The organism is Mycobacterium sp. NGS17, assembly GCF_059813205.1.
Genome location: NZ_JCALED010000001.1, coordinates 53,896 through 109,498, shown reverse-complemented (window position 1 = coordinate 109,498; position 55,603 = coordinate 53,896). Strand labels below are relative to the sequence as shown.

At 67.0% G+C, this 55,603-nt stretch carries 55 protein-coding genes and 1 riboswitch (2 of these 56 running past the window's edge); of the genes, 29 read left to right on the top strand and 26 right to left on the bottom strand.

Annotated features, from left to right (window positions below):
• Positions 1-844, bottom strand: partial view of a sigma-70 family RNA polymerase sigma factor gene (locus AC5Y7E_RS00570; RefSeq protein WP_499947135.1) — the 5' portion only. Its footprint begins 113 nt before the window's first position; only the first 844 of its 957 coding nucleotides appear in the window; the start codon lies at positions 842-844; its stop codon lies off the left edge, out of view.
• Positions 845-1,001: 157 nt separating this feature from the next.
• Here AC5Y7E_RS00570 and AC5Y7E_RS00565 point away from each other — a divergent pair, with 157 nt between their 5' ends.
• On the top strand, positions 1,002-1,772 hold the full coding sequence (locus AC5Y7E_RS00565) for an SDR family NAD(P)-dependent oxidoreductase (protein WP_499947134.1): 771 nt from the start codon (positions 1,002-1,004) through the stop codon (positions 1,770-1,772).
• A 146-nt stretch (positions 1,773-1,918) separates the two neighbouring features.
• Here AC5Y7E_RS00565 and AC5Y7E_RS00560 read toward each other — a convergent pair whose 3' ends face one another.
• The gene (locus tag AC5Y7E_RS00560; protein WP_067122006.1) at positions 1,919-2,143 is read right to left on the bottom strand and encodes a hypothetical protein; all 225 of its coding nucleotides are present in this window, start codon (positions 2,141-2,143) and stop codon (positions 1,919-1,921) included.
• Positions 2,144-2,186: 43 nt separating this feature from the next.
• Positions 2,187-2,558, bottom strand: coding sequence for a nuclear transport factor 2 family protein (locus tag AC5Y7E_RS00555; RefSeq protein ID WP_499947132.1), 372 nt, complete (start codon positions 2,556-2,558; stop codon positions 2,187-2,189).
• 64 nt (positions 2,559-2,622) lie between these two features.
• Between AC5Y7E_RS00555 and AC5Y7E_RS00550 the strand changes: the two genes are divergently transcribed.
• The gene (locus AC5Y7E_RS00550) at positions 2,623-3,093 is read left to right on the top strand and encodes an SRPBCC family protein (RefSeq protein ID WP_499947131.1); all 471 of its coding nucleotides are present in this window, start codon (positions 2,623-2,625) and stop codon (positions 3,091-3,093) included.
• Positions 3,094-3,107: 14 nt separating this feature from the next.
• Complete coding sequence (locus tag AC5Y7E_RS00545) at positions 3,108-4,250, top strand: NDMA-dependent alcohol dehydrogenase (protein WP_499947514.1); 1,143 nt, start codon at positions 3,108-3,110, stop codon at positions 4,248-4,250.
• Between the two features lie 15 nt (positions 4,251-4,265).
• Here the strand turns inward: AC5Y7E_RS00545 and AC5Y7E_RS00540 are convergent, their stop codons facing one another.
• Genes AC5Y7E_RS00540 through AC5Y7E_RS00520 form a run of 5 tightly spaced genes read right to left on the bottom strand, consistent with a single transcriptional unit; the run spans position 4,266 to position 10,488 of the window.
• Positions 4,266-5,738, bottom strand: a complete 1,473-nt coding sequence (locus AC5Y7E_RS00540) for an AMP-binding protein (RefSeq protein ID WP_499947130.1) — start codon at positions 5,736-5,738, stop codon at positions 4,266-4,268.
• On the bottom strand, positions 5,735-6,517 hold the full coding sequence (locus AC5Y7E_RS00535) for an SDR family NAD(P)-dependent oxidoreductase (RefSeq protein ID WP_499917531.1): 783 nt from the start codon (positions 6,515-6,517) through the stop codon (positions 5,735-5,737). Before AC5Y7E_RS00535 ends, AC5Y7E_RS00540 begins: the two co-directional genes overlap by 4 nt.
• Positions 6,510-8,129, bottom strand: a complete 1,620-nt coding sequence (locus AC5Y7E_RS00530) for an AMP-binding protein (RefSeq protein WP_499947129.1) — start codon at positions 8,127-8,129, stop codon at positions 6,510-6,512. Before AC5Y7E_RS00530 ends, AC5Y7E_RS00535 begins: the two co-directional genes overlap by 8 nt.
• Positions 8,126-8,866: a GntR family transcriptional regulator gene (locus AC5Y7E_RS00525; protein WP_499947128.1), complete on the bottom strand. Its 741-nt coding sequence runs from the start codon at positions 8,864-8,866 to the stop codon at positions 8,126-8,128. The genes AC5Y7E_RS00530 and AC5Y7E_RS00525 overlap by 4 nt, the downstream gene beginning before the upstream one ends.
• Positions 8,866-10,488 (bottom strand): SMP-30/gluconolactonase/LRE family protein, encoded by a 1,623-nt coding sequence (locus AC5Y7E_RS00520; RefSeq protein WP_499947127.1) that lies wholly within the window; start codon positions 10,486-10,488, stop codon positions 8,866-8,868. Before AC5Y7E_RS00520 ends, AC5Y7E_RS00525 begins: the two co-directional genes overlap by 1 nt.
• A 219-nt stretch (positions 10,489-10,707) precedes the next feature.
• Between AC5Y7E_RS00520 and AC5Y7E_RS00515 the strand changes: the two genes are divergently transcribed.
• The 8 genes from AC5Y7E_RS00515 to AC5Y7E_RS00480 all read left to right on the top strand — a co-directional run bounded on the left by AC5Y7E_RS00515 (position 10,708) and on the right by AC5Y7E_RS00480 (position 22,353).
• Positions 10,708-11,571 carry an SDR family NAD(P)-dependent oxidoreductase gene (locus AC5Y7E_RS00515; protein WP_499947511.1) on the top strand — a complete coding sequence of 288 codons (864 nt, stop codon included), beginning with the start codon at positions 10,708-10,710 and terminating at the stop codon, positions 11,569-11,571.
• A complete protein-coding gene (locus AC5Y7E_RS00510) occupies positions 11,571-12,947 on the top strand; it encodes an aromatic ring-hydroxylating oxygenase subunit alpha (protein WP_499947126.1) in 1,377 nt (458 codons plus the stop codon). Before AC5Y7E_RS00515 ends, AC5Y7E_RS00510 begins: the two co-directional genes overlap by 1 nt.
• Before the next feature lie 63 nt (positions 12,948-13,010).
• The gene (locus AC5Y7E_RS00505) at positions 13,011-14,867 is read left to right on the top strand and encodes a flavin-containing monooxygenase (RefSeq protein ID WP_499947125.1); all 1,857 of its coding nucleotides are present in this window, start codon (positions 13,011-13,013) and stop codon (positions 14,865-14,867) included.
• Positions 14,864-15,799: an SDR family NAD(P)-dependent oxidoreductase gene (locus AC5Y7E_RS00500; RefSeq protein ID WP_499947124.1), complete on the top strand. Its 936-nt coding sequence runs from the start codon at positions 14,864-14,866 to the stop codon at positions 15,797-15,799. The genes AC5Y7E_RS00505 and AC5Y7E_RS00500 overlap by 4 nt, the downstream gene beginning before the upstream one ends.
• 13 nt (positions 15,800-15,812) lie before the next feature.
• Positions 15,813-16,952, top strand: a complete 1,140-nt coding sequence (locus AC5Y7E_RS00495; protein ID WP_499947508.1) for a CaiB/BaiF CoA transferase family protein — start codon at positions 15,813-15,815, stop codon at positions 16,950-16,952.
• Positions 16,953-18,665: a thiamine pyrophosphate-binding protein gene (locus tag AC5Y7E_RS00490; protein WP_499947123.1), complete on the top strand. Its 1,713-nt coding sequence runs from the start codon at positions 16,953-16,955 to the stop codon at positions 18,663-18,665. It abuts the gene before it with no gap.
• Between the two features lie 27 nt (positions 18,666-18,692).
• Positions 18,693-20,120, top strand: coding sequence for an aldehyde dehydrogenase family protein (locus tag AC5Y7E_RS00485; protein ID WP_499947122.1), 1,428 nt, complete (start codon positions 18,693-18,695; stop codon positions 20,118-20,120).
• Between the two features lie 238 nt (positions 20,121-20,358).
• On the top strand, positions 20,359-22,353 hold the full coding sequence (locus tag AC5Y7E_RS00480; RefSeq protein ID WP_499947121.1) for an acyltransferase family protein: 1,995 nt from the start codon (positions 20,359-20,361) through the stop codon (positions 22,351-22,353).
• Positions 22,354-22,355: 2 nt separating this feature from the next.
• Here the strand turns inward: AC5Y7E_RS00480 and AC5Y7E_RS00475 are convergent, their stop codons facing one another.
• The gene (locus tag AC5Y7E_RS00475; protein ID WP_499947120.1) at positions 22,356-23,015 is read right to left on the bottom strand and encodes an O-methyltransferase; all 660 of its coding nucleotides are present in this window, start codon (positions 23,013-23,015) and stop codon (positions 22,356-22,358) included.
• 108 nt (positions 23,016-23,123) lie between these two features.
• A riboswitch (M-box (ykoK) riboswitch) is annotated at positions 23,124-23,303 on the top strand.
• A 231-nt stretch (positions 23,304-23,534) separates the two neighbouring features.
• On the opposite strand from AC5Y7E_RS00475, the gene AC5Y7E_RS00470 reads away from it, so the two are divergent.
• Positions 23,535-23,750: a hypothetical protein gene (locus AC5Y7E_RS00470; RefSeq protein WP_499947606.1), complete on the top strand. Its 216-nt coding sequence runs from the start codon at positions 23,535-23,537 to the stop codon at positions 23,748-23,750.
• 109 nt (positions 23,751-23,859) lie between these two features.
• Positions 23,860-25,647, top strand: a complete 1,788-nt coding sequence (locus AC5Y7E_RS00465) for an NRAMP family divalent metal transporter (protein ID WP_499947119.1) — start codon at positions 23,860-23,862, stop codon at positions 25,645-25,647.
• On the opposite strand, the gene AC5Y7E_RS00460 is transcribed toward AC5Y7E_RS00465, so the two are convergent.
• The gene (locus AC5Y7E_RS00460) at positions 25,639-26,583 is read right to left on the bottom strand and encodes an NADP-dependent oxidoreductase (protein ID WP_499947118.1); all 945 of its coding nucleotides are present in this window, start codon (positions 26,581-26,583) and stop codon (positions 25,639-25,641) included. The genes AC5Y7E_RS00465 and AC5Y7E_RS00460 overlap by 9 nt on opposite strands.
• A 182-nt stretch (positions 26,584-26,765) precedes the next feature.
• On the opposite strand from AC5Y7E_RS00460, the gene AC5Y7E_RS00455 reads away from it, so the two are divergent.
• Positions 26,766-27,377, top strand: coding sequence for a hypothetical protein (locus AC5Y7E_RS00455; RefSeq protein WP_499947117.1), 612 nt, complete (start codon positions 26,766-26,768; stop codon positions 27,375-27,377).
• Positions 27,378-27,388: 11 nt separating this feature from the next.
• Here the strand turns inward: AC5Y7E_RS00455 and AC5Y7E_RS00450 are convergent, their stop codons facing one another.
• Entirely contained in the window at positions 27,389-27,535 is a 147-nt protein-coding gene (locus tag AC5Y7E_RS00450) for a hypothetical protein (protein WP_499947116.1), read from the bottom strand.
• A gap of 92 nt (positions 27,536-27,627) precedes the next feature.
• Positions 27,628-28,383, bottom strand: a complete 756-nt coding sequence (locus AC5Y7E_RS00445) for a L,D-transpeptidase (protein ID WP_499947115.1) — start codon at positions 28,381-28,383, stop codon at positions 27,628-27,630.
• 384 nt (positions 28,384-28,767) lie between these two features.
• Between AC5Y7E_RS00445 and AC5Y7E_RS00440 the strand changes: the two genes are divergently transcribed.
• Positions 28,768-29,700, top strand: coding sequence for a LysR family transcriptional regulator (locus AC5Y7E_RS00440; protein WP_499947114.1), 933 nt, complete (start codon positions 28,768-28,770; stop codon positions 29,698-29,700).
• Here AC5Y7E_RS00440 and oxc read toward each other — a convergent pair.
• Positions 29,684-31,435, bottom strand: a complete 1,752-nt coding sequence (oxc, locus tag AC5Y7E_RS00435; RefSeq protein WP_499947113.1) for an oxalyl-CoA decarboxylase — start codon at positions 31,433-31,435, stop codon at positions 29,684-29,686. The genes AC5Y7E_RS00440 and oxc overlap by 17 nt on opposite strands.
• A 238-nt stretch (positions 31,436-31,673) precedes the next feature.
• Between oxc and AC5Y7E_RS00430 the strand changes: the two genes are divergently transcribed.
• Positions 31,674-33,260 (top strand): FadD7 family fatty acid--CoA ligase, encoded by a 1,587-nt coding sequence (locus AC5Y7E_RS00430; protein WP_499917548.1) that lies wholly within the window; start codon positions 31,674-31,676, stop codon positions 33,258-33,260.
• A 6-nt stretch (positions 33,261-33,266) separates the two neighbouring features.
• Here the strand turns inward: AC5Y7E_RS00430 and AC5Y7E_RS00425 are convergent, their stop codons facing one another.
• Positions 33,267-35,426 carry an elongation factor G-like protein EF-G2 gene (locus tag AC5Y7E_RS00425; protein ID WP_499917549.1) on the bottom strand — a complete coding sequence of 720 codons (2,160 nt, stop codon included), beginning with the start codon at positions 35,424-35,426 and terminating at the stop codon, positions 33,267-33,269.
• 144 nt (positions 35,427-35,570) lie between these two features.
• Positions 35,571-35,987 (bottom strand): TIGR03668 family PPOX class F420-dependent oxidoreductase, encoded by a 417-nt coding sequence (locus AC5Y7E_RS00420; RefSeq protein WP_499947112.1) that lies wholly within the window; start codon positions 35,985-35,987, stop codon positions 35,571-35,573.
• A gap of 162 nt (positions 35,988-36,149) precedes the next feature.
• On the opposite strand from AC5Y7E_RS00420, the gene AC5Y7E_RS00415 reads away from it, so the two are divergent.
• From AC5Y7E_RS00415 to AC5Y7E_RS00400, 4 genes are all read left to right on the top strand, one after another.
• The gene (locus AC5Y7E_RS00415) at positions 36,150-37,232 is read left to right on the top strand and encodes a S1C family serine protease (RefSeq protein ID WP_499917551.1); all 1,083 of its coding nucleotides are present in this window, start codon (positions 36,150-36,152) and stop codon (positions 37,230-37,232) included.
• 121 nt (positions 37,233-37,353) lie between these two features.
• Positions 37,354-39,126 (top strand): maltose alpha-D-glucosyltransferase, encoded by a 1,773-nt coding sequence (treS, locus tag AC5Y7E_RS00410; protein ID WP_499947111.1) that lies wholly within the window; start codon positions 37,354-37,356, stop codon positions 39,124-39,126.
• 100 nt (positions 39,127-39,226) lie between these two features.
• On the top strand, positions 39,227-40,576 hold the full coding sequence (locus tag AC5Y7E_RS00405) for a maltokinase N-terminal cap-like domain-containing protein (RefSeq protein ID WP_499947110.1): 1,350 nt from the start codon (positions 39,227-39,229) through the stop codon (positions 40,574-40,576).
• A gap of 58 nt (positions 40,577-40,634) precedes the next feature.
• The gene (locus tag AC5Y7E_RS00400) at positions 40,635-41,339 is read left to right on the top strand and encodes a YoaK family protein (RefSeq protein ID WP_499947109.1); all 705 of its coding nucleotides are present in this window, start codon (positions 40,635-40,637) and stop codon (positions 41,337-41,339) included.
• A gap of 38 nt (positions 41,340-41,377) precedes the next feature.
• Here AC5Y7E_RS00400 and ag85C read toward each other — a convergent pair whose 3' ends face one another.
• The 5 genes from ag85C to AC5Y7E_RS00375 form a co-directional block, all read right to left on the bottom strand.
• Positions 41,378-42,403: a diacylglycerol acyltransferase/mycolyltransferase Ag85C gene (ag85C, locus tag AC5Y7E_RS00395; protein ID WP_499917555.1), complete on the bottom strand. Its 1,026-nt coding sequence runs from the start codon at positions 42,401-42,403 to the stop codon at positions 41,378-41,380.
• A 234-nt stretch (positions 42,404-42,637) separates the two neighbouring features.
• Positions 42,638-43,456, bottom strand: a complete 819-nt coding sequence (locus AC5Y7E_RS00390) for an ABC transporter permease (protein WP_499947108.1) — start codon at positions 43,454-43,456, stop codon at positions 42,638-42,640.
• On the bottom strand, positions 43,446-44,276 hold the full coding sequence (locus AC5Y7E_RS00385) for an ATP-binding cassette domain-containing protein (protein WP_499947107.1): 831 nt from the start codon (positions 44,274-44,276) through the stop codon (positions 43,446-43,448). The genes AC5Y7E_RS00390 and AC5Y7E_RS00385 overlap by 11 nt, the downstream gene beginning before the upstream one ends.
• Positions 44,273-44,725 carry a MarR family winged helix-turn-helix transcriptional regulator gene (locus AC5Y7E_RS00380; protein WP_499917558.1) on the bottom strand — a complete coding sequence of 151 codons (453 nt, stop codon included), beginning with the start codon at positions 44,723-44,725 and terminating at the stop codon, positions 44,273-44,275. Before AC5Y7E_RS00380 ends, AC5Y7E_RS00385 begins: the two co-directional genes overlap by 4 nt.
• Positions 44,726-44,793: 68 nt before the next feature.
• A complete protein-coding gene (locus tag AC5Y7E_RS00375) occupies positions 44,794-45,291 on the bottom strand; it encodes a metallophosphoesterase family protein (RefSeq protein ID WP_499947106.1) in 498 nt (165 codons plus the stop codon).
• 93 nt (positions 45,292-45,384) lie between these two features.
• On the opposite strand from AC5Y7E_RS00375, the gene AC5Y7E_RS00370 reads away from it, so the two are divergent.
• The 3 genes from AC5Y7E_RS00370 to AC5Y7E_RS00360 are packed head-to-tail and all read left to right on the top strand — an operon-like array spanning position 45,385 to position 46,778.
• Positions 45,385-45,693 carry a metal-sensitive transcriptional regulator gene (locus AC5Y7E_RS00370; RefSeq protein ID WP_499947105.1) on the top strand — a complete coding sequence of 103 codons (309 nt, stop codon included), beginning with the start codon at positions 45,385-45,387 and terminating at the stop codon, positions 45,691-45,693.
• A gap of 33 nt (positions 45,694-45,726) precedes the next feature.
• The gene (locus AC5Y7E_RS00365; protein ID WP_499947104.1) at positions 45,727-46,338 is read left to right on the top strand and encodes a DsbA family protein; all 612 of its coding nucleotides are present in this window, start codon (positions 45,727-45,729) and stop codon (positions 46,336-46,338) included.
• 38 nt (positions 46,339-46,376) lie between these two features.
• Positions 46,377-46,778, top strand: coding sequence for a DUF302 domain-containing protein (locus AC5Y7E_RS00360; RefSeq protein ID WP_499917562.1), 402 nt, complete (start codon positions 46,377-46,379; stop codon positions 46,776-46,778).
• A 37-nt stretch (positions 46,779-46,815) separates the two neighbouring features.
• On the opposite strand, the gene AC5Y7E_RS00355 is transcribed toward AC5Y7E_RS00360, so the two are convergent.
• Positions 46,816-46,989: a hypothetical protein gene (locus tag AC5Y7E_RS00355; protein ID WP_499917563.1), complete on the bottom strand. Its 174-nt coding sequence runs from the start codon at positions 46,987-46,989 to the stop codon at positions 46,816-46,818.
• Positions 46,990-47,121: 132 nt separating this feature from the next.
• Between AC5Y7E_RS00355 and AC5Y7E_RS00350 the strand changes: the two genes are divergently transcribed.
• Positions 47,122-47,577, top strand: a complete 456-nt coding sequence (locus tag AC5Y7E_RS00350; protein ID WP_499917564.1) for a MaoC family dehydratase — start codon at positions 47,122-47,124, stop codon at positions 47,575-47,577.
• Between the two features lie 82 nt (positions 47,578-47,659).
• Here AC5Y7E_RS00350 and AC5Y7E_RS00345 read toward each other — a convergent pair whose 3' ends face one another.
• Together AC5Y7E_RS00345 and AC5Y7E_RS00340 are read right to left on the bottom strand one after the other, a co-directional pair.
• Positions 47,660-48,955 carry an acyl-CoA dehydrogenase family protein gene (locus AC5Y7E_RS00345; protein ID WP_499917689.1) on the bottom strand — a complete coding sequence of 432 codons (1,296 nt, stop codon included), beginning with the start codon at positions 48,953-48,955 and terminating at the stop codon, positions 47,660-47,662.
• An 81-nt stretch (positions 48,956-49,036) separates the two neighbouring features.
• Complete coding sequence (locus tag AC5Y7E_RS00340) at positions 49,037-49,735, bottom strand: GAF and ANTAR domain-containing protein (protein ID WP_499947103.1); 699 nt, start codon at positions 49,733-49,735, stop codon at positions 49,037-49,039.
• A gap of 159 nt (positions 49,736-49,894) precedes the next feature.
• Here AC5Y7E_RS00340 and AC5Y7E_RS00335 point away from each other — a divergent pair, with 159 nt between their 5' ends.
• Positions 49,895-50,794 (top strand): manganese catalase family protein, encoded by a 900-nt coding sequence (locus AC5Y7E_RS00335; protein ID WP_499917566.1) that lies wholly within the window; start codon positions 49,895-49,897, stop codon positions 50,792-50,794.
• 56 nt (positions 50,795-50,850) lie between these two features.
• Here AC5Y7E_RS00335 and AC5Y7E_RS00330 read toward each other — a convergent pair whose 3' ends face one another.
• Together AC5Y7E_RS00330 and AC5Y7E_RS00325 are read right to left on the bottom strand one after the other, a co-directional pair.
• Positions 50,851-51,429: a hemerythrin domain-containing protein gene (locus AC5Y7E_RS00330; protein WP_499947102.1), complete on the bottom strand. Its 579-nt coding sequence runs from the start codon at positions 51,427-51,429 to the stop codon at positions 50,851-50,853.
• An 86-nt stretch (positions 51,430-51,515) separates the two neighbouring features.
• Complete coding sequence (locus AC5Y7E_RS00325) at positions 51,516-52,610, bottom strand: F420-dependent hydroxymycolic acid dehydrogenase (protein WP_499947101.1); 1,095 nt, start codon at positions 52,608-52,610, stop codon at positions 51,516-51,518.
• 51 nt (positions 52,611-52,661) lie between these two features.
• Between AC5Y7E_RS00325 and AC5Y7E_RS00320 the strand changes: the two genes are divergently transcribed.
• On the top strand, positions 52,662-53,267 hold the full coding sequence (locus tag AC5Y7E_RS00320) for a GNAT family N-acetyltransferase (RefSeq protein WP_499947100.1): 606 nt from the start codon (positions 52,662-52,664) through the stop codon (positions 53,265-53,267).
• A gap of 62 nt (positions 53,268-53,329) precedes the next feature.
• On the top strand, positions 53,330-53,677 hold the full coding sequence (locus AC5Y7E_RS00315; RefSeq protein ID WP_499947099.1) for a hypothetical protein: 348 nt from the start codon (positions 53,330-53,332) through the stop codon (positions 53,675-53,677).
• A gap of 34 nt (positions 53,678-53,711) precedes the next feature.
• Here AC5Y7E_RS00315 and AC5Y7E_RS00310 read toward each other — a convergent pair whose 3' ends face one another.
• Positions 53,712-54,386: a TetR family transcriptional regulator gene (locus AC5Y7E_RS00310; protein WP_112707223.1), complete on the bottom strand. Its 675-nt coding sequence runs from the start codon at positions 54,384-54,386 to the stop codon at positions 53,712-53,714.
• Positions 54,387-54,456: 70 nt separating this feature from the next.
• On the opposite strand from AC5Y7E_RS00310, the gene AC5Y7E_RS00305 reads away from it, so the two are divergent.
• Both AC5Y7E_RS00305 and AC5Y7E_RS00300 read left to right on the top strand, forming a co-directional pair.
• Positions 54,457-55,560 (top strand): ferredoxin reductase, encoded by a 1,104-nt coding sequence (locus AC5Y7E_RS00305; RefSeq protein ID WP_499947098.1) that lies wholly within the window; start codon positions 54,457-54,459, stop codon positions 55,558-55,560.
• 38 nt (positions 55,561-55,598) lie between these two features.
• A protein-coding gene (locus AC5Y7E_RS00300) for a fatty acid desaturase family protein (protein WP_499947097.1) crosses the window boundary here: on the top strand, positions 55,599-55,603 show its 5' end (the start). 1,111 nt of this gene lie beyond the right edge of the window; 5 of the gene's 1,116 nt are visible here — the first part of the coding sequence; it begins with the start codon at positions 55,599-55,601; its stop codon lies off the right edge, out of view.

Below are 55,603 nucleotides of genomic sequence, written 5' to 3'. Positions count from 1 at the left end.
TTGTCCCGTCGGCGCTGCGCCGGTACTCGGCAACGGCGGGTTGCGCATTCGCGGCCGTCGGGACCATCGCGATATCGCCGGGCTCGGTCAGAGCCCGCCGGGCGAGGAACCGCAGCACCGCGTCGCGGCCGGTGAACCATATTGGCATGGGCGGCATTTCGAGTTTGACGTCGGCTTGCAGCAGCGCCGTCACCGCCGCCATGTCCGCGTTTTCGAATGCGGCGCAATACCGGTCGAGCAATTCGCGGCGCTGCGCATCGCCGGGCTCGGAGATGTCTTCCTCGGCGGGGGAGAGTTCGGCAAGCCGTGCCCGGGCGCGCTGCAGCGAACTGTTGACCGCTGTCGGTGTGGTCTCGAGGAGCTCGGCGACTTCGGCGGCACTGAACTGCACGACGTCGCGCAGAATCAACACCGCGCGCTGTCGCGCCGGCAGCTCCTGTAGCGCGGTCATCACCGCGAGCCGCACGCTCTGCTTGGCGGCGAGGTCGTCCTCCGGGCTCGTGAACATCGAGTCCGGAATGGGCTCGAGCCAGGCATGCGCGCCGGCCGCCTTCGCGTCGAAATCGGTGTCCGGGTCGAGCGAGCCGTCCCCCACCCCCATCGGGAGCACGCGGCGGGCGCGGCTCTCCAGCGCACGGAGGCAGGCGGTGGTCGCGATGCGATACAGCCACGTCTTCAAAGCCGCGCGTTCCTCGAAGGCCGGATAGCCGCGCCAGCCCCGCAGATACGTCTCCTGGACCAGATCCTCGGCGTCGTGCACCGAGCCCAGCATGCGATAGCAATGCGCGATCAGCTCGGCCCGAAAAGGCGCCGCCTGTTCGACGAAATCCTCCTGCGCCGGCACGACCGTCTCCTCTCGGCTGCGAGGCGAAACCTACTTCCTTAGAGACGTCGCGCCGCCGAAATTCATCGGTCCGGGCGCGATGAATCCCGATGCGGCTTCGGATCTGAATCAGTGAAGACGCGGCAACGGCCGCCAGACCAGCGAGAGTGAGAAGACCATGAACCAGCCCCGCACCGCCCATGCCGACGGGCTCGTCGGCACCACCGCGATCGTCACCGGAGCCGGTCGCGGGTTCGGCCGTGCCATCGCCGGTGCGCTGTCGGCGGCGGGCGCACAGGTCGTCGGCGTTGCGCGTACCCGATCGCAACTCGAAGAGGTGCGCACCCGGCTCGGCGACGCGTTCACCCCGGAGGTGGCCGACGCCGCCGAACCTGGGACGGCCCGTCGGCTCATCGACCAGTACCGGCCGCGCACACTTGTGCTGTGCGCCGGAGCGACGCCGCGGATGACGCCGCTACCGGATCAGACCTGGGAGACGTTCAGCGCGAACTGGAACGTGGACGTGGCGCAGGCATTTCACTGGATTCGCGAAGCGCTGCGACGCCCGCTGGCGCCGGGCAGCTCGGTGATCGTGATGTCCAGCGGCGCCGCGCTGAACGGATCACCGCTGTCCGGCGGCTACGCGGGCGCGAAGGCGACCGTCAGGTTCATCACCGGCTATGCGGCCATGGAAGCGCAACGCGCCGGGCTGGGGATCGGCTTCACGGCCGTGCTGCCGCGGCTGACGCCGGCCACCGACCTCGGCGCGGTCGCCGTCGCCGCCTACGCCGAACGGCAAGGCGTCGACGTCGACTCGTTCCTGCGGGCCGCCGGACCCGCGCTCACCGCCGAACTGGTGGGCAAGTCGGTCCTGGAGATCGCCACTGGCGCCGCCGCCGAAGGCGGCGCGTACCTACTCAGCTCCACCGGCCTGGCGGCGCTGTCCTGACCACCCACGCCATCCGGGCGCCGCGCGAAAACTCAGTGGCGCAGCGGATTTCGTGTTCTCAGCCGCGCCGGTACATGGCCCAAAAACACGAAAGCGCGGTAGCCGTCGACCGGCTACTCGCGCAATGTTCCGCTCAGAGAATCGGGCTATAAGATTCGGTGGTTCGCCCTGCCGACCTGATACCCGGCAGGAAACGATTTCTCGATGACCTGCAGTTGGTGATCCACCCTGGATTCCAGCTCGAGCACCACGCAGCTGTCGCTGAAGGATTTCGATTCGAGAACTATGTACCGCTGACCACAATCGGTGATCGGGTCGCCCGAGTGCAAGCTCTCGACCGACACCGACTCCGGAGTTCCATCTGCCTCCATGCATGACACGTTAGGTCAATTCCGCAAATGAGGGAATAGACCGCTACTTCGCGGCGGCGCCCCGCTGCTTGAAGAACACGCTGACCTGAGAGATCAACCCGTCGTCGTTCTGCTCGAACCGGATGCATTCGGGCCACGTGCTCGCGACATCGTCGATCTCGAATGTCTCGGACAGCTCGGCGAACGACACCCGCGAATCCACGCGCGAGACCCGCCGCACGTCCAGCCGGTGGCCCCGCAGATTGGTGCACACCTTGCGCAGGTAGGCGACGTAGTGCGCCTTGCCCTCGACCACGTCGCAGAACGGCCCCTCCCGGGTCAGGCCCTCCTCGGCGATGGTGTCGGCCAGTCCGTCCCAGTCATGAGCGGCCAGGCATTCCAGGTAGCGTTCGACCACTTGGCCATCGGTGCCCATGTCTTCTCCGCTCGTTCGTGAGTCCACGGTAAGCGCCGAATCGTTGCCGGGCTAGGTTCCTCTTATGAGTTGGTGGACCGTGCACGCCGAACGGACGCTGTGTGAACACGTGCCCGCGCCGCCCGAGGCGGTCCGCAACTTCTACGTGGACCTCGACAACATCAAGCTCGTGCACCCGCTGATCGTGTCCGTGGAAACGTTGTCCCGCAGCGCAACCCCGGACGGCTACCAGCAGACCTACCGCGTGGTCGACCGAATCCCATTGGGGCCGTTGACCATACGCACCAGCTATCGGGCCCGGCTGCGAGTGCCCGCGCGCGGCGACGTGCTGACCGAGGCCGATCAGTCCCCCGGGGTTCGGCTGCGCGGCACGGTGAGATTCGATCCGGCGGACGGCGGCACCCGAGTCACCGAGCGGATAGGCATAACCGCCCCGCGGCTACTGGCCGGCGTGACCATCCGCGAAGGGGTCAAGGCGCACGTCAAGATGCTGGCCGGCATCAGGAGTCACTTCGAGTCTGGGAGGTCGCAATGAAGTGTCGTGCCGCTGTGCTGGAAGGGGTCGGCAGGGATTGGGAGATTCGCGAGGTTGCACTCGATCCGCCCCGCGCCGGTGAGGTTTTGGTACGCATGGCCGTTGCCGGCATCTGCCACTCCGATGACCACCTCGTCACCGGCGACGTGCTGCCGACCCCCGAGGTACGTGCGTCAATGGGTATCCCTGAGCCCGACTGGTTCCCGATGCTCGGTGGTCACGAGGGCGCCGGTGTCGTCGAAGAGATCGGCCCGGGTGTGACGTCGGTGCGGCCGGGGGACCACGTGGCGATGTCGTTCATTCCCGCGTGCGGGAGTTGCCGGTTCTGCGTAAACGGCCAGAGTTACATCTGCGACGACGGCGCGAGTCTGTTCTCCAGGGAGATGCCGACCGACGGAACCTGTCGCCGGCACCTCGGCGACGAAGACCTCATGGCCTACGGTCAGCTCGGCACGTTCGCCGAATATGCCGTGCTCACCGAAAAGTCCGTCATCAAGATCGACGATGCGATCCCATTCCACGCCGCCTCACTCGTGTCGTGCGGCGTCAGCACCGGCTGGGGCTCCGCAACGATATCGGCGGGCACCGAGCCGGGCGACACGGTGGTCGTGATCGGCACCGGCGGCGTCGGTATGAACGCCCTGCAGGGGGCCCGGGCCGCCGGGGCGACCTATGTGGTCGCGGTGGATCCCGTTGAATACAAACGGGATTCGGCCAAGATCTTCGGCGCCACTCACTCCGCGGCCTCCGCCGAGGAGGCCGTACCGCTGGTGGCCGACATCACCACCGGCGTCATGGCCGACCGCGTCGTCGTGACGCCCGGCGTGCTGCACGTGGAGCTGATCCCCTCGGCCATGCGGCTGCTTCGCAAAGGGGGGATATGCGTGGTCACCGGCATCACCCCGTACACCGAACCCGTGGTACCGCTGATCCTGCAGGAGATGGTGCTGTCGGCCAAACAACTTCGGGGAGCGCTCTACGGCGGGATGAATCCGCGCACCAGCGTGCCGTTGCTGTTGTCGATGTATCAGGCGGGTGCGCTGAAACTCGACGAGTTGGTCACCCGGCACTACCAACTCGACCAGATCAACGAGGCGTTCGTGGATCTGCGCGAGGGCCGCAACATTCGCGGAATCATCGACTTCGCCGATCTCTGACCGAGCCGACCGGTCTCACTGCGCCAAGCCGGCCCGCAACTCTCGCTTGAGCACCTTGCCGTAGCTGTTTTTCGGTAGCTCGTCGACGAATTCGTAGCGCTTGGGCCGCTTGAAGCGCGCGATGCGGCGCAGCAGGTGGGCGTCCAGCGCGGCCGGCTCGGCCGCGCCCACGATGAACGCGACCACCACCTCACCCCATTCGGCATCGGGGGCGCCCACCACGCAAGCCTCGGCGACACCGGGGTGCTCGAGCAGAGCCTCCTCCACCTCGCGGGGGTAGATGTTGCTCCCGCCGCTGATGACGACGTCCTTCGACCGATCCCGCAGCGTGAGAAAACCGCGCGCGTCGAACGAGCCCATGTCGCCCGTGTACAGCCAGCCCTCTTTGAGGGTCGCGCGGGTGGCGTCGGGATTGCGCCAATAGCCGGACATGACCGCGTCTCCGCGGCAGACGATTTCGCCGATCTCGCCGCGCGGCGCCACGCGGCCATCCGCAGCCAGCACGGCGACCTCCATCCCCGACCGCGCATAGCCGACGGACCCCAGAATCGCGTCGTCATCGGATTCGTGATCGGCGCGGCGCAGCCCGGTGATGGTCATCGGCGACTCGCCCTGTCCGTAAATCTGCGCGAAGACCGGGCCGAACGCCGCGATCGCCTTGCGCAGGCCTTCGGAGTACATCGGACCGCCGCCGTAGACGATCGCCTTCAGATTGGCCGGCCGGCCGCGGCCCGTATCCACCAGCCGCTGCACCATCGTCGGCGCCAGGAAAGTGCTGGCGGCTGGGTGACGTTCGCACAGATCCAGGAATTCGTCGGGGTCGAAACCCCCCGACACCGGCACGACCTGCCGGGCGGCGCGCAGCACGTACGGCAGGACGTAGAGTCCGGAGCCGTGCGACATCGGCGCCGCATGCACCAGGCTGCAGTCCTCGTCCGGAGCGTCGATGTCAGCGAGGTGCGCGACCGTCATCGCCATGAGGTTGCGGTGCGACAGCATCGCACCCTTGGCCCGGCCGGTGGTCCCGCTGGTGTAGAACAGCCACGCCAGCGCAGCCGGATCGGTGCGCGGCGGAGGTGCCGGGCCGACGCCCAAGCGCTGCGAATAGTCCTCGGAATCAATGGCTTCCGTCGGCGTCGCGGTGAGCGGCGCCAGCTCGGTGCCGATGGCCGACGAGGCGAAGACCCGCGCCGCGCCCGCATCGTCGAGGGTCTGCGCCATCTCGCGCGGGTGCAGCTTGTAGTTGATCGGGACGACGACGCACTCGGCGGCCCAGATCGCGAACATCAACTCGATGGTCTCGGGACGGTTGTGGGTCGCGATGGCGATTCGCGCACCCGCACCATGCTGTTGCCGGATCGACGCGGCCAGACGTAAGGCGCGGTCGCGCAACTCATCCCACGTGCACACCAGTCGATCCCCGTGATACACCGCACCGCGATCGGGAAACCGGGTCGCGGCCTGATCGAGCAGGGCAAACAGATTCATCGCTCGATCCACTGCGCCGCCAGCGCGGCCTCCGAAAGATACTTCGTCGAGCTCCAGCCGCCGTCGACGACGATCGTTTGGCCGTTGATGAAGCTGCCGCCCGGCGAGCACAGGAAGGCGACGGTGCTGGCGATGTCGTCGACGCGGCCCAGCCGCTGATGCGGCGTCATCTCGGTGTTGATCTTGCGGAAACGCTCATCCTCCAGGCGCTGCTCGACCATCGGCGTCACCGTCACTCCGGGCGCGACGGCGTTGCAACGGATGCCGGACGCGCCGTATTGGCAGGCGATGTGGGTGGTCAGGGCCGTGAGTCCGCCCTTGGCGGCGGAATAGGCGCCGCCGCGCAGGCCACCGACGACCGCGAAAGTCGATGTCACGTTGATGATCGCCGAGCCGGGCCCCATGTGCGGCAGCACGTCGCGGGCGAGCCGAAACGGCGCGCGCAGCATCAAACCCAAGAAGTAGTCCAGGGTTTCGTCGTCGGTTTCGTGCAGCGGCTTGGGGCTGCCGACTCCGGCGTTGTTGATCAGGAAGTCGATGTGACCCCACCGGCGCACCGCGAGGTCCACGATGCGGCGCGGCGCATCGTCGTCCGTGAGATCGACGGCAAGTGTCGCGACGCGCTCCGGATCACCGACGGCCCTGCCCAGCTCGGCCAGCCGCCCCTCGTCGCGGCCGATGCCGACAACCGCCATGCCCGCCTCGGCGAGCTTTGTGGCGCAACCCAAGCCGATGCCGCTGCTTGCTCCCGTGACGATTGCGACCTGCATATCACCCATCCTTCGCCGGTGTCAGAGCCGCCCGGATCCGATGCTTGAGTATCTTCCCCGCATCGTTTTTCGGCAGGGCATCCCAGATCTCAACCTGTTCGGGGGCCTTGAATTTGGCCACGCCCTTGCTCACCAACATGTCGAGCAGGCTCGCGACGTCCGGGCGCGCGCCGCGGGCGGGCACGATCACCGCACAGGCGCGTTCTCCGGTGCGCTCGTCGGGCAGCCCGACGACCGCGATCTCGGCGATGCCGGGGTGGTCGGCGAGCAGGTCCTCGACCTCCTTGGCCGAGATGTTCTCGCCGCTGCGGATGATGACGTCCTTGGCCCGGCCGGTCACCACGAGGTACGTGTCGTCGACCCAGCGGCCCAGGTCGCCGGTGCGGAAAAACCCTGCGGCATCGAAGGAGTCGTCCTCGGGGTGGCGGTAACCCAGCAGCATCTGCGGGCCGCGCACACAGATCTCCCCGTCGCCGTCGGGCGCGGAGTCGTGTGCGGCGAGCTTGATCTCGGCGATCCCGGGCCTGCCGTCGGTGTCCGCGGCGTAACCGGCCTCCCCGGGTCCGGGCGCACCGATCGTCGCGACGGGCACCTCCGTGCAGCCGTACACCCTGGTGACCACGGCGCGGTCGAAATAGGCTGTGGCGCTGCGGATCAGCGACGGCGACACCGAGGCGCCACCACAGATGAACATCTTCAGGTCGGGCAGCCGGGTGCCGGCGCGTCCGGCCGCGGACAACAGCTGCTGCAGGAACGGCGTCGCCCCCGCCATGTGGGTACACCGCTGCGAGTCCATCAGGGTGACCGCCCTACCCGCATCCCAACGGTCCATCAGCACCGCGGTGGTGCCCAGCAGCAGCGGGCATTCGAACGCGTAGATCGAGCCGCCGATGTGGGCGACCGGCGACGGCACCAGGAACGTGTCACCCGGGGTGATCATCCAGTGGTCGCGGATCTGACGGATCAGCGCGTGCATCGAATTGTGGCTGTGCAGGACGCCTTTCGGCCGGCTCGTGGTGCCGGACGTGTAGAGGATCATCCGCACGGCATCGGGATCGAGCACCGGAAGGGTCGCGGCGTGCGGTGGCTCCCGCACCAGGGCCGCATACGGCGTGTGCGGCCCGGCGTCACCGCGCAGCACCACCACCTCCGGCGCGCGGCTCATCGCGGGCGCCACGCGCTCGAGCATCGCCGCGTAGTCATGGCCGCCGTGCTGCCTCGGAACGAAAATCACTGCGGTGCCGGCGTCTTCGAGGATGTACCGCAGATCGTGGTCGCGCAGCGACGGCAGGATCGGGTTCACCACCATCCCCGCGAGCGTCGCGGCCAGGTAAATGACAGCGCTCTCGTGCCAGTTCGGCAACATGAACGACACGGTGCTGCCTGTCGGCATGCGCGCCAGCAGCGCGCCGGCCAGCGCGCCGGCCCGGTTGTACAGGGCGGTGCAGTCCAAACGAACGTCGTTGTCCACCAGAACTGTTCGGTGGGGCGTTTCGGATGCGGCCTCGCGGAGCGCATCGGCCAGCGTCGTGCGTACCCACCACCCGCGCCGGTATGCCTCCGCCGCATGCGCCCCGCTGGCCCGGGCGATCACCACGACCTCATCTCGGGGCGCCGTCATTCATCCACGCGACGCATCGTCATCGCGTACCGGAACCTCGACGACAGGTGGGTGTTGACCGTCACCTGGGCCACCTCGCCGTCGGAGGTCGTGTATGTGCGCCGCATCTGCAGCGCGGCCGTGCCCGCTTCGGCACCGAGACCATTCGCCAACTCCGGTGCGAGCAGGACGGCGGCGATCTCTTGGTGCAACTGGGCGACGCTCACCCCGAAAAGGTCCTCGATCAAGGGAAATATCGGGCCGGCGTGGCGTTGCAGCAACCTGCCCACCGCCGCGAAACTGCGGTTGATGTAGTACTCCGTCCGGCACAGCGGAACCGGCGCGCCCTCGGCCTGCCGGTAGCCGCGGACCGACAGCCACTGGGTGCCGACCTCCAGGCCGGTCAGTTCGGCGAGGTCGTCGTCGATCGTCACCATCGCGTTGGATTCGATGGTCAGCTGCGCGCCGGCCGCGAACGCGAGGAGGTCGTCGATCGACATCGCGTCCTGCGCATAGGAACTCGATGCCGGCCGGGGAACCACCCGGGTGCCCGCGCGCGGCCGGGAAGCCACCAAGTTGTCCTCGCGCAGCCGGCGCAGCGCCTCACGGATGGTGTAGCGGCTGACCGCGAAGCGCTCGCATAGTTGGTGCTCGGTGGGCAACTGCGAACCCACCGGGTAAACCCCGTCGACGATCTCCTTGCGCAGGGTGCGCGCGATCTGGAGGTAGCGGTGGTCGCCCGCGATCGCCTGCGGCATCACGGTCCGTCCGGCCTCGCGCGCACCGCCAGCACGCTGCCCTCGCCGTCGGCGGAGAGGTAGAGCGTCCCATCGGCCGACGCGGTGATGCCGGCGAAGGGACCCTGCGGCCCGGAGAACGGTGGCATGCCGCGCAGCGGTTTGGGCGTGACACCCGGCGGGGGGCCGACGGGCAGCCCGGCCGCAATCGTCCGCCGTGCGCTGGTGGTCAGATCGAACTCGACCAATTCCTTGGCGCCGGCATCGACTATGTAGAGCACGCCGCCCCGGACCAGAATGCCCTGCGGGCGTTGCAGATCGGTGATCACGGTGTCGATCCCTGACCCGCTCACCCGCAGCACCCGGCCGGCTCCGGCCTCGGCCACCAGACACGCCCCGTCCGCGTCGACCGCAACCCCGACCGGCTCACGCAGCTCTTTCGCCAAAACCTCAACACCACCCGATTGCAGCGACAGCACCCGTCCGGTGCCCAGCTCGGCGAACACCACACCGCCCCCGCTCAGGGCGATACCGTAGAGCTGGTCGAAACCGTCTGCCAGTACCTCGGTTTCGCAGGCGTCCGGACGGTATCGGGCGACCTGGCCGCCGGACGTGGTGACGAAGAACTCGCCGGGCCCGCTCGCGGCGAGGCCGCGCAGGAAGCCGGGATAGCCTGGGCTGAACAACATTCCCGCGGTGCGCAGGGACCCATCGGGCTCGGCCACGTAGAAGTAGGTGCCGTCGGCGATGTAGAGTCGGCCGTCGTGGCCCATCGCCAGGTCCATCGGCCAATTGAGGCCGCCCGCCAACACGGATCGCGTTGTGCCGTCCGGTGAGATCTCGGTGATCTCGCCGGTGAAGTTGGACACGAACAGCCGGTCGTCGACGAAGGTGCAGTTGTCCAGGCCGGGGTTCAGTTGGGCGAGCACGCGTTGTTCGCCGCTGCGCGGATCGATGCGCAGCACCTGCCCGCTGGCCACCTGCGTCGAGACGATGTAGCCCTGCGCGTCGAACTTGACCGAGTCGGGCACACCGAGACCGGTTGCCACACAGTGCGGCTCGCCGCCATCAGGGTCGATGCGCCAAATCTCGTTGGCTCCCATCACCGGGAAGTACAACAGGCCGTCCGGGCCGACCTCCATCGCGTTCGGCGAGGGCACGTTCTCCAGGAGCACCCGCGGCGGCCCGCCCGCCAGGTCGAATTCCAGCAGCCGCCCACCCTCACGGCATTCTCCGATGAACAACCGGCCCGCATGAACGGTGATGCCGTTGGCTGACGGCACGTCGTCGCGCAGCACTCGCGTGCGGCCGCCCGTGTCGCGCACGCTCACCCGGCCGTCCATCACCTCGGTCGCGTACAGGTTGCCGCCGGCGTCGAACGCGACGTCGTCGGGCGCCACGATGTCGCCACCCTTGGGGCTCGCGGTGAAGATCTCCCCGGTGTGGTGATCGAGCGCGCTGATCTGACTGCCGGTCACCTGGGCGATGTAGATGCGCCCGTCCGGGCCGGTGCGCAGGCCATTGGCGCCGAACAGTCGGCTGGGCGCGGTGACGCGTTCGAGCTCCCAGCCCTCGGCCACGTCGACGGGGTGCGGCGGCGCATACCGCGAGGGCAGCGTTGGGATGGCCCTTGAGATGGACATGCTCGCCGAGGTCCTTCCGTCAGCCGGTTGGGCTGGACGCTATCAATTCCTCTTAGTCCAGACAATAGCTGTCATCGGCGCGCAAACGGACCTTGACAGCGAACTCTTCGGATCGGAATAGTGTTCTCCAACGGGCAGAATGCCATATTTTGTCCGGACAAAATGAGTAATTCGAGCTCGTTGCGATCGCTGGCGCGGTGGCGGCGGGGAAAGCAGGTCATGGCCGATCACCAGGATCACGTCAACCTTCTAGGTCTCGACGGCCGCGTCGTGGTGGTTTCCGGCGCTGGCGGGGGCGGCATCGGCACGACCGTTGCGGCCATGACCGCCCGGGCGGGAGCCACCGTGATCGCGGTAAGCCGATCCAAGGAAAACCTCGACGAACACATCGCCCCGCTGACACAGCAGGGACTGGCCGTGGTGCCCGTCGCGGCCGACGCGTCGACCGACGAGGGTATCGCCACGGTGATCGACCACACGCGACAAGCCGACGGCGGGTTGTACGGCCTGGTCAACGTCGCCGGCGGCGCCGAGCCGTCGACCTGGATGCCGTCCACCCGGGTGACGCGTGGGGACTGGCGCAAGATCTTCGCCGACAACCTCGACACCGCGTTCTTCATGAGCCAGGCCGTCGCGCGTGAACTCGTCGCCCAGCACCGGCAGGGATCGATCGTGTCGATCTCCTCGATCAGCGGCATGAACACCGCGCCGTTTCACATCGCCTACGGAACGGCCAAGGCCGCGATCACCGCGATGACCCGCACGATGGCACTCGAGTTGGCGCAGGCCGGAATTCGGGTCAACGCGGTGGCGCCCGGCGTCACCGAAACGGCGGCTTCGCGCACCTATGTCGACGTGGACCCCGAGCGCGACCGCCAGGCGATCGCGATGGGCCGACGTGGGCTTCCCGAGGAGCAGGCCGCTGCCATCCTCTTCCTGCTCTCGAAGCTGTCGAGCTATATCACCGGCCAGACGCTGCTCGTCGACGGCGGCCTGGGCCTCAAGTGGAGTCACCTCGGCGCCGACAACACCTCGCTGTTCCTGCATGACGAATCCTTCCGCGCGGCGATGAGGAGGTTATGATGACCCGCCCGGCGAAAGGCGCGAATCCCGAAGCGGCCGAAGAACTCTCGCAGCCGATGACGATCGGAGTCGAGGCCTACATCTCCGAGGACTATGCCCGCGCCGAGCGCGACAAGCTGTGGCGCAAGGTCTGGCAGCAGGTCGGCCGCGTCGAGGAGCTCCCCGAGGTGGGCAGTTACCTTACCTATGACATCCTCGACGACTCGATCATCGTGGTGCGCACCGCTGACAACGAGTTTCACGCCCACCACAACGTCTGCATGCACCGCGGCCGCCGGCTGATCGACACACCCGAAGGAGCCAAGAACGCCTGCGCGCGAACCCGAAAGTCGTTCGTCTGTGGTTTTCACGGCTGGACCTACGGCCTGGACGGCGCGTGCACACATATCCGCGAACAACCGGACTGGCAGGGCGCTCTCACCCCCGACAACACCCACCTTCGACCCGTCCGAGTCGACACGTGGGGTGGCTGGCTGTGGATCAACATGGACCCCGACTGCGAGCCGCTGGCCGACTTCCTGTTTCCCGCCGCGAAGATCCTCGACCCGTTCGGGTGTGAGAACATGCGCTACAAGTGGCGCAAATGGGTCATCTTCGACTGCAATTGGAAGGTCGCGCTGGAGGCCTTCAACGAGACCTACCACGTCTACACCACCCATCCGGAGTTCAACAAGTTCGGTGAGTTCAAGGGCTGGGCGAAAGCCCAAGGCAGGCACAGCAATATCGGCTATGACGCGCCCGAGGACATGGAAGCCACCAAGTCCAAGATCCGCCTGGGCATCGGCGCCGATCCGCGGCTGTCGACCGCGGAGATGCAGGTGTACACGATGGAGGAGACCAACGCCACCACAACCCAGACGTTGGTGAACGCCGCCAGGCGGCTGGTCGACGAATTGCCCGAGGGGACACCGGCCGACAAGGTGCTCGAGCACTGGCTGGCGTCGGCGCGCCGCGACGACGAGGCCCGCGGGGTGATCTGGCCGACGATCCCCGCCGACATTCTCGGGCAGGCCGGCACCGCATGGCAGATCTTCCCGAACTTCCAGATCGGCCAGGGTCTGACCAGCGCGCTGTGCTACGGCGCGCGGCCGCATCCCAGCTACAACCCGGACAAGTGCATCTTCGAGGTGTCCGTCTTCGAGCTGTACCCGAAAGGCCAAGAGCCGCAGACGGAGTGGGAGTACACGCCGGTCGGAGACCCCCGGTGGCGCTCGGTCCTACCGCAGGATTTCTCCAACATGGCCGCCGTGCAGCAGGGCATGAAGTCTCTTGCCTTCCCGGGCACCAAACCCAACCCGTACCGCGAGCGCAGCACCGTCAATCTCCATCATCAACTGTCGAAGTACATGGGTACCGGCGAACCGCAGGAGCTTTAGTGCCGATCGCAAGCGCGGCGCGGGCGCCGGGCGCCGCGGGTCGGCACTATCAGAAGGAGACGCATGACCACCGCTGACGAGCCCTGCGGGCCCACCGACGTAGCGCAAGACGTCGACATAGACGCGCTGCGGGCCAAGTACGCCCAGGAGCGCGACAAGCGCCTACGCGTCGACGGCGGCGCGCAGTACCTCGAACTCGAAGGTGACCTGGCGGACTTCTACGAGATAGACCCGTACACTCCGATCCCCGACCGCGCGCCGATCAGCGAGGACCTAGAGGTGGCCGTCCTCGGCGGTGGGTTCGCCGGATTGTTGTCCGGCGCCTACCTGAAAAAGGCCGGCGTACAGGATGTTCGGATCATCGATATGGCCGGAGACTTCGGCGGAGTGTGGTATTGGAACCGCTTCCCAGGCATCCAGTGCGACAATGACTCCTACTGCTACATCCCGATGCTCGAGGAGCTCAATTTCCTGCCGAGCAAGAAGTTCGCCGACGGGGCCGAAATCTTCGCGCACTGCCAGGCCATGGGTAAACACTTCGACCTCTACGATGGCGCGATCTTCTCTACGCAGGTCGAGACCATGCGCTGGGACGAGAAGATAACGCGGTGGCGGCTGACCACCAACCGCGGCGACGACATTCGCGCACGGTTTGTGGTGATGGCGCAGGGCTCGTACAACAAGCCAAAGCTGCCCGGCATCCCCGGTATCAAGGAGTACCTAAACGGCGGCGGCCACGCATTCCATTCCGCCCGTTGGGACTACGACTACACAGGTGGCGATGCCAACGGCGGGCTGCATAAGCTGGCTGACAAGCGGGTCGCACTCGTCGGCACGGGGGCTACCGGCGTCCAGCTGGTGCCGCATCTCGGCCGGGATTCCAAGCAGCTCTTCGTGTTCCAGCGCACCCCGTCGTCGGTGGACATGCGGGCCAACACACCCACCGACCCGGCCTGGGCGGCGGCGCTGCAGCCCGGTTGGCAGGAGGAGCGCAAACGTAACTTCCACAATTGGTCACCGTTTGTTGGGGTGGTCTTCGGCGAGCCGGATCTGGTGTGCGACTTCTGGACCGAATTGGGGCGCAACATGACCGCCCGGATTGCCGCCAGCCCGGATCCCGCCTCGCTGGGGATCGAGGAGATCATGGCGATCCGCGAGGGAGAGGATTACAAGATCATGGAGCGGCTGCGCCGCCGCGTGGCCGCGCTGGTCGACGACCCCGACACCGCCGAGGCACTCAAACCTTACTACCGCTTCATGTGTAAGCGGCCGTGTTCGAGCGAGACCTACCTGCCGGCGTTCAACCTGCCTAACGTGAAGCTGGTGGACGTGTCGGAGTCCAAGGGCGTGGAACGCCTGACGGAGAAGGGCATCGTCGCCAACGGCGTCGAGTACGAGGTCGATTGCGTCGTATTCGCCAGCGGGTTCGAGATCTCCACGGAGATCAGTCGACGCTTCGCCGTCGACGTCATCGAGGGTCGAGACGGGCTGTCGCTGTTCGACTACTGGCACGACCGCTACCAGACGCTGCACGGCATGACCACCCGCGGATTCCCGAACCAGTTCTTCACGGGCTTCATCCAGGGCGGCGTCTCGGCGAATACCACCGCGATGTTCGAGCAACAGGCCGAACACATCGCCTACATCATCGCCGAAGCGCAAAAGCGCGGTGCCACCGTCGTTGAACCCAGTCAGGAGGGCCAGGACGGCTGGGTCAGGACGGTTGCCGAGCTCGCGATCGACAACTCGGCATTCGAGATGTCCTGCACCCCTGGCTATTACAACAATGAAGGCCAGGGTGGCGCCAAAGACAACGGTGCGTTCCTCGGCGATTTCTACTCGCCGGGTTTCTACGCCTTCGGTGACCTGATCGCCGAGTGGCGCGCCAAGGGTGACTTGGAAGGCCTTGAGCTTTCGTGAGCGACTTGAGGTTCGACGGCAGGGTCGCGGTCGTCACCGGGGGCGGCCGAGGGCTCGGCCGCTCCTACGCCTTGCTCCTGGCCTCGCGGGGGGCGAAGGTGGTCGTCAACGATGCCGGCGGCCGCCTGGACGGCGGCGGGAGCGACGCCGGGCCGGCCGAGCAGGTGGTCGCTGAGATCACGGCGGCCGGGGGCCAGGCCGTGGCGTGCAGCGCGTCGGTCGCGACCCGCGCAGGCGGCGAGGCGATCATCGGGACCGCACTCGAAAACTACGGCGGCATCGACGTTCTGATCCACAACGCCGGCAACGTGCGTCGCGCGTCGCTCAAGGAGATGAGCTACGAGGACTTCGACGCGGTGCTCGACGTGCACCTACGCGGCGCGTTCAACGTGGTGCGGCCGGCGTTTCCGGTCATGTGCGAGGCGGGTTACGGCCGCATCGTGCTGACGTCGTCGATCGGCGGCCTGTACGGCAACCACAACGTCGCCAACTACGCGGCGGCCAAGGCCGGCGTGATCGGGTTGTCGAACGTCGCCGCGCTCGAGGGCGCCGCCGAGGGCGTGCGGTGCAACGTGATCGTGCCGGCCGCGGTGACGCGAATGGCCGACGGCATCGACACCTCCTCCTACCCGCCGATGGGCGCGGAACTCGTTGCGCCCGTGGTCGGTTGGCTTTCCCATGAATCCTGCTCGGTGACCGGTGAACTCTTCGTCGCGCTGGCGGGTCGCGTGGCGCGGGCGGTCATCGCGGAAAGCCCGGGCGTGTGCCGGTCGTCGTGGACGATCGAGGACGTCGGCGGCCATCTGGACGCGATCCGCTACGTCGAGGCGCCGCTGATCTTCCCGGTCGTGCCCGACGGGCACGACCGGCACATCCGCTACAGCTTCGAGCTCGCGCACCGCTCGACCGACCAGGGGGCGCTCAATGGCTAGCCCGACCGGCCCGATGGCGGGGCTGCGCGTCATCGACCTCACCGCGATGGTGATGGGGCCGTACTGCACGCAGATCATGGCCGACATGGGTGCAGACGTCATCAAAGTCGAACCGCCACAAGGGGATAACACCCGCTACATCTCGGTGGGCCCGGCACCGGGCATGAGCGGGGTGTTCGTCAACGTCAACCGCGGCAAGCGCAGCGTCGTGCTGGACCTGCAGACCGACGCCGGGGCGCGCGCGCTACGCGGTCTCGTCGAGACCGGCGACGTGTTCATCCACTCGATGCGCGCCAAGGCGATCACCAAACTCGGCTTCGGTTATGACGAGGTCGCGGCGATCAATCCCGCAATCATCTACACCAATTGCTACGGGTACGGGCGACGCGGCCCCGACCACGACCGCCCCGCCTACGACGACACGATCCAGGCCGAGTGCGGCCTGCCCTCGGTGCAACGGCAATTGACCGGCGAGGCCGATTACGTCGGCACCATCATGGCCGACAAGATCGCCGGGCTGACCGCGCTGTACGCGACGACCATGGCGTTGTTCCATCGTGAGCGCACCGGCCAGGGCCAAGAGGTCGAAGTCGCCATGTTCGAGACCATGGCCTCGTTCATGCTCGTCGAACACGCCAACGGCGCCCTGTTCGACCCGCCCCTCGGGCCGGCGGTGTATCCGCGAACGGTGGCGCCCAACCGCCGCCCGTACCGGACCAGCGACGGCTACATCGCCGCGCTGATCTACAACGACAAGCACTGGAACGCCTTCATGAAAGCCGTTCAGCCGCCGTGGGCCAGCGAGTTGTACGCGACGCTGGAACAACGCGCCCGCGAGATCGACACCGTCTACGGACTGCTGGCCGAGACCATGAAGGAGCGGACCACCGCGGAGTGGCTGCAGCTGCTGCGCGACCTCGAGATTCCGGCGGCGCCGCTGAACACACCGGAGGCTCTGTTCGACGATCCGCATCTCAACGCCGTCGGCATGTTCGAGACGGTGGACAGCCCGCACGGGCCGGTGCGCTTCCCGGGGGTGCCCACCTGGTTCTCGCAGACACCGGGCCACGTCGCCGGGCCGGCGCCAGAACTCGGCGCCGATACCGAAGAAGTACTCGCCGAAATTGGCGCTCGCGAGGGAAAGGAACTGTAAATGGGCGTGCCGGTTTATCGGAGGATCCTCGACCTGTTCGAGGCGGAGGGCGTGAACACGCTGTTCGGCATACCCGACCCGAATTTCGTGCACATGTTCGCCGAGGCCGACGCCCGCGGGTGGTCGGTGGTCGCGCCGCATCACGAGCTGAGCGCGGGATTCATGGCCGAGGCGGCGTCGCGGATGACGGGCAAGCCCGGCCTGTGCATCGGCACCCTCGGCCCGGGCATGGCCAACATCGCCGGTGCGATCCAGTGCGCGCTGGTGGAGAACTCGCCGGTGATCTTCCTCGGCGGGCAGCGGGCCCGGGTCACCGAGCGCCGGGTCCGGCGTGGGCGCATCCAATTCGTCCAGCAGGAACCGCTTTTCGCCGCGTCGGTCAAGTACAGCAGCTCGATCGAATACGCCGACCAGACCGACGAGATCATCCACGAGGCCATCCGCAGGTCGATGTCCGGCACCCCGGGACCGTCCTATGTCGAGTTCCCGTCGCACGTCATCCTCGAGGAACTCGAGGTGGGCGTCGCGCCGAGCCCGTCGACCTACCGGCTGGTCAACCAGGGCGCCGGCACCCGCGAGCTGGCCGAGGCCGTGAAGCTGATCCGCCAGGCCAAAAGCCCGGTGCTGCTGGTCGGCCACGGCGTGCACACCTCCCGGACCCAGCAGCAGGTCAAGGAGCTGGCACAGTTGATGGCCTGCCCGGTGATCCAGACCTCCGGCGGCACCTCGTTCATCCCGGGACTACAGGACCGGACGTTCCCATACTTGTTCTCGCCGGCCGCCAACGAGGCGGTCGAGGAATCCGACCTGTGCGTCGCGCTGGGTACCGAACTCGGTGAGCCCATGCACTACGGCCGGACGCAGCATTGGGCCGGCAACGACGCGAACCGCAGATGGGTGCTCGTGGAGCAGGATCCGACGGCCATCGGCGTGAACCGGCCGGTCGACGTGGCGCTGGTCGGCGATCTGCGCGGTGTCGTGCCGCAACTGGTCTCCGCCCTCAAAGATTCCCCGCGCAACCCCGCACCCGCGCTGCAGGCCCTGATCGACAAGGACACGAAAGAGCTTGCGGATATGGCTGAATCGGCACCGTCCGGGCGTTCGCCGATTCATCCCGCGCGCTATGTCGTCGAGGCGACCAAGGCGTTCAACGAACTCGACGACGGCATCCTCGTGCGCGACGGCGGTGCGACCGTGATCTTTCAATGGACCTACTCGCAGTCCAAGCCGCGCGACGTGATCTGGAACCAGAACTTCGGCCACCTCGGCACCGGCCTGCCGTATGCGGTCGGAGCCTCTGTCGCCGAGGGTGGAAAGCGGCCGGTGATGCTGTTGACCAGCGATTCGGCGTTCCTCTTCCACATCGCCGAATTGGAAACCGCTGCGCGGCAGAACCTTCCGCTGGTGTGCGTGGTGGGCGTCGACCACCAATGGGGCTTGGAGGTGGGTGTGTACAAGCGCACCTTCTCCCAGCCCTCGCCGCAGCCCGGTGTGCACTGGAGCAAGGACGTCCGGATGGACAAGGTTGCCGAGGGCTTCGGTTGCCACGGCGAGTATGTCGAGAAGGAATCCGAGATCGGCCCGGCGATCGCCCGCGCTTATGCCAGTGGCAAAGTCGGTGTAGTGCACGTGTGCATCGATCCGAAGGCCAATTCCGAAGAGATGCCGAAGTACGACCGATTCCGCACCTGGTACGCCGAAGGCACTCAGTAAGCCCACAGTAAGAAAAGGACCGATGTCATGCGCGAATACCTGAAGTTCTACATCGACGGACAATGGGTCGACCCGTTGCGGCCCAATGCTTTCGACGTGGAGAACCCGGCAACCGAGCAGGTTTCCGGGAAAATCTCGCTGGGGTCGGCGGCTGACGTCGACGTGGCGGTCAATGCCGCCCGCCGGGCCTTCTCCAGCTGGTCGCAGAGCACCCGCGAACAGCGCCTGGACCTGTTGCAGGCCATCCTCACCGAATACCAGAAGCGCGCCGACGATCTCGCCGAGGCGGTCACCGAAGAAATCGGCGCGCCGCCCTCGCTGGCCGCCGGGCCGCAGGTCTTCCTCGGGATCGGTCACCTGACCACGGCCATCGACGCGCTGAAGAACTTCGAATTCTCCGAACAGAAAGGGGCGACACTGATCGCCAAGGAGCCGATCGGTGTCTGCGGGTTGATCACCCCCTGGAACTGGCCGATCAACCAGGTCGCGGTCAAGGTCTACCCGGCGCTGGCGACCGGCTGCACCGTCATCCTGAAACCCTCTGAGGTGGCCCCCTATTCGCCGTACATCTTCGCCGAGATCCTGGATGCCGCCGGCGTACCGGCCGGGGTGTTCAACCTGATCAACGGCGACGGCCCGGGGGTCGGCGTGGCCCTGGCGAGCCATCCCGACATCGACATGGTGTCCTTCACCGGATCCACCCGCGCCGGTGTCGATGTGGCCACGAATGCCGCCGCGACCGTGAAGCGAGTGACCCAGGAACTCGGCGGCAAAAGCCCCAACATCGTCCTCGACGACAGTGGCTTCGCCCAGGGCGTCAAGGCCGGCGTGGCCAACATGATGCCCAATTCCGGACAGAGCTGTAACGCCCCCTCGCGCATGCTGGTCCCGAATTCCCGGATGGCCGAGGCCATTGACATCGCGCGTGAGGTCGCCGAACAAGTCCAGGTGGGCGGCGGCGACGCGACCGCCATCGGTCCGGTCGCGTCGAGGGCACAGTTCGAGAAGGTTCAGCGCCTTATTCAGCAGGGCATCGACGAGGGCGCGACCGTGGTCGCGGGGGGCCCGGGCCGGCCGGAGGGACTCGACACGGGGTACTACGTCAAACCCACCGTCTTCGCCCATGTCACCAACGACATGACGATCGCGCGCGAGGAGATCTTCGGGCCGGTGCTGTGCATTCTCGGCTACGACGACCTCGACCACGCCGTCGAAATCGCCAACGACACCCAATACGGCCTCGCCGGCTACGTTTCGGGCGCCGACCTCGACACGGCGCGCGAGATCGCCCGCAAGATCCGCGCGGGATGGGTGACCATCAATCACGCATTCGACATGAACGCACCGTTCGGCGGCTACAAGCACAGCGGCAACGGTCGGGAATGGAGCGAGTTCGGCTTCCACGAGTATCTGGAGGTCAAGAGCACCCTGGGTTACGCCCCCGGCAAGGGCTGACGCGCCCACCCGAAATCCGAACGCAGCGCGGCGGAAAACACGTCGCGTGTCCTCCACCTGATCCCGTGCGCCCGCCTCTAGGCTGGCTTGCTGAAATCAACAGGAGGGGCAGCGACGTATCGGCATCAACCATGGCGCCGGGCGAAATGGTAGTTACGGCGCGCTGACAGCAAGCACAGAGCCGGGCGGGTTTCACCCCGCACCGGCTCGTCGCACTCGCCCCCGGTGGGTGGCCCCCGTGCGTCGCGTCGGCCGGCTGGCGATCTGGGATCGGCCCGAGCGGGCCAGCGGAATCCCGGCGCTCGACGGGCTGCGTGCGATCGCGGTCGCGCTGGTGCTCATCGGGCACGGCGGGATCCCGGGCGTCAGTGGCGGTTTCATCGGCGTCGACGTGTTTTTCGTCCTCAGCGGGTTCCTGATCACCTCGCTGCTGCTGGACGAGCTTGGGCGCACCGGCCGTATCGAGTTGACCGGCTTCTGGATCCGGCGTGCGCGCCGGCTCTTGCCCGCACTGGTGCTCATGGTGCTCACCGTGGCCGCCGCCCGTCAGCTCTTGCCCGACCGGTCGCTGACCGGCCTGCGCGACGACGCCATCGCGGCCTTCGTGTGGATGGCGAACTGGCGGTTCGTCGCCCAGAAGACCGACTACTTCACCCAGGGCGCGCCGCCCTCGCCGCTGCAGCACACCTGGTCACTCGGGGTGGAGGAGCAGTACTACTTCGTCTGGCCGGTGCTGCTCATCGCCGTGACCCTGCTGCTCGCCGCGCGCGCGAGGCGCCGCTCGTCCCGAGCCACCGTCGGCGGTGTGCGGTTCGCGACGTTCCTGATAGCCACCTTCGGCGCGCTGGCTTCGGCGGCGCTCGCCATCGCGTTGGCGTCCAATGGCACTCGCGACCGAATCTACTTCGGCACCGACACCCGTGCGCAGGCGTTGCTGGTCGGCGCCGCGTCGGCCGCGCTCCTGGTGCGGGACTGGCCGTCGATGAACCGCGGCTGGTGCATGATCCGCACCCGGTGGGGCCGCCGGGTCGCCCGGATCCTGCCGCTGTTCGGTATGGGGGGACTGGCGGCGGCGACCCACTACGCGACCGGGGCCAGCGGCGAATTCCGCCACGGCTTGCTGATCGGAGTCGCGATCGCGGCGGTGATCGTGATCGCACCCGTCGCGCTGGAGCAGCGCGGAATCGTCGCCCGCGCGCTTGCGTTGCCACCCCTGGTGTGGCTGGGAACCATCTCCTACGGCGTCTACTTGTGGCATTGGCCAATCTTTTTGGCGCTCAACGGCGAACGCACCGGATGGTCCGGCCTGCCCTTGTTCGCCGCGCGGTGCGGTGCCACGCTACTGGCGGCCGCAACGTCGTATTGGCTGCTCGAACAACCCATTCGGCGCTGGCGACCGGCGCGGGTACCGCTGCTGCCGCTGGCGGCCGCGACCGTGGCCAGCGCGGCCGCGGTGACGCTGTTGGTGATCCCGGTGGGCACCGGGCCCGGCCTGCGTGAGGCCGGCCTGCCGCCCGGCGTCTCGGCCGTCGCGGCGGTCTCGCCGTCGCCGCCCGGCCCGAGCCGGCCCCGAGATGCCAACCGGCCGTTCACCGTCTCGGTGTTCGGTGATTCGATCGGGTGGACTTGGATGCACTACCTGCCCCCGACACCCGGGTTCGCCTTCCTCGACCACACCGTCATCGGATGCAGCCTGGTGCGTGGCACGCCGTACCGCTACATCGGCCAGACCCTGGAGCAACGGTCCGAATGCGATGGCTGGCCGATTCGCTGGTCGACACAGGTCAGCCGGGATCAGCCGGACGTCGCGCTGCTGGTCATCGGCCGCTGGGAGACGGTGGACCGGGTCAACGAAGGCCAGTGGACTCACATCGGCGACCCGACCTTCGACGCCTACCTCAACGGCGAGCTCGAACGGGCGCTGACCATCGTGGGCGCTACCGGTGTGCACGTGGTGGTCGCGACCGTCCCCTACAGCCGGGGTGGCGAAAAGCCGGACGGCCGGCTGTATCCGGAGGACCAGCCGGACCGGGTCAACCTGTGGAACACTATGCTGCGCAGGACCGTCAGCCATCATCCCAACGTCGCGATCCTCGACCTGAACAAGAAGCTGTGCCCCGACGGGGTTTATACCGCCAAGGTCGACGGCATCAAGGTGCGCAGCGACGGCGTCCACCTCACCCCCGAAGGGGTGAAGTGGCTGACGCCGTGGCTCGAGGAATCGCTGAGGTAGCCCTAACCGCTTGCGCGGCAGCTGATCTCCATGCTGTCGCTGTCGCGGACCTGGAAGTTGAAGCTGACGTAGCCGTTGTCCTGGTTGCGGACGCGATCGAGATAGGGCGCCATGTCGGCCGAGCTGGCGTTGTCGGCGATGACCAGCGCACCCGTGGACAGGCGAGGCTCCAGCAGCTCGATCACGGGCAGATACAGATCCTTCCAACCGTCGAGCAGCAGGAAATCGATTGCGCCGTCCAGGCTTTCCAGCGTGGTCAGCGCGTCGCCCTCCAGGATCGTGATCACATCGTCCAGGCCCGTCTCGGCGAATGTCTTCTTCGCCGCCGCGATCTTGGTCTCACTGAGCTCGGTGGTCACCACCCGGCCGGCGCCGTTGTCGCGCACCCCCGCGGCCAGATGCAGGGCGGAGATGCCGAAGGACATCCCGAATTCCACGACGGTGGCCGGGCGGGTGGCTCGCACCAGCGAATACAGCAGCCGGCCGGCTTCCGGTGTCACTGGAATGTAGAACTCGCTCATCGCCTCGGTGCGTTCCCGCGTGGTCATCGGCCGATCGAAGGTGCCGCGCCGCTCACGCAACAGCGCCATCTGATTCTTCGACTCGGCGTACATGCGGTCGAGCGTCGATGCGACCCGGGAATCCTGCAAGGTTGTGGTCATGTGTTTGAGCCTAGGCTTTCTCCCATGAGCGGTGCCCGGGCGCGCAACCGTCAGGAAACCGTTAAGCGGTTTGACGAGCTTGCGGACCCGGTGCCACTATGGACCCCGCAAGCACCTCGGTAGGTGAGGCGTCTGCATGGATACAGGCCACTGACCCCGAACGTCGAGAGACGCCCCGGGTCAGGACAGCTCTTCCCGGACTAAGGGTTGAGCCCAAGTGGCTTCCGGACCATCGGCTGGGTCTGGATACGCCGTGCAGTGCCGAAGCTCCGACGAGAGGGGTGCGGCCGCCGCTGCATTGTCGGTCATTTCCGCCTCTCCCGTTCAGGTGAATGTAGTGACACCCGCGTGTGTCCCGGCCGTGAGGAGGTGAGGGCGAGATGAGTCCCGGCGATAGTCCCTATCCGAAATCCGTTTTGTCCCGATCCGGTTCCGGCATTTCTCGCACCGCCTGACCTCGCTTGGTTTCGCGGCTGACGCGCCTGCCGACGCCGACCGGACCTCCGTCAGGAGAAGATCATGGCTTTTGTTGTTATGCACCGTTTTTCCGCTGCCTCCGGGATGCGCGGCCGGTCGATGCTGCGTGCAGGCCGGTTGCTGGCCAACAGGTTTCACCTGCGCGCCAGCCTGACCCCGCAGGAGCGCGTCAACCTGTACGTCTCGAGGATGCCGGTCGCGATGGTCACCGCGTCGCTGGGCGGCCACGTTTCGGGTCCCGACGGCAGCCACCGTTGAAATGCTGCCTCGGCGGCGGGCGGCACAGCTCCGCTCGCCGCCGCAGGCACGTTGAGCGCCGCAACCGCCTCACTAGTGGCTGAAAACCGCTCGAGATAGCGAGGATTCGATGACTTCGATCTACGACCGCCGCACCCCGGTGTCCGGTCGGGCCGCTGCCGCGCCGGAAGGCGCGGCCGAGCAGCAACGCGCGGCCGAGCTGGATTCCGCGCACGTCGGCGACATCGTCGGGGCGTTCGGGCGCATCCGGCGCGACGGGGACGGGGCTTTCAGCGGGCGTTGGCGGCGCCTGCGCACACTGGCGGTCATCACCGGACCGGGACTGATCGTCATGGTGGGCGACAACGACGCCGGTGGCGTCGCGACCTATGCGCAGGCCGGCCAGAACTACGGCATGGGCCTGTTGTGGACGCTGGCACTGCTGATTCCGGTGCTGTACGTGAACCAGGAGATGGTGCTGCGACTAGGCGCAGTGGCCCGGGTTGGGCACGCGCGCTTGATATTCGAGCGGTTCGGCAAGTTCTGGGGCGCCTTCAGCGTCGCTGACTTGTTGATCCTGAACGCCTTGACCATCGTCACCGAATTCATCGGCGTCTCACTGGCTCTCGGGTTTTTGGGTTGCCCGAAGATCGTCGCCGTTCCCGCCGCGGCCGTCCTGCTGTTCGCCGTGGTGGCGGGCGGATCGTTCCGCCGTTGGGAGAGGTTGATGTTCCTCCTGATTGCGGTGAATGTGCTGATCTTCCCGATGGTCTTGCTGGTGCATCCGACCCCGAAAGCCACCGCGGCCGGGCTCATCCCGCAGTTTCCCGGTGGGCTCAACTCGACGGTGTTGCTGCTGGTGGTCGCGATCGTGGGCACTACGGTCGCGCCGTGGCAGCTGTTCTTTCAGCAGTCCAATGTGGTGGACAAGCGCATCACGGCCCGCTGGATTCCCTACGGCCGAGCGGATTTGGCCATTGGAATCGTCGTCGTGATGGTCGGCGCGACGGCGCTGATGGCCGTCGCGGCGTTCGGGTTGACCGGCACGGCCGATGCGAGCCACTTCACCGATGCGGGCGCGGTCGCGTCGGGGTTGTCGACGCATCTTGGCCCCACGGTGGGCGTGCTGTTCGCGATCATCTTGCTGGACGCATCGCTGATCGGCGCCAATGCCGTCGGCCTGGCGACCACCTATGCGGTGGGCGATGCCATGGGTAAGCGCCACTCGCTGCATTGGAAGATCCGCGAGGCCCCGCTGTTCTACGGCGGCTACGCGATACTGCTGGCGGTGTCGGCAGCGGTCTCCTTCAGCCCCGACCACATCCTGGGCCTGGTGACCCAGGGAGTCCAGGCACTGGCCGGTGTGCTGCTGCCCTCGGCCACCGTCTTCTTGGTGCTGCTGTGCAACGATCGGGCGGTGCTGGGACCGTGGGTGAATACGGTGCGGCAGAACATCATTGCGTGGACCATCGTGTGGTGCCTGGTGCTGCTGTCGCTGGCGTTGACGGCGGCCACCTTCTTCCCCAGCCTCTCCACCGCCACCATCGAGGCCGGGCTCGCGACCGGTGCGGTGCTCGGCGTCGTCGGCGGTGCCGTGATGATCATCATGGGCGGACGACACCGGAACCTGACCGAGGCGGAAGCAATCGTGCGCACTCTCGGCGGCGGCCTCGACCCGGGGGAGGTCGACGATCTCGACGACGCCTCGTCGCTGACGCGTGCCGAGCGGCGGGCGGTACGGCGCCAGGACCGGTTGAGCTGGCAGACCCCCAGCCTCGCGCTGCTCGATCGGCCAGTGATGTCACCGATGCGCCGGGCGGGGCTCTTCACCCTGCGGGGCTACCTGGTTGTGGCCGTCGTTTTCGTCATCATCAAGATCGTGCAGGCCGGCGTTGTGGGGCCGGCCACCTCATTCTGAGTTGGTCGGCAGCAGAACGATTTTCCCGTGTGTGTGCCGCTGCTCGAGCTCGGCATAGGCGTCGGCGACCCGGTCGAGCGGGTAGGCCGCGGCGATGTCGAATTCGATGGCGCCGGAAACGATCAGGTCGGCCATCTCGGCGAGCACCTCGGGTGTCGAGGCTGCCATGCTGCCCTCGGTCTTCGCGCCCACCTCGCCCGCCTTCTGGAACGAGATGATGGTGTCGATCCGCTCGGGTGCCACGCCGAGATCGACGGCAAGCTGGACGTAGTCAGGGCCGAACAGGTCGATGAATGCGTCGATGCCGTCCGGTGCCGCGTCACGCAGCCGCTCGGCGAGCCCGTCACCGTAGGCGATAGGGGTGACGCCATGCGCGCGTAGCCAGCCGGCATTGCCCGGGCCCGCAATGCCGAGCACTCGCGCCTCGCGCAACGCCAGAAGCTGCACGACAAGGCTGCCCACCCCGCCCGCGGCCGCCGACACGGCGATCGTTTCACCGGCTTGAGGCGCCACGGCACGCACGGCAGCATAGGCGGTCGCACCGACCACGTACAGCGAACCTGCCGTCTCCCAACTGAGTTCGGCGGGTTTGCGGATCAACTGGTCGACGGGAACCGCGGTGTGGGTGGCGTGGCTGGACCGCCGCATGCTGAAGCCCAAGACTTCGTCGTCGACCGAAAACTCGGTGACCCCGGGCGCCACGGCGGTGACGACGCCGGCCAGATCGCTGCCCTGGCCGGAGGGAAAGGTCGCCGGGAACATCTCGTGCATCGCCCCGGTCCGGATGCCGGCTTCGCCGGGATTTATCCCCGCGGCGCGCACCTCGACGACGACCTCGCCCGGCCCGGGGGAGGGCACCTCGATGTCCGCGACGTACAACACCTCACGCCCCCCGTAATGGTCGAACCGCACTGCGCGCGCCGCTGCAGCCGACATACCGATCTCCTTCCAGCGCGGGGATGCTCGTGTCCACGCCAGCATAGGCGCGCCAAACCGCTACCCAGGGGGCGTCGACTGGGCCTATGTTCGTAGCGACCCTGGTTTACACCAGTGTTTCGCCGGCGGCGTCGGGGGCCGCGGCGGAGGCCCGGACACCGATGACACGTGGAAGGACATGCGTGCAAGTTGATCGGATCGGCATCGCCGGCTGGGCCGCTGCCATCGCCGTGGTCGGCGCCGCGAGCACCGGATGCGGCGGCGACGGCAAACCCTCATCGGCGCCGGCGCCGGGTTCTCCCGCTTCGACCGGTTCGAGCTCGGTCACCGGCCCGCCGTCGGTCCAGCCGTCGGACTACGGCTCCCTGCTGATCAAGCCGAACGACGTCGGCGGCGGGCTCACAGCACCGCAGTCTCCCCTGCTCAACCCCAACAATGCGCCCGGCGTCGCCCAGCTGTTCGCCAACGCGGACAGCAGCCGGCGGCTGTGGGACACCATCGTCATTGCCGCCGATCCGCCCGCGGCGGTCGCCGAATTAGCCTCCACCCAAAGCAGTTACAACGGCAAGGTGAGCGGTAGTTGGCAACCGCTTGCTGTCGGCGCGAACGGGGTGATGATCTCGGGGACCTCACCGGACAACTCCCAAGCGATGACCGTTTTGGTCTTCACCGAAGGCAAGGCACTGGTCACCCTGGAATTCGACAGCCCGCCCAACGAGCCGGTCGATCCGGCCGTCGCTCTCGACATCGGTCGCAAGCAGGATGCCGCGGTGAAGAAAGGGCTACCCGGCTAGCTTGGCAGCGACTACACCAAGCCCAGATCCGCGACGTTCTTGTCTGTCCACGCCGCCGACAGACGCGGAATGCCGTCGTCCACAACGATTTTCGCCTCCGGCACGACGGTACGGAACACGTCGATCGGGCCGGCGCACCTACGGCGCGGCTGCGGCATTGGGTAGGCGCCCAGCAAAGCCCGCGCTTTCTTTCAGCGCCCGTGCCGGCGGTAGGGGAGCCCGGGTCGCGCCGCCGACGAGGCGGTCGCGCTCAGGCCACGACCTGGATAGGGTCGCCGACGTTCACCTCGTTGAAGTACCAGGCGGCGTTGTCGGGACTGAGGTTGATGCAGCCATGGCTGACGTTGGCGTAGCCCTGGGAATCGACCGACCACGGTGCCGAGTGCACGTAGACGCCGCTCCAGGTGACTCGCACCGCGTAGGAGGCGGTGATCTTGTAGCCCTCGGGCGAGCTGAGCGGGATACCGATGGTCCGCGAGTCCATCACCACGGTGCGCTGCTTTTCCAGTGCCGTGAAGCTGCCGATCGGGGTGGGCCGGCTGGGCTTGCCCATCGACGCCGGCATGGTGCGCAGCACCTCCCCGTTCCTGCTCACGGTGAAGGTGTGCTTGGAGATGCTGGCGACACCGAGTAGCGAATCGCCGGTGTCGAAGCCCGTCGACAGGGCCTGCACGCCGACCTGCACGTGGGTGTGGGCCGGCCAATACTGGTCGGGCACCCACTGAACGACAGTGCTGTGGATCCATTCGAAGTGTCCGGGGGTGCCGCTGGGCGACGTGACGTGGATCGACCGTTCGACGGCGGCCCGATCGGCCACCGGAGCGGCGAAGGTCACCACGACCGGATGGGCGACGCCCACCGAGGCGCCATTAGCGGGCAAAATCGAGGCGACCTCGGGGGCGGGCTGTGGTTGTGGCACGGCCGCGGTGCTGCGACCGACCGGTGCCACCAGGCCCACAGCTGTGATCGCGACCATAACAAATAGATAACGAACACCCCGACGCATAGCGTCCACCCTTCGAGATGGCGTGATTAGCACACCGATATTCTACTGGTTACCCGCTGATCACCGTTTTCAGCAAACAATGACAGCTTGGCGCGGTCGTCACGGTAACGATTTGATCACCGATTGAGTTCACGCGCGTCGGAGCGCATCCGGGTGGGTCCCGCGTGCCGCGGAAGTTGCGCAAGCCTGAGCCGCAGTTGCGTGAAACCGGTACCAGCGCTTCGGTTTTCGCGGTCGCGGTGTTACGAGCAGCCCGAAAGGCCGAATTCATGTGGATAGCCGCGATGGCGGTGGCGCAAACTTCGGCTTGGCCCGCCAGTCGGCAACGCGCTAGCCTCAGCGGATCGGTGCCCGAGAGGCCCAGCCCGAACCCGAGGAGTGCGGGTGCTGTTCCGTCAACTGGAGTACTTTGTGGCGGTCGCTTCCGAGCGGCACTTCGCCCGGGCGGCCGAGAAATGCTTTGTCTCCCAGCCGGCGCTCTCGGCCGCGATCGCCAAGCTCGAAGGAGAACTGAATGTCACGCTGATCAATCGCGGACACAGCTTCGAGGGCCTCACTCCCGAAGGCGAGCGGCTGGTGGTGTGGGCCAGGCGGATCCTCGCCGAACACGATGCGTTCAAGTCCGAAGTGGACGCCGTGCGCTCGGGCGTCACCGGGACACTTCGGCTGGGCACCGTTCCCACCGCCTCCACCACGGCTTCCCTGGTGCTCTCCGCGTTCTGTTCGGCGCACCCATTGGTGAAGGTGCACATCCTCTCTCGGCTGGCGGCCACCGAACTGTACCGGCGGCTCCGCGAGTTCGAGATCGATGCCGCCATCGTGCATGCGGCGCCGGAAGAAGCACACGACGTGAATCTGGTTTCGCTGTACCAGGAGCGATATGTGCTGCTGGCGCCGGCGGCCATGGTGGGATCCGGCGCGACGACGATGACCTGGGTGGAGGCCGCGCAACTGCCGCTGGCGTTGCTCACTCCCGCGATGCGTGATCGCCAGATCATCGACAAGTCGTTCGCCGATCATTCCCTCACCGTCAGCCCGCAGGTCGAAACCGATTCCGTCGCATCGTTATTCGCTCAGGTCTCGGCGGGCAACTGGGCGTCGATCGTGCCGCACACGTGGCTGTGGACGTCGCCGCTGGGGCCGGCCATCCGGGCGGTGGAAATGGTCGACCCGGTGCTCAAAGCCGATGTCGCCCTGGCCACCAGCTCGAGCGGACCCGGATCGCCGATCGCCCGCGCGCTGGCCACATCCGCCGAACAGCTTTCGCTCAACGAGTTTTTCGACGCGCAGCTGCTGGGGCTTACCCACCGTCGCTGAGCGCCGCCGCCGGTGGGGCGGTGGCGGCGCTGGCCGGGTTCAGGTTGGACAGATGCCCGCTTTCGACCCCCGCCGCCGGGTCGAGTTCGCAGTCGATGAGTGAGGGCGCCCGGGAGCCGATCGCCTCTGTCAGCGCCGCGCGCAGCTCCGACGGGGTGGTGACGTGATAGCCCTTGCCGCCGAACGCCTGCGCGATCAGCTCGTGGCGCGCCCGGGCGTTCAGCACGGTCGGGGCCGGGTCGGATCTCGCGGCGGCCGCACCGGGTGTGGCCTCGTCACCGCGGTAGACACCGCCGTTGTTGAGGATGACCACGGTCACCGGCAGCCGGTAGCGGCAGATGGTTTCGATCTCCATGCCGCTGAAGCCGAACGCGCTGTCCCCCTCGATTGCGACCACCGGCTTGCCGGTCTCGACCGCGGCGGCGATGGCATACCCCATCCCGATGCCCATCACGCCCCAGGTTCCGGTGTCCAGCCGGTGCCGCGGCAGCTCCATGTCGATGACATTGCGGGCCAGATCGAGCGCGTTGGCGCCTTCGTTGACGACGTACACATCCCGGTTGTCCTGCAGCACAGACTGAATCGCACCAAGCGCGTTGTAAAACCGCATGGGGTGCGGGTTTTGGGCCAGGCGCTCGCGCATCTTGGCGTCGTTGCGTGCCGTGCGCTCGGCCAGCTCGCCCGTCCATTGCGGCGGCGCGGTGATCGGGCGGGCGGCCACGCCGTCACACAGGCCGGACATCACCGAGCCGATGTCTCCGGCCAGCGGCGCGACCTGCTGGTTGCTGTCGAACTCGGACGCGGCGATGTCCACCTGGACGAATTTGGCGTCACGGCTCCACTGCGGTGACTCCCCATGCCCCAGAAGCCAATTCAGTCGGGCGCCGACCAGCAGGACCGCATCGGCGCGCGAGATCGCCAGGGAGCGGGCGGCCGCGGCGGACTGCGGGTGCGAATCGGGGAGCAGCCCCTTGGCCATCGACATCGGCAGGAAAGGAATACCGGTGGCCTCGACGAATTTCCTAATCACGTTGTCGGCCTGGGCATACGCGGCGCCCTTGCCCAGCACGATCAACGGTCGCTGCGCTTGAGCCAGCACGTCCAGCGCGCGTTCGACGGCGTCCGCAGCCGGCAGCTGTCGGGGGGCGGGGTCGATGATGCGCCAGACCGTCCTCGCCGCGGCGTCTGCGTTCATGGCCTGACCCAGAACCTCACCGGGGATGTCCAGATAGACGCCGCCGGGCCGTCCGGAGACCGCGGTGCGGATGGCGCGCGCGACCCCGCGCCCGATGTCTTCGATCCGATTGATCCGATAGGCGGCCTTGGCGAACGGCTTCGCCGCGTTGAGTTGGTCGAGGTCCTGGTAATCGCCTCGCTGCAGGTCCACCAGCGCCCGATTGCTGGAGCCGGAGATCTGGATCATCGGAAAGCAATTCGTCGTGGCGTTCGCCAGCGCGGGCAGGGCGTTGAGGAACCCGGGTCCGGAGGTCGTGAGGCAGACGCCGGGACGCCGGGTGAGGAATCCGGCGGCGGCGGCGGCGTTGCCGGCCGAGGATTCCTGCCGGAAACCGATGTAGCGGATTCCCGACGCCTGCGCGACTCGGGCGAGGTCGGTGATCGGGATGCCGACGATGCCGTAGATCGTCTCGACGTCGTTGGCCATCAGCGCGTCCACCACGAGGTGAAAGCCGTCGATCAGGCCCCTCGGGTTCGGAGGTACCGAAGCGGTGGACATGGGCGACTCCTCGGGTGCTGTGCGGTACGGCCTTGGCCATCACTGTGACCCCGGCGCATCCCACGTGTCCAAGACGAGGGCACTATCCCTCGATTTATGTTGGCTATCGTCACAGGTCACGGCCACACTACGGGAGTTAATAGCCCCCGGTTATCGATCGTGAGCGAATCGGTATTGGACGCACCAGAAAGCCGACCGGCAGGGTGGCATCGATGGCAAGAGTGGAAGGAGTTCGGCGATGGGGTCGAATGACGGCGGCGGGGGGTCGACAGAATCCGCGAGCATCGCCGATCTGGTCGAGGCGGCGGCACGCCGATCGTCGGAGGCGCGCGCGCTGGTGGTCACCGCCGATCACCTACGGGTCGACTATCGCGATCTGCTCCGGCTGGTCGATGACCTGGCCGCGAAGCTGAAGGCCGCCGGCTTGCTGCGCGGCGACCGGGTGGCGCTGCGCGCCGGCAGTAACGCCGAATTCGTCGTCGGGCTACTGGGGGCGTCGCGTGCGGATCTCGTTGTGGTTCCGCTGGATCCGGCCCTGCCCCTCGCCGAACAGCGTGCCCGCAGCGCGGCGGTGGGCGCCCGGGCGGTGCTGGTCGACCAGCCCGGCGACAGCGATGCGACCGCACCGGACGGCTTGCCGTCCTGGCCGGTCGCGGTGGCCGTCGGGTCTGACGGCACCGCCGCGACGGTCAGCCTGGACGTCACCGCGGCACCCCGGCGTGACGTGTCGACACCGGAGGGGCTGCGCGAGCACGACGCCATGATCATGTTCACCGGCGGAACCACCGGTGTGCCCAAGATGGTTCCGTGGACGCGCCACAACATCGCTCGCTCGGTGGCGGCCATCATCGCGGGCTATGGGCTTGATGCACAGGACGCGACGGTGGCGGTGATGCCGCTCTACCACGGGCACGGTCTGCTCGCCGCGCTGCTGGGCACCCTGGTGTCCGGGGGAGCGGTGTTGCTGCCGGCGCGGGGAAAGTTTTCGGCGCACACCTTCTGGGACGACATCGAGGCCGTCGGGGCCACCTGGTACACCGCCGTCCCGACGATTCATCAGATCTTGCTGGAGCGCGCCCGAACCGAGCAGCCGAGCGGCTCGCACGCCCTGCGGTTCATCCGCAGTTGCAGCGCACCGCTGACCGCCGAGACCGCGCAGGCGCTGCACGACACCTTCTCGGCGCCGGTGGTGTGCGCCTTCGGGATGACCGAGTCGACCCACCAGGTGGCGACGACGGCCATCGGCGGTGCCGGCCACACTGAAAACCCCGGTGCCACACCCGGACTCGTCGGCCGGTCGACCGGACCGGAAATCCGGATCGTCGGACCCGACGGCCAGGCGCTGCCGCCGGACGCGGTCGGCGAAGTCTGGCTGCACGGCCCGACCGTGGTGCGCGGCTACCTCGGCGACCCGTCCATCACCGCCGCCAACTTCACCGAAGGGTGGTTGCACACCGGCGACCTCGGAACGCTGTCGCCGGCCGGTGACCTCGTCATCCGCGGCCGCATCAAGGAGCTCATCAACCGGGGCGGCGAGAAGATTTCGCCGGAGCGCGTCGAGGGCATCCTGGCCACCCACCCCGACGTGCTGGAGGTCGGCGTGTTCGGCGTGCCGGACAAGCTGTACGGCGAGTCCGTGGCCGCGGTCATCGTCGCGCGTGGATCCGCCGCCCCGACGGCCGACGAACTGACGGCGTTCTGCCGTGACCGCCTGGCACCCTTCGAGGTGCCCGCCGAGTTTCAACTGACCGCCGAGTTGCCGCACACCGCGAAGGGTTCGCTGGACCGGCGCGCGGTGACGGAGCGGTTCGGCCGCAAAAGCTGAGGAGTTCTAGACGGCGGCGTTCAGTCGGGCGGCCGCGGATTCCGGCATGGGTTCGTAGCGGGCGAAGGACCGGGTGAACGACGCGGCCCCATGGGCCAGGGACCGCAGGTCGATGGCATAGCGGGTCAGCTCCACCTGCGGCACCTCGGCGTTGACCACGGTGCGCTCGTTGCCCGCGGTGTCGGAGCCGAGCACCCGCCCCCGCCGGCTGGACAGATCACCCATCACCGCACCGACGAAGTCGTCGGGCACCAGCACCGAAATCTCGTCGATGGGCTCGAGCAGCGCCACCTTGGTCACCGCGGCGGCCTCCCGCAACGCCAGCGAGCCCGCCATCTGAAACGCGAAGTCCGACGAGTCGACGCTGTGCGCCTTGCCGTCGAGCAGCGTGACCCGGATATCGACCACCGGGTAGCCCGCGTGCACGCCCTTCTCCATCTGGGCCCGCACGCCCTTCTCCACGCTCGGGATGAACTGCCGCGGCACCGCCCCGCCGACCACCTTGTCGACGAACTCGAACCCGGAACCTTCCGGCAACGGCTCCACCTCGATGTCGCACACCGCGTACTGGCCGTGCCCGCCGGACTGCTTGACGTGGCGCCCGTGGCCTTTGGCCTTGCCGGCGAACGTCTCTCGCAGGGGAACGCGCAGTTCCACGGTGTCGACGGTGACGCCGTACCGGTTGGCCAGCGCCTCCAGCACCACGCCCGCGTGGGACTCGCCCATGCACCACAGCACGATCTGGTGGGTCTCCTGGTTCTGCTCGATCCGCAGCGTCGGGTCTTCCGCGGCCAACCGGCCCAGCCCCACCGACAACTTGTCCTCGTCGGTCTTGGCGTGGGCCGCGATAGCGATCGGCAGCAGCGGCTCGGGCATGGTCCAGGGCTTCAATACCAACGGCTCGGACTTATCCGAAAGCGTGTCACCGGTTTCCGCGCGGCTCAGTTTGCCGATCGCGCAGATGTCACCGGCCACCACCGCCTGCGCCGGGCGCTGCTGCTTGCCCAGCGGGAAGGACAGCACCCCGATGCGCTCGTCCTCGTCGTGGTCGGGATGCGCATGACCACTGCCGTTGCCGGTGCCGAAGAACGACGCAAAGTGGCCCGACACATGAACCGTCGTGTCGGGCCTGATGGTCCCGGCGAACACCCGGACCAGGCTGACCCTGCCGACGTACGGGTCCGACGTCGTCTTCACCACCTCCGCGAGCAAGGGGGCGTCCGGCGAACACGTCAGGCTGGCGTGCGGCGCACCGACCTGGGTGAAGACCTCCGGCAGCGGGTGTTCCATCGGCGACGGGAAGCCGCGAGTGGCGACCTCCAGCAACTCCAGGGTGCCCACGCCGCTGCCGCTGCAGACCGGGATCACCGGAAAGAACGATCCCCGGGCGACCGCGCGCTCGAGATCCTGGATCAGCACGGACTCGTCGATGACCTCGCCCCCGAGGTAGCGCTCCATCAGCGACTCGTCCTCGGACTCCTCGATGATTCCCTCGATCAGGGCGCCGCGCGCCTCCTCGATCTGCTCGGCGTCGGAGGGGTCCGGCGGTTGCACGGTGCGTTTGCCGTCGGTGTATTCGTACCGCGTTTGCGACAACAGCCCGATCAGGCCGTGGCAGGAGGGCAGGCCGGTAGGCAGGTACAGCGGTAAAACCTTGTCGCCGAACGCATTCTGCGCGGCGGCCAACGCGTCGGAATAATTTGCCCTGGCGTGGTCGAGCTTGGTGATCACCACGGCGCGGGGCATGCCGACCTGGTCGCATTCCTGCCAAAGCGATTTGGTGGGCTGGTCGACGCCTTCGTTGGCCGCGATGACGAACAGCGCGCAATCCGCGGCGCGTAGCCCCGCCCGCAACTCGCCGACGAAGTCGGCGTATCCGGGAGTGTCGACCAGGTTCACCTTGATGCCGTTGTGCGACAGGGATGCCACCGCGACGCCCACCGACCGTTGTTGTCGGATCTCGGCGTCGTCGTAATCGCAAACCGTGCTGCCGTCGGCCACCGAACCGCTCCGGGTCAGCACACCGGCGGCGACCAACAGGGCTTCTACGAGTGTGGTTTTGCCCCCACCCGACGGACCGACCAGCACCACGTTGCGGATTTCGTCGGGACCGTTGGCGGTAGGAGCGTTCCCCGCTCCTTGGGAAGCGTTTGTCCTGTCGGCCATGACTTTCCTCCAGGTTGCCCGGGGCGCGCCATTGCTGTCCTAGCCAGCACCTATCTAGCTACCATCCACCCAACTTCGGTCGACCACAAGACCGTCGGACCGAATCAGCCGCCACGGCGGTGGGCGGCCCCGCCGAGCCGGCGCTCAGTGATGCCAGCTGGACCAACGCCGCACCGCGACCTCGATCACCGGGCCGTCCAGCGAAACCGATTGATACTGTGGGTATTTCGCTCGTAGCAGCAGGCGCCCGAGCTCAACGGCGTCACCGTGGGTGTGGACGGTGGCGACACCGTCGGCGCGCACCCACCACAGCTGGGCCCAGTCGTCGGCGTAGTGATCCACGAGCAGGCTCACCCGGGGGTTGCCGTCGATGTTGGTCAGGCGGCGCAGCCGCTGTGTCGTTTTCGGCTTCGCGTCGACGGCCGTGTAGACCACGTCGCCGTCGTCGACGGCGACGGCGAACACCACCGGCACCAGGTGCGGCAGGCCGCCGGGCGTGACCGTCGCCAGTCGGGCCACCGGGGCCCGGCCGAAGCTGGCCTTGGGTTCGAATTCGCCCACCGTGTCAGCTTAAGACGCGCGGTAGCTGCGGACGGGCTGGTCAGAACCTCACCCATGCCGTGCATAGCTACCTGCATTACGGTTATATACACACACATGTGCCGCCAAGAGCCTGAGGCCGGGACAATTTGTTCTCTACCGCGAAGCAGGAGGGTGACACCGATGAGCAAACCGCACCACCGCCCGGTCCTGTGGTCATGGTTGGTCAGCGTGCTGACGGTGGCCGGACTGTGGCTTGGTCTGGGGTCCGGCGTGGGCCTTGCGCCGGCTTCGGCGTCACCGTCCAACCTGACGCTGGATCGGTTCACCGACCGCCCCCTGGCGCCACTCGACCCGTCGGCGGCGGTCGGTCAGGTGGGGCCGCAGGTGGTCAACATCGACACCAAATTCGGCTACAACAACGCGGTGGGCGCCGGAACCGGCATCGTGATCGATCCCAACGGGGTCGTGTTGACGAACAACCACGTGATCTCGGGCGCCACCGACATCAGCGCATTCGCCGTCGGCAACGGCCAGAGCTACGCCGTTGACGTGGTCGGCTACGACCGCACCCAGGACATCGCGGTGCTGCAGCTTCGCGGCGCGGCCGGCCTTCCCACCGCCGCGATCGGGGGCGCGGCGACCGTGGGTGAGCCGATCGTCGCGCTCGGCAACGTCGGCGGCCAGGGCGGCACGCCCAACGCCGTGGCCGGCAAGGTCGTCGCGCTCAACCAGAGCGTCTCGGCGACCGACACGCTGACCGGCGCGCAGGAGAACCTGGGTGGCCTGATCCAGGCGGACGCCCCGATCAAGCCCGGTGACTCCGGTGGTCCCATGGTGAACAGCGCCGGGCAGGTGATCGGCGTGGACACCGCCGCCACCGACAGCTACAAGATGTCCGGCGGGCAGGGCTTCGCCATTCCCATCGGACGCGCGATGGGGGTTGCCGGCCAGATCCGGTCGGGCGCCGGCTCGAACACGGTTCACATCGGTCCCACCGCCTTCCTGGGTCTGGGTGTGATGGACAACAACGGCAACGGCGCGCTGGTGCAGCGCGTCGTCAGCACCGGCCCCGCGGCGGCCGCCGGCATCGCGCCCGGCGACGTCATCACCGGCGTCGACAACGTCGCGATCAACGGCGCGACCTCCATGACCGGGGTGCTCGTCCCGCATCACCCGGGGGACACCATCGCGGTGCACTACCGGTCCAACAATGGCGGCGATCACACCGTGGACATCACCCTGGCGGAGGGGCCACCGGCCTGACAGCCGCGCCGACGGGACCGGGCCGGTGGCCAAATCGTTTGCGAGCGGGCGTGTTTCGACGTAAACGTAGGTGCGTGATTCCGAAAGTGGCGCCTAGGGTACCCGTGGCATCGTGGATTTGATGAACGACGCAAGAGAAGCTGTCGAGCACCATCCCGAGGGGGGCAGTCACGTCCAGGACGGCGTCGTGGAGCACCCCGACGCCGAGGACTTCAACAACGCCGCCGCGCTGCCCACCGACCCCACGTGGTTCAAGCACGCGGTGTTCTACGAGGTGCTGGTGCGGGCCTTCCTGGACGGCAATGCGGACGGATCCGGCGACCTGCGCGGGCTGCTGCAACGACTGGACTACCTGCAGTGGCTGGGCATCGACTGCATCTGGCTGCCACCCTTCTACGACTCGCCTCTGCGAGACGGCGGATACGACATCCGGGACTTCTACAAGGTGCTGCCCGAGTTCGGCACGGTCGAGGATTTCGTCGCGCTGCTCAACGCCGCGCACGAGCGGGGCATCCGGGTCATCACCGACCTGGTGATGAACCACACCTCCGATTCGCACCCTTGGTTTCAGGAGTCGCGGCACGACCCCGACGGCCCGTACGGCGACTTCTACGTGTGGAGCGACACCGCGGAGAAGTACACCGACGCGAGGATCATCTTCATCGACACCGAGGAGTCGAACTGGACCTTCGACCCGGTGCGCAAGCAGTTCTACTGGCACCGGTTCTTCTCCCATCAGCCCGACCTGAACTACGACAACCCCGCCGTGCAGGAAGCCATGATCGACGTGCTCCGGTTCTGGCTCGAACTCGGTATCGACGGATTCCGCCTGGACGCGGTGCCCTACCTCTTCGAGCGCGAGGGCACCAACTGCGAGAATCTGCCCGAGACGCACGCCTTCCTCAAGCGGGTTCGCAAAGTCATCGACGACGAATTCCCCGGCCGGGTGCTGCTGGCCGAGGCCAACCAGTGGCCGGCCGACGTCGTCGAGTACTTCGGCGACGCCACCACCGGCGGCGACGAATGCCACATGGCGTTTCATTTCCCGCTGATGCCGCGCATTTTCATGGCCGTGCGCCGGGAATCGCGCTTTCCGATTTCGGAGATCCTGGCCCAGACGCCCGAGATCCCCGATATGGCGCAGTGGGGCATCTTCCTGCGTAACCACGACGAGTTGACGCTGGAGATGGTCACCGACGAAGAGCGTGACTATATGTACTCCGAGTACGCCAAGGATCCGCGGATGAAGGCGAACGTCGGGATCCGCCGCCGGCTGGCGCCGCTGCTGGACAACGACCGCAACCAGATCGAGCTGTTCACCGCGCTGCTGATGTCGCTGCCCGGCTCGCCGGTGCTGTACTACGGCGACGAGATCGGCATGGGCGACGTGATCTGGTTGGGTGACCGCGACGGGGTGCGCACACCGATGCAGTGGACACCGGACCGCAACGCGGGCTTCTCCAAGGCCAACCCGGGCCGGCTTTATCTGCCGCCCAGCCAGGATTCCGTCTACGGCTACCAGGCGGTCAACGTGGAGGCGCAACGCGACACCTCCACGTCGCTGCTCAACTTCACCCGGACGATGCTGGCCGTGCGGCGCCGTCACGAGGCCTTCGCGATCGGGACCTTCGAGGAGCTGGGCGGCTCGAACCCCTCGGTGCTGGCCTTCGTGCGGCAGGTGTCCGACGACGGTGACACCGTCCTGTGCGTCAACAACCTGTCGCGTTTCCCCCAGCCGATCGAACTGAATCTGCAGCATTGGAGCGGTTGCACGCCGATCGAGCTGACCGGACAGGTGGAGTTTCCGCGCATCGGTCACCTGCCCTACCTGCTCACACTCCCCGGACACGGGTTCTACTGGTTCCAGTTGACCGGATGCGAGGAGGATTCATGATGAGGGCTCGCGCCGCGGCGATGCCGTGGGGGTACTCCCCAGCCTCGCGGGGAGCGCATCCGCTGGCGGGGAACGGAGCCGATGAGAAGGAGTGGCGCAAATGACTCAGCCGGCCAAGCTGCCTTGGTCTGAGTGGCTTCCACAGCAACGTTGGTACGCAGGACGCAACCGCGAACTGTCCAGCGCCGAGGCGAGCGTGGTCGTCCCGCTCGACGACGGCCTCGACCTGGTGCTCGTCGACGCCGACTACGCCGACGGTTCCCGGCACCGCTACCAGGTGATCGTGCGCTGGGACGCTCCCCCGGTCTCCGAATACAGCAACGTCGCCACCATCGGCGCCGTCGACGACCGGACGGCCTTCGATGCGATGTATGACGCCGTTGCGCCGCGGTTCCTGCTCTCGCTCATCGACTCGTCGGCCTCGCGCGGCGCGTCGGGCACCGAGATCAACTTCGCCAAGGAACCGGATGCGAAGCTGCCCCTGGAGGCGATGGCGCACGTATCCGATGCCGAGCAGTCCAACACCAGCGTCATCTTCGACCGCGACGCCATCTTCAAGGTCTTCCGCCGGGTCAGCAGCGGCATCAACCCCGACGTCGAGCTGAACCGCGTGCTGGGCCGGGCCGGTAACCCGCACGTCGCGCGGCTGCTGGGAAGCTACGAGATGACGGGTTCGGACGGCGGCGCCGACGCGGCATGGCCGCTGGGCATGGTCACCGAATTCGCCGCGAATTCCGCCGAAGGCTGGGCGATGGCCACCGCCAGCGTCCGCGACCTGTTCGCCGAAGGCGATCTCTACGCGTACGAGGTCGGCGGCGACTTCGCCGGGGAGTCCTACCGGCTCGGCGAGGCCGTGGCGTCGGTGCACGCGACCCTGGCCGAGGCCCTGGGCACCTCGCAGGCCGTTTTCCCGGTGGACAACGTGCTGTCGCGGCTGTCCTCGACGGTGGCGCAGGTACCCGCGCTCGAGGAGCACGCGGCGACGATCGAAGAGCGATTTCAGAAGTTGGTCTCGGAGACGATCACCGTGCAGCGCATCCACGGCGATCTGCACCTGGGCCAGGTGCTGCGCACGCCGGAGCGCTGGTTGCTGATCGACTTCGAGGGCGAGCCCGGACAGCCGCTCGAGGAGCGCCGTGCGCCCGACTCAGCGTTGCGGGACGTGGCCGGCGTGCTGCGGTCGTTCGACTACGCCGCCTACGGACCGCTGGTGGACCACGCGGATGACAAGCAATTGGCGGCGCGCGCCCGGGAGTGGGTCGAGCGCAACCGGACGGCATTCTGCGACGGCTATGCGGCCGCCTCGGGGATCGACCCGCGCGACTCGGCGCAGCTGCTGGCCGCCTACGAGCTGGACAAGGCCGTCTACGAGGCCGGCTACGAGGCGCGGCACCGGCCGGGCTGGCTGCCAATCCCGTTGCGCTCCATCGCACGTCTTACCGCTGCCTAGCGGGCCGCCGCCTCGGCCGTCCGCTGCGCGGATGGCCGATGTCTGAAAACATGTGCGGGTGCCGAGTGAAATCAACAACAGCGAATCGCGCCTGTCGTGGGTGCTGGCAGTGCTAGCCGGGATCTTGGGGGCGACCGCCTATACGCATTCCGCCGGATACTTCGTGACGTTCATGACCGGCAACGCGCAACGCGCGGCGTTGGGGTTCTTTCGCGGCGACGTGGTGCTCTCGATCTCCGCGGCGGTGTTGATTCTGTGCTTCGTCGCGGGCGTGATAATCGCGTCGGTGTGCCGGCGACATCTCTGGGTGGCGCACCCGCACGGACCGACGGTGTTGACGACATTCAGTTTGGCGGCGGCCACCTTGGTCGACGTCGTCGACGAAGGCTGGGAAGAGAATCTGCTCGACTTTGCACCGATCATGTTGGTGGCGTTCGGGATTGGGGCTTTGAACACATCTTTCGTCAAGGACGGTGAGGTGTCGGTCCCGCTGAGCTATGTGACCGGCACGCTGGTCAAGATGGGTCAGGGCATCGAGCGTCACATCGCGGGTGGGACGGCGGCGGACTGGCTGGGCTACTTCCTGATGTTCGCGAGCCTCGTGGTGGGCGCGGCCGTGGGTGGCTTGATCAGCCTGTTCGTGAACGGGACGTGGATGCTGGTGACAGCCACCGTCGTGTGCGGGCTGACGACCGGCTACACGTATTTCCACTCCGATCGCCGAGCCCTGCTCCAGGAGGCGGGAAAAGAGCATCGGCAGTAGCGCTGACCGGTGCGCTACTGCCGATGCTGGCTTTGGCCTTAAGCCGCGGGAGGGTTAGCGGTGGGCGCGCTAGCCGGTGCGGCGTTGACCGTGTTGAGGGTTTGCAGGATATCGGGCTTCATCGCGACCAACTGCTGGTTCCAGTAGGGCCAGGAGTGCGTCCCGTTGGCAGGGAAGTTGAACACCCCGTTGCGTCCGCCGGCGGCCACGTAGTTGTTCTGGAACTGCTCGTTGGTGCGCAGCGTCATGCCCTCCAGGAACTTCGCCGGCATGTTGTCGCCGCCGAGGTCGCTGGGCGTGCCGTTCCCGCAGTAGACCCAGAGGCGGGTGTTGTTGGCGACGAGTCGCGGAATCTGGATCATCGGGTCGTTGCGCTTCCATGCCGGGTCGCTAGACGGCCCCCACATGCTGTTGGCGTTGTAGCCGCCCGCGTCGTTCATCGCCAGCCCGATCAGGGTGGGCCACCACCCCTCGGAGGGGTTGAGGAAGCCTGACAGCGCGGCGGCGTACGGGAACTGCTGCGGGTAGTAGGCCGCCAGGATCAGCGCGGAGCCGCCCGACATCGACAGGCCCACCGCGGCGTTGCCGGCCGGGGAGACCTGCTTGTTGGCCTGCATCCACAGGGGCATCTCCTGGGTCAGGAAGGTCTCCCACTTGTAGGTGTAGTTCTGTCCGTTACCCGACGACGGCTGGTACCAGTTGCTGTAGAAGCTGGACTGGCCGCCGACCGGCATGATCACCGACAGGCCGGACTGGTAGAACTCCTCGAACGCTGGGGTGTTGATGTCCCAGCCGTTGTAGTCGTCCTGCGCGCGCAGGCCGTCGAGCAGGTAGACGGCGTGCGATCCGCCGCCCTGGAACTGAACCTTGATGTTGCGGCCCATCGACGGCGAGGGCACCTCGAGGTATTCCACCGGAAGGCCGGGCTTGGAGAAGGCCCCCGCGACGGGGGAGCCGCCGGAGGCTACCGCGAGACCGGACAGCAGGGAGGCACCCACAGCCGCGATCGCCAGTCGGCGCGGCATGGTAGCCGCTGCGCCACGCAACTTTTCGAAGAACGACATAGCTCTCTACCCATCCCAACTTTCATCTGCCGCAAGGTGCGGTCGAATCTGTTCTCGGGGAGTGAAACACAGCGAGAGCGCCGAATCCCGTTGTCGCGGCCGGGATGACAGATCGCGGTTAGCTAACGATTGAGCCTCGCGCAGACATCGTCACAGTCGGGTCACGATCGTCTCTCGGAACCCTGCGCAACCCTTGCGCTGCGATGGCGCATGCGCTATCGCGACCGCAGCGCCTCAGGCGACCAGGCGACGTAAAAGCGTTGATGCCGTAACGATTCCGAGCACGGCTGCCACCACCAGCACGACGATGTCCACGGGGTTGAACGGGGTGCCGATCAGCAGTCCGCGCAGCGCGTTCACCTCGTAACTGAGCGGATTGACCTTGCTCAGCACGTGCAGCCACGTCGGCATCACGTCGACCGGGTACAGCGCGTTGGACGCGAAGAACAGCGGCATCGTGATCGCCTGGCCGATCCCCATCAGGCGGTCGCGGTTGCGCACCAGACCGGCCAGGGTCATGGACAGGCAGGCGAAGAACGCGGCGCCGAGCATGACGATGGCCATCGCCGCCAGAATCCGCAGCGGATTGACCGTCAGGCCGACGCCCATCACGTACGCCAACGCGAGCACCCCGACCACCTGGGCCACCGAACGGACGCCGGCGGCGAACGCCTTGCCGGTGATCAGTGCCGACGCCGGGGCCGGCGTCACCATGAGTTTGGCCAGCACTCCGGCGTCTCGATCCCAAATGATTTGTATCCCATAGAAAATGGAGATGAACAGCGCCGACTGGGCGATGATCCCCGGCGCCAGAAACGCCAGATACGACACCGATCCGGTGGGGATGACATGCAGGTGGCTGAACGTGGTCCCGAAGATCAACAGCCACAGCGCGGGCTGCACCATCCGGGTGACGAGCTCGGTCCGGTCGTGTTGCAGCTTCTGCAGTTCGACGATCGCGAATGCTCCGATGCGGCTGGACAGCGCACCGACTCGTTGCCAGCCACGCGGGGCGCGGACCAGCGAGCCCGCCGCGGCGCTATCAACCGACACGACGCGCCACCTTTCTGCTGGAACGGATTTCGCGAATGGACCCGTTGGCTTCCCCTGGGTCCTCTTCTTCGTCCAAACCCGACGCCGCGTAGTGGCGGAATACGTCTTCGAGGGTGGCCGACGGCGACACCGTCGCCTTGAGTCTGTCGGGGGTGCCGACGGCCCGCAGCTGACCGCGATGCATCAGCGCGACCCGATCGCACAGCGCGTCGGCCTCCTCCATGTAGTGGGTGGTCAGCAGGACGGTCATGCCGAACTGGGCCTGCATCTTTTGCACCTGCCCCCACACCCCGTCCCGCGCGATGGGATCCAGGCCGACGGTTGGTTCGTCGAGCACCAGCAGCGACGGGCGGTTGACCAGCGCCTGGGCCACCTCGAGGCGGCGCACCATGCCGCCGGAGTACGACGACGCCAGCCGGTCGGACACCTCCATGAGATCCATGGCGGACAGCGCCTGATCGACGCGGTCGGCGCGCTCGCTGCGGGGCACGCCGTACAACCGCGCGAACCACGCCACATTCTGCCGGCCGGTGAGCGCGGGCTCGATCGAAAGCTGTTGCGGCACATAGCCGATATTGCTTCTGATGTCGGTGGTTTGGCGGCGCGCGTCCATCCCGAAGATACGCAGTTCGCCGTGCTGCACGGGTGTCAGCGTGGTCAGCATCCGGACCATGGTGGTCTTGCCGGCGCCATTGGGCCCCAGCAGTCCCATGGTCTCGCCAGGCCGCACCTGCAGTGTCACGTCATCGACGGCGGTGAACTGGCCATAGCGATAGGTCAGGTTTCGGCCGTCGACCGCGATCGGCAGCGATCCGCTCATGGTCGCCGCTCTCGCAGTTTTCGGGTCATCGTGTCGAGGACCTCCAATCCCTTTGTCAAAGAATCGATTTCGTCGTCATCCAGTTCGCCGATCACCTCGGACAGCAATGCCCGCCGGGTGGCGCGGGATGCGTCGACGACCTGCTGGGCGGGCTCGGCAAGCCGAAGTTGGCAGACCCGGCGGTCGGTGTCTCCCGCCGTCCGCAGCAATAGCCCGCCGGACACCAGCTTGGTGACCAGGGTGGAAGCGGTGTTGGGCACCAGGCCGAGCTCGGCCGCCGCAGCGCTGACCGAAATCCCCGGCCGACGCCCGACCAGCCACAACAGCTCCGATTGAGACTCGGAGAGTCGCGACGAGTCGAATCCGCGGCCGGCCGACCTGCGCAGCTGCCGACGGAACCTGCCGACGACTCCAAAGAGCTCGCCCGCCACATCAGTGCGTGATTTCATATGCACCCCATAATACCTCTGTAGCCGAGCTATTTATGTGGAGAAGCTATGCGTGGGTTATGTACCCGCTACCGGGGAAGGCGATGCAGCACGACGTCGGTCAGCTCGCCGTCGTCGACGTTCGCGGTCATGTAGGTGCAGAACGGTTGCCTGCGGCGGTCCGTCGGCGACCCGGGATTGAGCAGGCGCAACCCGGTCTCGGTGGTGGTGTCCCACGGGATGTGGCTGTGCCCGAAGACCAGCACCTGACTGTCGGGGTAGAGCCGCGACATCCGGGCGTCCCGTCCGCTGGCGGCGCCGGTCTCGTGCACGACGGTGAACCGGACCTCCGCCAGACGTACGTCCGCACGTTCGGGCAACCTCGCCCGCAACGCCGGGCCGTCGTTGTTTCCCCAGCAGCCCACCAGCCGGGCCGCCCGGGCCTCGAGCTCGTCGAGGAACTCCGGCGCTATCCAGTCGCCGGCGTGGACGACGACGTCGGCCTCGGACACCGCGTTCCATACCGGCGCGGGCAGGTCGCGGGCCCTTTTCGGGATGTGGGTATCGGCGATCAACAGCAGCCTCACAGCCCCATCTTGCGCCAAATCGCGCGCATCGTTGCCCGGACCCGGCGGGACGATCAGGGCTATATACCCTACGGGGTATGGTATACAGGACGCATGGGAAGCGAAGGTAACGGCAGCGGATCGCACAACACGGATGTCGCCAAGCACGACGCCGGGGACATCGACGCCGTCCTCGCCCGGTTACGGCGGGCGCACGGTCAGCTCGGGGGCGTCATCTCGATGATCGAGCAGGGTCGCAGTTGCAAGGACGTCGTGACCCAGTTGGCGGCCGTCTCGAAGGCCCTCGATCGCGCGGGCTTCAAGATCATCGCGTCCGGGCTGCGTGACTGCATCGCGCGGCCGGCCGCTCAGCCGGCCGTCTCCATCGATGACCTCGAGAAACTGTTCCTGAGCCTGGCCTGAAGGGCCACGCTGCCGAGAGAGGGGTGAAAAGCAATGTCCTCCGCGAAAAATGACCGGACTCGACCGACGGTGACGCTCTGGTTGGACCCGGTGTGTCCGTACTCGTGGAACACCGCACGCTGGCTCCGCGCCGTCGCAGAGAAGACTGGACTGGCGATCGACTGGCACCTGATGAGCCTGGCGGTTCTCAACGAGGGTCGGGAGTTGTCACCCGCGCAGCAGGCTCACATGCGTGACTCGCGGCAGATCGGCCGGCTGATGGCCGCTATAGCGCGCGACCATGGCGACGCGGGATGGAACGCGGCGTATTTCGCCTTCGGCGAGCGACACTTCGACCGCTCAGAGCCTGTCAGCGGCGACCTCCTCGCGCAGGTCTTGATGGCGGCGGGGGCCCGCGGCGCAGAAGCGGCGGCGGTCTCCGACGCGTCCCTGGACGACTTCATCCGGACCCAGCATGAGGAGGGCCAAAAGGCACTCGGTGAGACCGGGGGCAGCCCCATTCTGCTGATCGGCGACCACACATTCTTCGGGCCTGTGCTGACCGGGCTTCCGGATTCCGATGCCGCCACCGCGCTGTTCGATGCGATCGCGACCTTGGCCGCGATTCCGCAGTTTGCCCAACTGCAACGGCCACGCGCGGACTAGCCGCACGCGCGTTCGATGCTGAAACAAGGAGGAAAAGAATGACATCGACGTTGAGCACCACGCTGCACACCTCGTTCGAGGATGCGGTGGACCGGACGACAAAGGCGTTGGCGGATCAGGGTTTTGGCGTCCTGACGACAATCGATGTCAAGGCCACGCTGAAGCAGAAGCTGGGCGAGGACATGGAGGATTACCTCATCTTGGGCGCCTGCAACCCCACGCTCGCGCATCGCGCGCTGGGCATTCACCGCCAGATCGGCCAGCTGTTGCCGTGCAACGTGGTGGTGCGGTCCGATCCCGCCGGTGATGCCGATGCGGTTCTGGTCGAAGCGATGGATCCCCAACTCATGGTCAAGGTGACGGGCGAGCAGGGAGCTCTGCAGGAAGTCGCCGACCAGGCCACCGCCAAGCTGCAAGCGGCGATCGGCGCGCTGGGATAACCCGGATAGCCGCGCGCGCAAGCGCTCGCCGGCCCGACTAGCCGTCTTGGCTGCGCGCTTCGGCGCCCGACTCACCGGCGTCGAACGAGTCATCCGAACCCGCAGCCCCCACATACGAGCCGTCTTCCTCGCCCGCGGCGGCGCGGGACTGAGTCTGGTGGTTCTCAGCGTCCACGTCTTCCTCGGCCTTGTGGCCCTTGTGATCTGGCATGGTGGCTTCCTTTTCTGGGGAGGGGGAGTTCCCCCGTGGGTTCCCTCGACAGCCGAGATGAAACGGCGACCTCCGGCCACAACGTGGAGCCCCGGCGCTATTGTTAGCAGCCGAAACCAAGGAGAACATCGAATGCGCACCTTCGAATCAGTCACCGAACTTGCCGCGGCCGCGGGCGAAGACCTCGGGCACAGCGACTGGGTCACCATCACCCAGGAAGACGTCAACCTGTTCGCCGACGCGACCGGCGATCACCAGTGGATTCACGTCGACCCGGAGCGGGCCGCGTCGGGCCCGTTCGGCAAGACCATCGCCCACGGTTTCATGACCTTGGCGCTGCTGCCCCAGCTGCAGCACCAGATCTACACCGTCAACGGCATCAAGCTGGCAATCAACTACGGTCTCAACAAGGTTCGATTCCCCGCCCCGGTTCCGGTCGGCTCCCGGGTACGCGCCCAGAGTTCGCTGGTCAGCGTCGACGACGTGGGTAACGGCGCCGTGCAGGCGACCATCTCGACCACCGTCGAGATCGAGGGATCGGCCAAGCCGGCGTGCGTGGCCGAAAGCGTGGTTCGCTTCGTCGCATAAAAACCGCGCCTAAAACCCACGTCGAGCGTCGAGTTGTTGCGGTGAAACGCGGGCTTTTTCCCCAACAAGTCGACGCTCGACGTCAGAACTCGGCGACCGCGTGTTCCAGCCGCTCGGCCAGCCGCGCCTGTGCTTCGGCGCGCCGGGTCGGAATGTGGGCTGAGGGGAAAGGCGTTGTCACCGGCTCGTATTCACGCAGGGTCCGGCGGGCGACCGTCATCTTGTGCAGTTCGGTCGCGCCGTCGGCGATGCCCAGGGATTCGGCGGCCACCAGCATTTTGACGAACGGCATCTCATCCGAGACGCCGAGTGCGCCGTGTAGGTGCAGCGCGCGCTGCGCGACGTCGTGCAGGACCTGCGGCATGGCCACTTTCACCGCCGCGATGTCGCGGCGCACCTTCTGATAGTCGTGGTGCTTGTCGATCAACCAGGCGGTGCGCAGCACCAGCAGCCGGAATTGCTCGATCTGGATCCAGCTGTCGGCGATCTTCTCCTGCGTCATCTGGAAGTCGGCCAGCTTCCCATGCCTGGTCCGGCGCGAGACCGCGCGCTCACACATCATGTCAAAAGCCTTGCGCGCCAACGCTATCGTCCGCATGGCGTGATGGATGCGGCCACCGCCCAGGCGGGTCTGCGCGATCATGAACGCCGAACCTTCGCCGCCGAGCACATGGTCGGCCGGCACCCGCACGTCGTTGTAGCGAACGTATCCGTGTGAGCCGTGCTTACCCGACTCGCCCCCCACCGCGACGTTCCGAATGATCTCGATGCCTGGGGTCTCGGCGGGGACGATGAAGAGCGACATCTTGTCGTACGTGCGCGCGTCGGGCTTCGTCACCGCCATGACGATGAAGAACGACGCGTGCTTGGCGTTGCTGGAAAACCACTTCTCCCCGTTGATGACCCAGTCGTCTCCGTCCCGGGTTGCGCTCGTCACGAACATCCCCGGATCGGAACCACCCTGTGGTTCGGTCATCGAGTAACAGGAGGTGATCTCGCCGTCCAGCAACGGCTGCAGGTACCTGGCCTTCTGCTCGTCGGTGCCGAACAGCGCGAGGATCTCGGCGTTGCCGGAATCCGGCGCCTGACAGCCGAATACCGAAGGCGCCCAACGGGAACGCCCGAGGATCTCGTTGAGAAGCGCGAGCTTGACCTGACCGAACCCCTGACCGCCGAGCTCGGGGCGCAGGTGGGCCGCCCACAGGCCCTGGTCCTTCACCTGCTGCTGCAACGGCCGCAGAATGGCCATCATCTCCGCGTTGTGCTTGTCATAGGGGTCGAGGGCGACCAGGTCGAGCGGTTCCAGCTCTTCGACCATGAACTTTTCCACCCAGTCCAGCTTTGCCTGGTATTCGGGGTCTGTTTCGAAGTCCCACACGAGGGCCAACCAATCCCCGGCGCAGCGCCGCGCCGGACTCGTCGATGAAGCCACCCCATCCTAGAGCGAGGCGGCCAGGATTCAGTCGTCGGCGCGGGTGTCTATCACGCGCTGGGCGACGTCGATGAGCTTGGTCTGGCTCTCCTGGGAAAGCCGGCGCAGCAACTCGAAGGCACGCACATCGTCGACGCCGTAGCGCTCCATGATGATGCCCTTGGCCTGGCCGATACGGTCTCGCGTGGACAGGGCCGACAGCATTTGCTGTCCGTGCCGCGAGGCCATGATCGCCGAGGCGGCATGCGCGGCGAACACCGTTCCGATGGTTTCGGCTTCGGTGTCCCACACGTGGGGCCGAAAGCTGAACAGGTTGAGCGCGCCGGCAGTGCGCTCCGCCGTATACAGCTTGAACGAGAGGCTGCTCAGCACGCCGTGCTCCACGGCCGCCGGGGCGTAGTGAGGCCAGCGCGGTTCCTCGCGAAGGTCATCGGTGCGCACGATCGTTTCTTTCAGCGCGGCGTCGTGGCAAGGGCCCTCACCGAAGTCGTGTTGTAGCTTGTCCAGCTTGGCGACCAGGCTGTCGGTGTCGGCGAGGGATTCGAAATCGCCGCCGCCCTTCACCAGCAGTACGCCCGCGATGTCCGCCGCCGGTATCAGCTCCACCGCCGTGGTGGTCACGTCGGCGAGAACCCGGTCGAGCGAGCGCGGCGCCGCGATTTCCCGGGCGAGCTCGGCCATGCGCGTAGCCAGCTCGTGCCGCGAGGTCGCGTCCAAAGACTCCATGGGACCGGATTCTCCACGATGTACCCCCATGGGTCACCCCGTCCCCGCATTTTTCCGCGGCGCCGAACCGCCGAGAAGTTTGCGGACCGCATCGTTTGGCCCCATGAGCCCCGGGTACCCGCCGTCGACAGCCCGATGCCAATCCCCCAGGAGGCCCCAGTGTTTGTGCACAACAAAGATCTTCAATTCGAGGTTCGCGTCGATCGACCCGACCCTCGCTTCGCGTCGCTGCTGATGGAACAGTTCGGCGGAGCCAACGGCGAACTCACCGCGGCGCTGCAGTACTTCACCCAGGCGTTCGTGCTGCGGCAGAAGAACCCCAAGATGTACGACCTGTTCATGGACATCGCGACCGAGGAATTGAGCCACCTCGAAATGGTCGGGTCGATGATCACGATGCTGCTCGACGGGCTCAACGACAACCTCAAGATCGCCAACGAAAAGTGTGACTGGATGCCGGCGGTGGCGTCCAACGGCGGCGGCCGCGACGGCCTCATCCATTCGGTAGCGGTCAACCCGCTGTTCCTGGTGCTCAGCGGCGGTGGGCCCGACGTCAAGGACTCCGGTGGAAACAACTGGACGGGCGCCTACATCGACGCCAACGGTGACCCGACCGTCGACCTGCGCAACAACGTCGCGGCGGAGTCGCGTGCCAAGATCGTCTACGAATACCTCAAGCAATACACCGACGACCCCGGCGTTCAGGACACCCTGACGTTCCTGATGACCCGCGAGGTGGCGCACTATCAGCAATTCAGCGCCGCGCTGAACGAGCTGCCGGTGAACTTCCCACCCGGACAGTTGCCGGGTGACCCACGCTTCCAGAACGTGGCGTTCAACATGTCCAACGGCGGCGGCGAGTCCATCCGCGGCCCGTGGAACCAAGGCCAGGGGCCGTGGCCCGAGGGCATGGAATGGGAGTACGTCGAAAAGCCCGAAGAACAGTGGCTGGGCGGCACCACGCGCAAGAACACGGGCGCTGCCGAGAACCCGCAGGGCTCACCGGCCGTCAACGCCGAGAAGCCATTCACCCACGAACAGCACGTTCCCACAGGATAGTTGGAGCGGAGCAAGGGCCGGGCGTCGATTATTCGGCGCCCGGCCGCCGGCCGGCCTCAGTGCATCTGGGGATCCGGCGGGTTGTCCTCGCCGCGGCCGGTGAGCGCGTCGCGCACGTGGTCGACCGCCGCCGCAGCCATTCCCATCGTTTTCAGCACCGCGGGGTTCGGCGGCGTGCCCGGATGCGGTCGGGTCGGGGCGATCTTCTTCCCGGCTTCCAGCTTCGCGCCGATCTTCTCCAAATCCGCACGGCTCATTACGGTTTCGACCTGAGGCCAAACCTCGTTCTGTTCGTAGGCGATGTGTTCGCGCCCCGCCTTGACGAATTCCTGCAACGCTTCGTGGTAATCCGGCTCGCCCGGCTTACCGTCCTCGAGGCGCTGCAGCAGCTTCTTTCCGGCTTGCTCCTGCTCGATCGCCTTGTCGACGAGTCCGTCACCGATCGCGTCGCGTACCGCGGGCCAGAAAAACTGCTCCTCGATCGCTTCGTGCTGTGACTCGGCGATGATGAGGTTGTTGACCATGGTCTCCAGGCCGCTCGCCTGCGCACCGGACCCCGACGGCGCGCCGTCCAGCGTCTCCAATAAGCCGAGCACGCTCTTATGGTCCTGACGAAGAAAAGTGATTGCGTCCATGCCGTGCCTTCCAGTCGGGGCTGTGAGAAGTTCGCGTGCGGATACCCCGGCTGACCGCACCGAAACGGTAGGCGGGCGAGGTGCGTTCAGCGCAGTTGCGGTAAGACGTTGGCGCGGTAGAAGTCGATGGCGACGACGGGATCGCCTTGGGGAAAGTGCAGGAACGGGATGGCGCCGGCGTCCAGAACCCGCTGCACGGCGTCGACGTGCGGACCTGCGTCGGTGCCGACGGTCCAGCCGGCCAGCACCTTGTCAATGGGGTTGGACTCGGCCGCGCGCTGGATCTCGACGGGGTTGGGCTGATCGACGGCCCCGGCGGTGAAACGCCACAGCGTGGCGGCCCGGGTCGCCTCGGCGTTGTCGCCGACGACCGCGAACAACTCGGCGCGCTTGCCCAGCGCGCCCACATCGCGGCCGGCGTCCCGCGCGCCGGCAGCGAAGGCCGCCAAGAGTTTTGGATTGGTGACATCGTGGGCCTGGGTGATCCAGCCGTCCCCGCGCTGCCCCGCGAGCCGGGCGCTCTTCGGGCCGGAGGCTGCCACGAAGATCGACGGGGGCGTGGCCGGGACGTCGTAAAGCTTCAGCGAATTGGTCTGAAAATAGCGTCCGGAGAAGGAGATTCGCGTGCCACTCCATAGCTGGCGAATCAGGTCGATCGCTTCGGCCAGCCGGTCGTGGCGCTCGGCGTAATTGCCGTAGGTGTCGGTGGTGGCCTGCTCGTTGAGCCGCTCGCCGGTGCCCAGTCCCAGAAACACCCTGCCCGGGTTCAGGATCGCCAGCGAGGCGAAGGCCTGGGCGACTGTGGCGGGGTGGTAACGGTAGCTCGGACAGGTCACCCCGGTGCCGAACGAGACGTGGCTGGTGCCGCTGCCGACCAGCGCCAGCGTCAACCAGGGAAACATCGCGTGGCCCTCGTTGTCCTGCCATGGCTGGATGTGGTCGCTGGCCCACACGTACTGGAAGCCGGCCCGTTCGGCCGCCTGAGCCTGTGCCACCAGGCGATCGGTGCGGAACTGCTCGTGCGAGAGCACGAAGCCCACGCCCTTGCCCGGCGGTGGTGGGCCGCCGGACTTGCCATGTTCGCCAGCCGGTTTCGCGCATCCGTCCGTCAGGCCGACGGATCCGAGCATGCCCGCACCGGCTGCGACCCGACCGAATGCCCGCCGCGAGATGCCGGTCACCGGATCGGCATACCCGTACCACCCGGGCTCACACCCACTAGCCTGATGCGGATGACCCCGCAGGTCCGACCGGCAGTAAAGGCCGATGTCCGTGAGCTCTCCAGCACGCTGGCGCGCGCGTTCTACGACGACCCGGTGATGATCTGGCTGATTCCCGACCAGGACAAGCGGACCGTGCACCTGTCCAGGTTGTTCGCGACGATGACGCGCCACCACCACCTGGCACGCGGGGGCGTGGAGGTGGCCGGCGCGGACGCGGGTATCGGCGCGGCCGCGCTGTGGGATCCGCCCGGCCAGTGGCAGGAGACAACCGGTGGGCAGCTGGCGATGACACCGACTTCCATCCGGGTGTTCGGCCTGCGCTCGATGCGCGGGCGCGCGGTACAGGAACTGATGAAGAGCCTGCACCCCGAGGAACCGCACTGGTACCTGGCCGTGATCGGCAGCGATCCGACGGTCCGCGGCACAGGATTCGGTCAGGCGCTGATGAGGTCGCGGCTGGACCGGTGCGACGCCGAATACTGCCCGGCATATCTCGAGTCGAGCAAGCCCGAAAACGTGCCGTACTACGAGCGTTTCGGCTTCACGGTCACCCGCGAGATCGTGCTGCCCTATGGTGGTCCGAGCCTATGGGCCATGTGGCGCCAGCCGCGGTGACGGCCCGCCAACCGGCCCCCGTCCGCGTTTAGCCCCGCGAAGGCGCGGGCAACCGTCTCGGCATGAGCGATAACCCCCAGGCCGACCTGGATCCCGCGGACTTCCCCGAGGAGGGCGGCCCGGGTGACACCTTGAACGCGAGCGAAAGCACCGACTCGGACGAATTGCGCAATGACGACGGCGACATCGTCGTCGACCCTCCCGAGGGCTGGAGCGAGGCTGACAAGTTCGGCATGACCGCCAGGGAAGGACGCGAGGGCGAGTCCCTCGACGCCCGGTTGGCGGCCGAGGAGCCCGACGTCCCCGATGCCATCGAGCCGGTCGACGACAAACCCCGGCGCGCGCACCGGGGCCAGATCGACGGCACCCCCGAAGACGGCGACTCGCTGTACGAGGTCGTCGACGAATAAGTCAGTGTTCGGCTGTTTACTGCAGCCGACGCGGTCAGGGCGTGCTTCGCCAACCGGCGATGCCGGTCGCGATCATCCTCAGCTGCTTGACGGCGAGCCGGCGGATGTCCTCGGTCGCCTCGGCGCTCTGCGAATCCTCGATGGCCTCCGCGATCACGATCATCGCGTTGACGAACAAGGTCGCCAGCACGTTGAGATCCTCGGTGGTCCACTTGTTCAGCCCGGGAAATCGCGCCAGGTCGGTGGCCAGTTCGGACGTGATCAGCCGGATTTCGGTGCGAATGGCGTATCGCAGCACAGACAGGCCACTGTTGCGTTCCCGGCCGATGAGCCGCCAGTGTTCGCGCCGGTCGGCGACGCTGGCGACCAGGATCTCGACCGAGGACTCGATCACCCGGTTCGGGTCGAGCTTGCCGGCCCGCGCGTCGCGCAGGGTATCGCGCAGGCTCCGAAACGACTCGTCGATCAGGACCAGGCCCAGGGCCTCCATCGATTCGAAATGCCGGTAGAAGGCCGCCGGAACGATGCCTACCTCGCGGGTAACCTCGCGCAGGCTCAAGCTGGAGAAGCTGCGGTCCTGCAACAGCTTGAGGGCCGCGGCGATGATGGCCCGGCGAGTCGCCTCCTTGCGCTCCTCCCGCGACTGGCTTTCGCGCGTGCGCTCGCGACCTGAGCCGCGCCCGCGTGAGCTAGGAGTACGGCTGTTCACTGTGTGAACCCTACCACAGCCAGGCAATAAACCCTTGACTACCTGGCCACCGTGGCCTCATGGTGTACATATGTTCACTCAAACCGCTCAAACTTCGGGCCGAGTCCTCGCGCGGACCCTTCGGCAGCGCGTGTTGGGTTCAGAGCTGTTAGACCTGCTGACCGGTCCGCACGGCGTCGACCGCTACACCGAACTGGTGGCGCCGACCTGGACGCTGGGCGAAGCCCGCGCCAAAGTGACGGACGTGCGCCGGACCACCCCGCGCAGTGTCACCCTGACCCTGACCCCCAACGACACCTTCCTGTCCGCCCACACCTTGAAGGCCGGCCAGCACGTCAACCTCACCGTCGAGATCGACGGCCGTCGGCACACCCGTTGCTATTCGCCCGCCAACGCCGAAGGCACGGCCGGCCTCGAGCTGACCATCGGTCGGCACCAGGGCGGCCTGGTCTCGAATTATCTGTACGAACACGCCCACCGCGGCATGGTGGTCGGCTTGACGGGCACCGGGGGCGACTTCACGTTGCCGGCGCCCGGACCGCAGAGCCCGCAGCGCATCCTCTTCATCTCCGGCGGCAGCGGCATCACTCCGGTGCTGGCGATGGCGCGCACCCTGCTCGCCCAGCGCCATCCGGGCGAGATCGCCTTCATCCACTACGCCCGCACGCCCGCCGAGGCCTGCTACCGAAACGAGCTGGCCGCGATGTCCCCGGTGCGGGTGCTGCACGGCTATACCCGATCCGACGACGGCGACCTCACCGGGCGCTTCGGCCCGGAGCACCTGGCCGCCGCGATGCCGTCGCCCGAAGCGGTATTCGTCTGCGGCCCAACGCCTTTGGTCGAGGCCGTCCGATCGCACTGCGACAACGTGTACACCGAGAGCTTTGTGCCGCCGGCCTTCGACACGCCGGCGGAACCGTCGGGCGGACGAGTCACATTCGCCGACAGCGGCGTTGACATCGTCGACGACGGGCGGTCGCTGCTGGAACAGGCCGAAGCGGCGGGTCTGTCGCCCGAAAACGGATGCCGGATGGGCATCTGCCACACCTGCACGCGCCGCAAAACGGCCGGCACCGTGCGCAACCTGGTCACCGGTGCGGTCTCCACCGCTCCCGATGAAGACGTGCAGATCTGCGTGTCCGTTCCGGTCGGTGACGTGGACCTGTCGCTGTAAACGCCAACTCAGCTCATAAAACGCTTGGAGGACAAGCAATGTC

Excerpts from the sequence above, each read along its gene's own strand:
- AC5Y7E_RS00565 (WP_499947134.1), top strand. The coding sequence starts at position 1,002 with ATGAACCAGCCCCGCACCGCCCATGCCGACGGGCTCGTCGGCACCACC.
- AC5Y7E_RS00560 (WP_067122006.1), bottom strand. The coding sequence starts at position 2,143 with ATGGAGGCAGATGGAACTCCGGAGTCGGTGTCGGTCGAGAGCTTGCAC.
- AC5Y7E_RS00555 (WP_499947132.1), bottom strand. The coding sequence starts at position 2,558 with ATGGGCACCGATGGCCAAGTGGTCGAACGCTACCTGGAATGCCTGGCC.
- AC5Y7E_RS00550 (WP_499947131.1), top strand. The coding sequence starts at position 2,623 with ATGAGTTGGTGGACCGTGCACGCCGAACGGACGCTGTGTGAACACGTG.
- AC5Y7E_RS00540 (WP_499947130.1), bottom strand. The coding sequence starts at position 5,738 with ATGAATCTGTTTGCCCTGCTCGATCAGGCCGCGACCCGGTTTCCCGAT.
- AC5Y7E_RS00535 (WP_499917531.1), bottom strand. The coding sequence starts at position 6,517 with ATGGGTGATATGCAGGTCGCAATCGTCACGGGAGCAAGCAGCGGCATC.
- AC5Y7E_RS00530 (WP_499947129.1), bottom strand. The coding sequence starts at position 8,129 with ATGACGGCGCCCCGAGATGAGGTCGTGGTGATCGCCCGGGCCAGCGGG.
- AC5Y7E_RS00525 (WP_499947128.1), bottom strand. The coding sequence starts at position 8,866 with ATGCCGCAGGCGATCGCGGGCGACCACCGCTACCTCCAGATCGCGCGC.
- AC5Y7E_RS00520 (WP_499947127.1), bottom strand. The coding sequence starts at position 10,488 with ATGTCCATCTCAAGGGCCATCCCAACGCTGCCCTCGCGGTATGCGCCG.
- AC5Y7E_RS00515 (WP_499947511.1), top strand. The coding sequence starts at position 10,708 with ATGGCCGATCACCAGGATCACGTCAACCTTCTAGGTCTCGACGGCCGC.
- AC5Y7E_RS00510 (WP_499947126.1), top strand. The coding sequence starts at position 11,571 with ATGACCCGCCCGGCGAAAGGCGCGAATCCCGAAGCGGCCGAAGAACTC.
- AC5Y7E_RS00505 (WP_499947125.1), top strand. The coding sequence starts at position 13,011 with ATGACCACCGCTGACGAGCCCTGCGGGCCCACCGACGTAGCGCAAGAC.
- AC5Y7E_RS00495 (WP_499947508.1), top strand. The coding sequence starts at position 15,813 with ATGGCGGGGCTGCGCGTCATCGACCTCACCGCGATGGTGATGGGGCCG.
- AC5Y7E_RS00490 (WP_499947123.1), top strand. The coding sequence starts at position 16,953 with ATGGGCGTGCCGGTTTATCGGAGGATCCTCGACCTGTTCGAGGCGGAG.
- AC5Y7E_RS00485 (WP_499947122.1), top strand. The coding sequence starts at position 18,693 with ATGCGCGAATACCTGAAGTTCTACATCGACGGACAATGGGTCGACCCG.
- AC5Y7E_RS00475 (WP_499947120.1), bottom strand. The coding sequence starts at position 23,015 with ATGACCACAACCTTGCAGGATTCCCGGGTCGCATCGACGCTCGACCGC.
- AC5Y7E_RS00470 (WP_499947606.1), top strand. The coding sequence starts at position 23,535 with ATGGCTTTTGTTGTTATGCACCGTTTTTCCGCTGCCTCCGGGATGCGC.
- AC5Y7E_RS00465 (WP_499947119.1), top strand. The coding sequence starts at position 23,860 with ATGACTTCGATCTACGACCGCCGCACCCCGGTGTCCGGTCGGGCCGCT.
- AC5Y7E_RS00460 (WP_499947118.1), bottom strand. The coding sequence starts at position 26,583 with ATGTCGGCTGCAGCGGCGCGCGCAGTGCGGTTCGACCATTACGGGGGG.
- AC5Y7E_RS00450 (WP_499947116.1), bottom strand. The coding sequence starts at position 27,535 with ATGCCGCAGCCGCGCCGTAGGTGCGCCGGCCCGATCGACGTGTTCCGT.
- AC5Y7E_RS00445 (WP_499947115.1), bottom strand. The coding sequence starts at position 28,383 with ATGCGTCGGGGTGTTCGTTATCTATTTGTTATGGTCGCGATCACAGCT.
- oxc (WP_499947113.1), bottom strand. The coding sequence starts at position 31,435 with ATGTCCACCGCTTCGGTACCTCCGAACCCGAGGGGCCTGATCGACGGC.
- AC5Y7E_RS00430 (WP_499917548.1), top strand. The coding sequence starts at position 31,674 with ATGGGGTCGAATGACGGCGGCGGGGGGTCGACAGAATCCGCGAGCATC.
- AC5Y7E_RS00425 (WP_499917549.1), bottom strand. The coding sequence starts at position 35,426 with ATGGCCGACAGGACAAACGCTTCCCAAGGAGCGGGGAACGCTCCTACC.
- AC5Y7E_RS00415 (WP_499917551.1), top strand. The coding sequence starts at position 36,150 with ATGAGCAAACCGCACCACCGCCCGGTCCTGTGGTCATGGTTGGTCAGC.
- treS (WP_499947111.1), top strand. The coding sequence starts at position 37,354 with ATGAACGACGCAAGAGAAGCTGTCGAGCACCATCCCGAGGGGGGCAGT.
- AC5Y7E_RS00405 (WP_499947110.1), top strand. The coding sequence starts at position 39,227 with ATGACTCAGCCGGCCAAGCTGCCTTGGTCTGAGTGGCTTCCACAGCAA.
- ag85C (WP_499917555.1), bottom strand. The coding sequence starts at position 42,403 with ATGTCGTTCTTCGAAAAGTTGCGTGGCGCAGCGGCTACCATGCCGCGC.
- AC5Y7E_RS00385 (WP_499947107.1), bottom strand. The coding sequence starts at position 44,276 with ATGAGCGGATCGCTGCCGATCGCGGTCGACGGCCGAAACCTGACCTAT.
- AC5Y7E_RS00380 (WP_499917558.1), bottom strand. The coding sequence starts at position 44,725 with ATGAAATCACGCACTGATGTGGCGGGCGAGCTCTTTGGAGTCGTCGGC.
- AC5Y7E_RS00370 (WP_499947105.1), top strand. The coding sequence starts at position 45,385 with ATGGGAAGCGAAGGTAACGGCAGCGGATCGCACAACACGGATGTCGCC.
- AC5Y7E_RS00365 (WP_499947104.1), top strand. The coding sequence starts at position 45,727 with ATGTCCTCCGCGAAAAATGACCGGACTCGACCGACGGTGACGCTCTGG.
- AC5Y7E_RS00360 (WP_499917562.1), top strand. The coding sequence starts at position 46,377 with ATGACATCGACGTTGAGCACCACGCTGCACACCTCGTTCGAGGATGCG.
- AC5Y7E_RS00355 (WP_499917563.1), bottom strand. The coding sequence starts at position 46,989 with ATGCCAGATCACAAGGGCCACAAGGCCGAGGAAGACGTGGACGCTGAG.
- AC5Y7E_RS00350 (WP_499917564.1), top strand. The coding sequence starts at position 47,122 with ATGCGCACCTTCGAATCAGTCACCGAACTTGCCGCGGCCGCGGGCGAA.
- AC5Y7E_RS00340 (WP_499947103.1), bottom strand. The coding sequence starts at position 49,735 with ATGGAGTCTTTGGACGCGACCTCGCGGCACGAGCTGGCTACGCGCATG.
- AC5Y7E_RS00330 (WP_499947102.1), bottom strand. The coding sequence starts at position 51,429 with ATGGACGCAATCACTTTTCTTCGTCAGGACCATAAGAGCGTGCTCGGC.
- AC5Y7E_RS00320 (WP_499947100.1), top strand. The coding sequence starts at position 52,662 with ATGACCCCGCAGGTCCGACCGGCAGTAAAGGCCGATGTCCGTGAGCTC.
- AC5Y7E_RS00315 (WP_499947099.1), top strand. The coding sequence starts at position 53,330 with ATGAGCGATAACCCCCAGGCCGACCTGGATCCCGCGGACTTCCCCGAG.
- AC5Y7E_RS00305 (WP_499947098.1), top strand. The coding sequence starts at position 54,457 with ATGTTCACTCAAACCGCTCAAACTTCGGGCCGAGTCCTCGCGCGGACC.